The 57671-nt window shown below is 60.9% G+C and carries 51 protein-coding genes (2 of these 51 only partly in view); 28 read left to right on the plus strand and 23 right to left on the minus strand.

All coding sequences use genetic code 11. The annotated features are described in order from the left end of the window. Window positions 1–140: the 3' portion of a DKNYY domain-containing protein gene (locus MA04_RS04830; protein ID WP_262459630.1), read on the plus strand. It extends 1183 nt beyond the left edge of the window; the window shows 140 of its 1323 coding nt (coding positions 1184–1323); the start codon falls outside the window, past its left edge; the stop codon is at window positions 138–140. 68 nt (window positions 141–208) lie between these two features. On the opposite strand, the gene MA04_RS04835 is transcribed toward MA04_RS04830, so the two are convergent. Next, a complete protein-coding gene (locus MA04_RS04835; RefSeq protein WP_262459631.1) occupies window positions 209–2734 on the minus strand; it encodes a penicillin-binding protein 1A in 2526 nt (841 codons plus the stop codon). Between the two features lie 334 nt (window positions 2735–3068). On the opposite strand from MA04_RS04835, the gene MA04_RS04840 reads away from it, so the two are divergent. From MA04_RS04840 to MA04_RS04895, 12 genes are all read left to right on the plus strand, one after another. After that, complete coding sequence (locus MA04_RS04840; protein ID WP_262459632.1) at window positions 3069–4136, plus strand: pilus assembly protein PilM; 1068 nt, start codon at window positions 3069–3071, stop codon at window positions 4134–4136. Next, window positions 4133–4717, plus strand: a complete 585-nt coding sequence (locus tag MA04_RS04845) for a PilN domain-containing protein (protein ID WP_163121857.1) — start codon at window positions 4133–4135, stop codon at window positions 4715–4717. Before MA04_RS04840 ends, MA04_RS04845 begins: the two co-directional genes overlap by 4 nt. Then, a complete protein-coding gene (pilO, locus tag MA04_RS04850; RefSeq protein WP_262459634.1) occupies window positions 4704–5390 on the plus strand; it encodes a type IV pilus inner membrane component PilO in 687 nt (228 codons plus the stop codon). The genes MA04_RS04845 and pilO overlap by 14 nt, the downstream gene beginning before the upstream one ends. 18 nt (window positions 5391–5408) lie before the next feature. After that, window positions 5409–5942, plus strand: a complete 534-nt coding sequence (locus tag MA04_RS04855) for a pilus assembly protein PilP (protein WP_014996283.1) — start codon at window positions 5409–5411, stop codon at window positions 5940–5942. Window positions 5943–5962: 20 nt separating this feature from the next. Beyond that, entirely contained in the window at window positions 5963–8113 is a 2151-nt protein-coding gene (pilQ, locus tag MA04_RS04860; RefSeq protein ID WP_262459636.1) for a type IV pilus secretin PilQ, read from the plus strand. Then, window positions 8110–8646 carry a shikimate kinase AroK gene (gene aroK, locus MA04_RS04865; RefSeq protein WP_316252578.1) on the plus strand — a complete coding sequence of 179 codons (537 nt, stop codon included), beginning with the start codon at window positions 8110–8112 and terminating at the stop codon, window positions 8644–8646. The genes pilQ and aroK overlap by 4 nt, the downstream gene beginning before the upstream one ends. A gap of 50 nt (window positions 8647–8696) precedes the next feature. Then, on the plus strand, window positions 8697–9779 hold the full coding sequence (gene aroB / locus MA04_RS04870; RefSeq protein ID WP_026948239.1) for a 3-dehydroquinate synthase: 1083 nt from the start codon (window positions 8697–8699) through the stop codon (window positions 9777–9779). After that, window positions 9766–11118, plus strand: a complete 1353-nt coding sequence (locus MA04_RS04875) for an SPOR domain-containing protein (RefSeq protein ID WP_262459639.1) — start codon at window positions 9766–9768, stop codon at window positions 11116–11118. The genes aroB and MA04_RS04875 overlap by 14 nt, the downstream gene beginning before the upstream one ends. Window positions 11119–11298: 180 nt before the next feature. Next, a complete protein-coding gene (gene gltB, locus MA04_RS04880; RefSeq protein ID WP_262459641.1) occupies window positions 11299–15762 on the plus strand; it encodes a glutamate synthase large subunit in 4464 nt (1487 codons plus the stop codon). Between the two features lie 12 nt (window positions 15763–15774). After that, window positions 15775–17196: an FAD-dependent oxidoreductase gene (locus tag MA04_RS04885; protein ID WP_163121845.1), complete on the plus strand. Its 1422-nt coding sequence runs from the start codon at window positions 15775–15777 to the stop codon at window positions 17194–17196. A gap of 147 nt (window positions 17197–17343) precedes the next feature. Continuing rightward, window positions 17344–18417 (plus strand): uroporphyrinogen decarboxylase, encoded by a 1074-nt coding sequence (hemE, locus tag MA04_RS04890; RefSeq protein ID WP_163121843.1) that lies wholly within the window; start codon window positions 17344–17346, stop codon window positions 18415–18417. Window positions 18418–18576: 159 nt separating this feature from the next. After that, complete coding sequence (locus MA04_RS04895) at window positions 18577–19338, plus strand: hypothetical protein (protein ID WP_262459642.1); 762 nt, start codon at window positions 18577–18579, stop codon at window positions 19336–19338. Between the two features lie 130 nt (window positions 19339–19468). Here MA04_RS04895 and MA04_RS04900 read toward each other — a convergent pair whose 3' ends face one another. The 5 genes from MA04_RS04900 to MA04_RS04920 form a co-directional block, all read right to left on the minus strand. Further along, window positions 19469–19927 carry a YiiD C-terminal domain-containing protein gene (locus MA04_RS04900; protein ID WP_055099539.1) on the minus strand — a complete coding sequence of 153 codons (459 nt, stop codon included), beginning with the start codon at window positions 19925–19927 and terminating at the stop codon, window positions 19469–19471. Next, complete coding sequence (locus MA04_RS04905; protein WP_022995181.1) at window positions 19927–20271, minus strand: 4a-hydroxytetrahydrobiopterin dehydratase; 345 nt, start codon at window positions 20269–20271, stop codon at window positions 19927–19929. Before MA04_RS04905 ends, MA04_RS04900 begins: the two co-directional genes overlap by 1 nt. 85 nt (window positions 20272–20356) lie before the next feature. Continuing rightward, window positions 20357–21589: an acyl-CoA dehydrogenase family protein gene (locus MA04_RS04910; RefSeq protein ID WP_262459643.1), complete on the minus strand. Its 1233-nt coding sequence runs from the start codon at window positions 21587–21589 to the stop codon at window positions 20357–20359. 136 nt (window positions 21590–21725) lie between these two features. After that, window positions 21726–22400, minus strand: a complete 675-nt coding sequence (locus tag MA04_RS04915; protein ID WP_163121836.1) for a 2-phosphosulfolactate phosphatase — start codon at window positions 22398–22400, stop codon at window positions 21726–21728. A 105-nt stretch (window positions 22401–22505) separates the two neighbouring features. After that, the gene (locus tag MA04_RS04920) at window positions 22506–23204 is read right to left on the minus strand and encodes a ComF family protein (RefSeq protein WP_262459644.1); all 699 of its coding nucleotides are present in this window, start codon (window positions 23202–23204) and stop codon (window positions 22506–22508) included. 57 nt (window positions 23205–23261) lie between these two features. Between MA04_RS04920 and bioB the strand changes: the two genes are divergently transcribed. The 5 genes from bioB to bioD are packed head-to-tail and all read left to right on the plus strand — an operon-like array spanning window position 23262 to window position 27932. Then, a complete protein-coding gene (gene bioB, locus MA04_RS04925; protein ID WP_262459645.1) occupies window positions 23262–24431 on the plus strand; it encodes a biotin synthase BioB in 1170 nt (389 codons plus the stop codon). A gap of 4 nt (window positions 24432–24435) precedes the next feature. Next, window positions 24436–25590, plus strand: coding sequence for an 8-amino-7-oxononanoate synthase (gene bioF, locus MA04_RS04930; protein WP_262459738.1), 1155 nt, complete (start codon window positions 24436–24438; stop codon window positions 25588–25590). A 34-nt stretch (window positions 25591–25624) separates the two neighbouring features. Then, window positions 25625–26455, plus strand: a complete 831-nt coding sequence (gene bioH, locus MA04_RS04935; RefSeq protein ID WP_262459646.1) for a pimeloyl-ACP methyl ester esterase BioH — start codon at window positions 25625–25627, stop codon at window positions 26453–26455. Window positions 26456–26463: 8 nt separating this feature from the next. Then, window positions 26464–27300, plus strand: a complete 837-nt coding sequence (locus tag MA04_RS04940; RefSeq protein WP_163121828.1) for a methyltransferase domain-containing protein — start codon at window positions 26464–26466, stop codon at window positions 27298–27300. Further along, window positions 27300–27932: a dethiobiotin synthase gene (gene bioD, locus MA04_RS04945; protein ID WP_022995189.1), complete on the plus strand. Its 633-nt coding sequence runs from the start codon at window positions 27300–27302 to the stop codon at window positions 27930–27932. Before MA04_RS04940 ends, bioD begins: the two co-directional genes overlap by 1 nt. A gap of 242 nt (window positions 27933–28174) precedes the next feature. Here the strand turns inward: bioD and MA04_RS04950 are convergent, their stop codons facing one another. The 3 genes from MA04_RS04950 to MA04_RS04960 form a co-directional block, all read right to left on the minus strand. Then, window positions 28175–29419 (minus strand): hypothetical protein, encoded by a 1245-nt coding sequence (locus MA04_RS04950; protein ID WP_262459647.1) that lies wholly within the window; start codon window positions 29417–29419, stop codon window positions 28175–28177. Between the two features lie 164 nt (window positions 29420–29583). Continuing rightward, window positions 29584–30735 carry an alpha/beta fold hydrolase gene (locus MA04_RS04955; protein ID WP_262459648.1) on the minus strand — a complete coding sequence of 384 codons (1152 nt, stop codon included), beginning with the start codon at window positions 30733–30735 and terminating at the stop codon, window positions 29584–29586. A gap of 116 nt (window positions 30736–30851) precedes the next feature. Next, on the minus strand, window positions 30852–31766 hold the full coding sequence (locus MA04_RS04960) for a LysR family transcriptional regulator (RefSeq protein WP_262459649.1): 915 nt from the start codon (window positions 31764–31766) through the stop codon (window positions 30852–30854). 484 nt (window positions 31767–32250) lie between these two features. Between MA04_RS04960 and MA04_RS04965 the strand changes: the two genes are divergently transcribed. From MA04_RS04965 to MA04_RS04990, 6 genes are read left to right on the plus strand one after another with little or no spacing between them, the layout of a single operon-like run. After that, window positions 32251–33423 carry an iron-containing alcohol dehydrogenase gene (locus MA04_RS04965; RefSeq protein ID WP_163121818.1) on the plus strand — a complete coding sequence of 391 codons (1173 nt, stop codon included), beginning with the start codon at window positions 32251–32253 and terminating at the stop codon, window positions 33421–33423. Window positions 33424–33473: 50 nt separating this feature from the next. Further along, window positions 33474–34706: an ABC transporter substrate-binding protein gene (locus MA04_RS04970; RefSeq protein ID WP_163121816.1), complete on the plus strand. Its 1233-nt coding sequence runs from the start codon at window positions 33474–33476 to the stop codon at window positions 34704–34706. Window positions 34707–34753: 47 nt separating this feature from the next. After that, window positions 34754–35623 (plus strand): branched-chain amino acid ABC transporter permease, encoded by an 870-nt coding sequence (locus MA04_RS04975; RefSeq protein WP_163121813.1) that lies wholly within the window; start codon window positions 34754–34756, stop codon window positions 35621–35623. Beyond that, window positions 35620–36624, plus strand: a complete 1005-nt coding sequence (locus tag MA04_RS04980; protein WP_205475334.1) for a branched-chain amino acid ABC transporter permease — start codon at window positions 35620–35622, stop codon at window positions 36622–36624. The genes MA04_RS04975 and MA04_RS04980 overlap by 4 nt, the downstream gene beginning before the upstream one ends. Further along, window positions 36617–37387 (plus strand): ABC transporter ATP-binding protein, encoded by a 771-nt coding sequence (locus tag MA04_RS04985; RefSeq protein WP_262459650.1) that lies wholly within the window; start codon window positions 36617–36619, stop codon window positions 37385–37387. The genes MA04_RS04980 and MA04_RS04985 overlap by 8 nt, the downstream gene beginning before the upstream one ends. Next, window positions 37374–38078: an ABC transporter ATP-binding protein gene (locus MA04_RS04990; RefSeq protein WP_163121809.1), complete on the plus strand. Its 705-nt coding sequence runs from the start codon at window positions 37374–37376 to the stop codon at window positions 38076–38078. Before MA04_RS04985 ends, MA04_RS04990 begins: the two co-directional genes overlap by 14 nt. Window positions 38079–38124: 46 nt before the next feature. On the opposite strand, the gene MA04_RS04995 is transcribed toward MA04_RS04990, so the two are convergent. From MA04_RS04995 to putA, 7 genes are all read right to left on the minus strand, one after another. Then, on the minus strand, window positions 38125–39726 hold the full coding sequence (locus tag MA04_RS04995; protein ID WP_262459651.1) for an acyl-CoA synthetase: 1602 nt from the start codon (window positions 39724–39726) through the stop codon (window positions 38125–38127). A gap of 18 nt (window positions 39727–39744) precedes the next feature. Next, entirely contained in the window at window positions 39745–40839 is a 1095-nt protein-coding gene (locus MA04_RS05000) for a phosphotransferase family protein (protein ID WP_262459652.1), read from the minus strand. Between the two features lie 13 nt (window positions 40840–40852). After that, window positions 40853–41629, minus strand: coding sequence for an SDR family NAD(P)-dependent oxidoreductase (locus tag MA04_RS05005; protein ID WP_163121805.1), 777 nt, complete (start codon window positions 41627–41629; stop codon window positions 40853–40855). Beyond that, window positions 41626–42864, minus strand: a complete 1239-nt coding sequence (locus MA04_RS05010) for an acyl-CoA dehydrogenase family protein (protein WP_262459653.1) — start codon at window positions 42862–42864, stop codon at window positions 41626–41628. The genes MA04_RS05005 and MA04_RS05010 overlap by 4 nt, the downstream gene beginning before the upstream one ends. 98 nt (window positions 42865–42962) lie before the next feature. Beyond that, on the minus strand, window positions 42963–43649 hold the full coding sequence (locus MA04_RS05015; RefSeq protein ID WP_262459654.1) for a nitroreductase: 687 nt from the start codon (window positions 43647–43649) through the stop codon (window positions 42963–42965). Between the two features lie 264 nt (window positions 43650–43913). Continuing rightward, window positions 43914–44384, minus strand: a complete 471-nt coding sequence (locus MA04_RS05020; RefSeq protein WP_163121799.1) for a flavodoxin family protein — start codon at window positions 44382–44384, stop codon at window positions 43914–43916. Between the two features lie 10 nt (window positions 44385–44394). Next, on the minus strand, window positions 44395–47490 hold the full coding sequence (gene putA / locus MA04_RS05025; protein ID WP_262459655.1) for a bifunctional proline dehydrogenase/L-glutamate gamma-semialdehyde dehydrogenase PutA: 3096 nt from the start codon (window positions 47488–47490) through the stop codon (window positions 44395–44397). 124 nt (window positions 47491–47614) lie between these two features. Here putA and MA04_RS05030 point away from each other — a divergent pair, with 124 nt between their 5' ends. Next, window positions 47615–48511 (plus strand): arginase family protein, encoded by an 897-nt coding sequence (locus tag MA04_RS05030; protein ID WP_262459656.1) that lies wholly within the window; start codon window positions 47615–47617, stop codon window positions 48509–48511. 7 nt (window positions 48512–48518) lie between these two features. Here the strand turns inward: MA04_RS05030 and MA04_RS05035 are convergent, their stop codons facing one another. From MA04_RS05035 to MA04_RS05060, 6 genes are all read right to left on the minus strand, one after another. Further along, the gene (locus tag MA04_RS05035) at window positions 48519–49529 is read right to left on the minus strand and encodes an ornithine cyclodeaminase (RefSeq protein WP_262459657.1); all 1011 of its coding nucleotides are present in this window, start codon (window positions 49527–49529) and stop codon (window positions 48519–48521) included. Window positions 49530–49612: 83 nt separating this feature from the next. Then, a complete protein-coding gene (locus MA04_RS05040) occupies window positions 49613–50389 on the minus strand; it encodes an enoyl-CoA hydratase-related protein (RefSeq protein ID WP_262459658.1) in 777 nt (258 codons plus the stop codon). A gap of 38 nt (window positions 50390–50427) precedes the next feature. Next, window positions 50428–51291: an SDR family NAD(P)-dependent oxidoreductase gene (locus MA04_RS05045; RefSeq protein ID WP_262459659.1), complete on the minus strand. Its 864-nt coding sequence runs from the start codon at window positions 51289–51291 to the stop codon at window positions 50428–50430. Further along, window positions 51288–51731: a MaoC/PaaZ C-terminal domain-containing protein gene (locus tag MA04_RS05050; protein ID WP_262459660.1), complete on the minus strand. Its 444-nt coding sequence runs from the start codon at window positions 51729–51731 to the stop codon at window positions 51288–51290. Before MA04_RS05050 ends, MA04_RS05045 begins: the two co-directional genes overlap by 4 nt. Then, window positions 51728–52219 (minus strand): MaoC family dehydratase N-terminal domain-containing protein, encoded by a 492-nt coding sequence (locus MA04_RS05055; RefSeq protein WP_262459661.1) that lies wholly within the window; start codon window positions 52217–52219, stop codon window positions 51728–51730. The genes MA04_RS05050 and MA04_RS05055 overlap by 4 nt, the downstream gene beginning before the upstream one ends. A gap of 2 nt (window positions 52220–52221) precedes the next feature. Beyond that, on the minus strand, window positions 52222–53403 hold the full coding sequence (locus MA04_RS05060; protein ID WP_262459662.1) for a lipid-transfer protein: 1182 nt from the start codon (window positions 53401–53403) through the stop codon (window positions 52222–52224). Between the two features lie 207 nt (window positions 53404–53610). Here MA04_RS05060 and MA04_RS05065 point away from each other — a divergent pair, with 207 nt between their 5' ends. Next, window positions 53611–54273 (plus strand): TetR/AcrR family transcriptional regulator, encoded by a 663-nt coding sequence (locus tag MA04_RS05065; protein ID WP_262459663.1) that lies wholly within the window; start codon window positions 53611–53613, stop codon window positions 54271–54273. A gap of 92 nt (window positions 54274–54365) precedes the next feature. Then, window positions 54366–55922, plus strand: a complete 1557-nt coding sequence (locus tag MA04_RS05070; protein ID WP_262459664.1) for a long-chain-fatty-acid--CoA ligase — start codon at window positions 54366–54368, stop codon at window positions 55920–55922. A 61-nt stretch (window positions 55923–55983) separates the two neighbouring features. On the opposite strand, the gene MA04_RS05075 is transcribed toward MA04_RS05070, so the two are convergent. After that, window positions 55984–56466 carry an Lrp/AsnC family transcriptional regulator gene (locus MA04_RS05075; RefSeq protein WP_022993629.1) on the minus strand — a complete coding sequence of 161 codons (483 nt, stop codon included), beginning with the start codon at window positions 56464–56466 and terminating at the stop codon, window positions 55984–55986. A 294-nt stretch (window positions 56467–56760) separates the two neighbouring features. On the opposite strand from MA04_RS05075, the gene MA04_RS05080 reads away from it, so the two are divergent. Then, on the plus strand, window positions 56761–57671 hold the 5' portion of the coding sequence (locus tag MA04_RS05080; protein ID WP_163121779.1) for a 2-isopropylmalate synthase. 763 nt of this gene lie beyond the right edge of the window; 911 of the gene's 1674 nt are visible here — the first part of the coding sequence; the start codon lies at window positions 56761–56763; its stop codon lies off the right edge, out of view.

Here is a 57671-nt window from a genome sequence, read left to right on the forward strand (position 1 = left end):
GCCACTTACGACATGACAGCCGCTGTGGGGCCTATACGGAGTCCTCGAACCGCCCCGGTTTTTTTCGGGATATGAAGGACGCCGTTAAATGGATCGGCAACGGTTTCCGCCATGAAAGGCAGGAAGACGGAGCGGATTAGGGCGGTCTGACAGCGGAATCGCGGCTTGTGAGCCGCGTTTCCGCTGTGACCTGAGCAACCGGAAAGGATCAGAAAATCTGTTCCGGACTGCCGCCACTGCCGTCGTTATAGGGGCTTTCCTGTTCCGGTACGTCATCCTCGCGGAAATACTCGAAGATGGCATTGCTGTTGCCGGACCGCGCGACCAGGCCGCTCTTCGGATCAATACGGACCGAGACAATACCCGGCGGCTGGCGCAGGGAGGTTTCCGGGACGCCATCCAGAGCCTTGCCCATGTAGCTGGTCCAGATCGGCGGGGCGGCACGGCCGCCGTATTCGCCCCAGCCAAGGGATGTCGGCGTGTCCAGTCCCACCCACACGGTGGTCACCAGGCTCGGTGCATAGCCGGAGAACCAGGCGTCCACATGGTTGTTGGTGGTGCCGGTCTTGCCGGCCAGATCCTTGCGGCCAAGGGAGCTTGCCTGGCGGCCGGTACCGCGCTTGATCACGTCCTGCAGCATGGAGTTCATTAACCAGGCGACCTCCGGATCCAGGGTGCGGGGCGCCAGCACCGGCGGCGGTTGCAATGTTTCCGGGGGCTGATCATCGCGGTTGTTGTTGCCGAGACTGACTTCCTCGCGCTCCAGCAGCGTGGGCAGTTGTTCGCGTTGTTCCCAGGCCGCTTCCTCGGTGGCGATTCGGGCCCGCTCATCGGCGCAGGGCAGATCACACCGCAGCACTTCCGGTGCTCGCCACAGCACATGGCCGTCGCGGTCTTCGATGCGATCTATATACCAGGGGGCCACCCGGTAGCCGCCGTTGGCGAACATGGCGTAGGCGGTGGCCAGTTCCAGTGGTGTCAGCGACCCGCTGCCCAGGGCCAGGGACAGATCTCTCTGGAAGCGATCATAGGGCAGGCCAAACTCTTTCAGAGTCTCCATGGTCTGTTCGATGCCCACCTGGCGGAGAATGCGGATCGACACCAGGTTGAGGGAGCGGTACAGCGCTTCACGCATGCGGGTGGGGCCATAGAAGCGGCCGCTGGAGCCTTTCGGCCGCCAGGCCTTGCCCAGCTCGGCACTGTCATAGACCACGGGGGCGTCATTGATGATGGTGGCTGGGGTGAAGCCGTTTTCCAGTGCCGCGGTGTAGACGAATGGCTTGAACACCGAGCCGGCCTGCCGCTGGCCCTGCATCGCCCGGTTGAAATTGGAGGCGGAGAAGCTGTAGCCCCCCTGCAGTGCCTGCAGAGCGCCGGTTTCCGGATCCAGTGACACCAGCGCCGATTGCGCCTGGGGCAGTTGCGCCAGCCGCCAGTGGGCGCCGTTTTTGTCATCCACCGGGCGCAGGTAGACGACATTGCCGACTTTGAGGACATCGGCGACCTGCTTCGGTTTTTCTCCGACATAGCCCTTGCGCAATGCCGGGCGGGCCCAACTGATATCCTTCCAGGCCACCACGGCCTGTTTGCCGTCGCCCAACAGTACCGCGGCGGCGTCTTCCCGTATCTCGGTGACGATGGCCGTGCGCAGCGGACCATACGCGGGCTGATCCTTGAAGGTGTCGAGCCAGGCGACCACATCGTTGCTCAGGCTTTCCTGATCTTGCTCCTCCGCGCGGGCCAGCTCCGGCTGCGGCGCCTCATCCTCGGGGGCGGCTTCCGCGTCGTCGCCCTGGGGCCAGGCCAACTCCGGCAGGGAGCCGGCATCCACCTCGGCCAGCGGCCCACGATAGCCGTGGCGTTCATCGTATTCGTGCAGGCCTTCACGCAGGGCGCGTACCGCCGCTTCCTGACGTTTGCTGTCGACCGTGGTGATCACCCGCAAACCCTGGGTGTAGAGGTCGCCGGGGATGATATCGGCCACCGCCAGGCGCGCCATCTCCGCCACATAGGCGCCTTCCACTTCCGGTCGTGAGGTGTGATAGCGAGCGGTCACCGGCGCCTGCCGGGCTTGTTCCATTTGCTCTTCGGTAATGGCGCCGGTTTCGTGCATGCGGCCAAGAATCCAATTGCGGCGCTGTACCGCCCGCTCGGGGTTGGTGATCGGGTTGTAGGCGGAAGGCGCCTTCGGCAGGCCGGCGATCATCGCCAGCTGTGGCAGGGTCAGTTCGCCGATGTCCTTGCCGTAATAAACCTTGGCCGCGGCCTGGGCGCCGTAGGAGCGGTGGCCCAGATAGATCTTGTTGAGGTACAGCTCGAGGATCTGTTCCTTGGTCAGGATGTGCTCGATCTGCATGGCCAGCACAATCTCGTTGAACTTGCGCAGGAAGCGCTGTTCCCGGTCGAGAAAGAAATTGCGCGCCACCTGCATGGTGATGGTGGAACCGCCGGAGCGGATCTCGCGATAGCGGATCAACTCCACTGCGGCCCGGGCCAGCCCTTTCACGTCCACTCCGGCGTGGCGAAAGAAGCGCTCGTCTTCCGCCGCCAGTACCGCCTGGACGAACAGTGGCGGCAGATGGTCGAAGGTGACCGGCTCGCGGCGCTTCTCGCCGTACTCGGCCATGAGTTTCTCGTCGCTGCTGTAGATACGCAGCGGCGTCTGGTATTCGACCTCGCGAATGCCAATGGCATCAGGCAGTTGCGGCGCCAGGTACAGATAGGAGCCGGCCATGACCAGGACGGCGCCACAGACGGCGGCAAAGGCGAGGAGGAGGAGAGGGCGGATCCAACGGACGGCAGATTGCATATAGTGGCAATTGATGTGGATTCAGAATAAAGGCTTAGAGTATGTTCTCGGCGGTCCGGGCCAAGTCACCTGGGACGGTTTATGCACGGGAACAGCATCCAGCCGTGAAGCACGTCATTATACGGCGTAAAGGTTGTTGTGATCTAATAACCTTTCTGCTACTACTAATTTCTCATGTTGTACAGCATAAGAACTACGTAAGTATATCTTTTTCTGGGTAAAAAAGTACTTCCAATCTACTCTCTTGGGGCGAAAGACTGTGCTGCCTTTTCTAAGAAAAAAGGCCCAATCCATGCTGGGGGTCGATATCAGTTCCACCGCCGTGAAGCTGCTGGAGCTATCCAGGTCCGGGGGGCGCTTCAAGGTCGAGAGCTACGCCGTCGAGCCGCTCACGGCCAATACCGTGGTGGAGAAAAACATCACCGATGTGGAAGGGGTGGGGGACGTGATCGCCCGGGTGGTCGCCCGGGCTCGCCCCGGGGTCAAGGCCGCCGCCGTGGCGGTGCCGGGCTCCGCTACCATCACCAAAGTGATCGAAATGGACGCCTCGCTCAGCGAGGACGATATGGAAACGCAATTGCGGGTGGAGGCGGATCAGTACATTCCGTTCCCACTGGACGAAGTGCGCATGGATTTTCAGGTACTCGGAGCCACCGAGGATACGCCCGACCGGGTGGAGGTTCTGGTGGTGGCATCGCGCACGGAAAATGTGGAGATGCGCGCCGATGCTCTGGAAATCGGTAACCTTCAGGCCAAGGTGGTGGATGTGGAGGCCTACGCCATGGAGCGGGCCTTTCAACTGGTGTCGCCCTCCTTGCCCAACGCCGATGAACTGGAAACGGTGGCAGTGTTCGATATCGGCGCCACCATGACCACCCTGAATGTGTTTCATCAGGGCCGCAATGTCTATACCCGCGAGCAACTGTTCGGCGGCAAGCAGCTCACCGAGGAAATTCAGCGCCGTTACGGCATCTCCATGGAGGAGGCCGGGCTGGCGAAGAAAACCGGTGAATTGCCGGAGGACTATGAGAGCGAGGTGTTGCAGCCGTTCAAGGACGCCATCGTCCAGCAGATCAACCGGTCGCTGCAGTTCTTCTATGGATCCACCCAGTTCAATCAGGTGGATTACATCCTGCTGGCCGGTGGTTCGGCTTCCATCGCCGGATTGCCGGCGCTGATCCAGGACAAGGTGGGTGCCGGGTGTTCCCTGGCCGATCCTTTCGCCGGCATGAGCAAGGCCGGCAAGGTCAACGTCCGGGCCCTGGCCAACGACGCCCCGGCGATGATGATTGCCTGCGGCCTGGCGCTGAGGAGCTTTGAACTATGAGCACCAGCATTAACCTGCTTCCCTGGCGGGAGGCGCGCCGCAAACAGCGCCAGCAGGAATTCGTCGCCTTGCTGATTTTCGCCGCGTTGCTGGCCGGCCTGCTGTTCTGGATGTGGAAAGGGATGATGGAGGATCGCATTGCCGATCAGCAGACCCGCAACAGCCATATCCAGACCGAGATCGCCAAGCTCGATGAGCAGATCAAGGAAATCAAGGAACTGGAAACACGTCGCGCGGAACTGGTGGCGCGGATGAAGGTGATCCAGGAGTTGCAGGGCAACCGGCCCACCATCGTCTACGTTTTCGATCAACTGGTCCGCACCTTGCCGGACGGCGTCTACTACAGCTCGGTGGAGCGCACCGGCAACGTTTTCACCATCAAAGGCGTGGCCGAATCCAACAACCGGGTATCGCGGCTGATGCGGAATCTGGACGGCTCCGACTGGTTCGTCGAGCCCAACCTGATCAACGTCACCGCCCTGGAAGGCAGCCAGCAGGCCAACCAGTTCACCCTGACCGTGAAGCAAGGGCGCCCGGACCGTGAAGGGGATGAGGGGGAGAGTAACGATGAAAGCCTCTAACCTGAAGAATCTCGACGTTCGTGAGCTGATCGACGAGATCAACAGTCTGGATTTCGAGAACATCGGGGGCTGGCCGCTGCCGATCAAGATCGGCGCCGCCGTGCTGGTGTTCGCCGCCGTGCTGCTGTTGGGGTATCTGCTGTCGATAAAGGATCTGAAAGCCCAGCACGAGCGCCTGGAGCGGGAGGAGCAGAGTCTGCTCACCAGCTTCGAGAAGAAGGCGTTCAGCGCCCACAACCTGGAGCAGTACCGGCAGCAGCTGGTGGAGCTGGAAGAGAACTTCGATACCTTGAAAAACCAGCTGCCGCGTGACACCGAGGTGCCCGGTTTGCTGGAGGACATCACCCACACCGGCTTGAGCAGCGGTCTCGAGTTCGAGGTGATCGAGCTCAAGGATGAAGTGCAGAAGGAGTTCTACGCGGAATTGCCCATCGATATCCGGGTGACCGGGGATTACCACGGATTCGGGGCGTTCGTCTCCGGCGTGTCGGCGCTGCCGCGGATCGTCACCTTGCACGACTTCAAGGTGGAGCCGGGCAGCAAGGAGGAGAGCGGCGGCTTGCTGAATCTGGCGATCACCGCCAAGACCTATCGCTACGCCGCGAGCGACGGCGACGATGACGGGGGCAAGAAGGTGGCCGGTAAAAAGACAAGCAGGAACGGCCGTTCCTAACGCGTAAGGGGGGGAATCATGAAAGCGCGTAATTTAGCCGCCGCACCGTGTCTGCTGGCGGCGCTATTGTCTCTCGGGGGCTGTACCGCCGGCGCCGATCTCGGCCAGTTGGATGCCCGTCTCGAGGAAATCAAAGCCCGGCCACGCGGACGCATCGAGCCGCCGCCGGAGTTCAAACCCATCGCCACCTTTACCTACGGCGCCCACAAGCTGCGGCCGCCCTTTTCGCCACCGGTGGAGCAGGAACTGGTGAAGGTGCCGGAAGGCCGCAAGGTTGAGCCGGATATGAGCCGGCCACGGGAATACCTGGAGCGTTTCAGTCTGGACGCGCTGCGCATGGTCGGCACCATCACCAAACCCGGGAAGGCACTGGAGGCATTGATGGAGGATCCCGCCGGGGCCGTGACCCGGATCCGGGTCGGCAGTTACTTGGGGAAAAATTTCGGCCGGGTGGTGGCCGTTCGCGATAACGAAGTGTCGTTGGTGGAAATCGTGCCTGACGGCCACGACGGCTGGGTGGAGCGGTCCCGCGCCGTTTCCATCGCCGAATAATGTTGCTGGGGAAGCCTGTTATGAAGATCTGCAATGCAATAAAAAACCGATTCGCTCCCCGGCGCTGGGGAATCCGGGTGCTGGCGGTGCTGGCTTGCTGCACCGCCTCACTGGCGTCGGCGGCCACCATTACCGCCCTTGACGCCAACATGCTGCCGGGGGATGGCATGGAAGTGAGAGTACGCTTTGATGGCGCCGCGCCGGAGGTGAAGGGCTACAGTATCGAACGTCCGGCCCGCATCGCTCTCGACCTGGTGGGCGCGGACAGTGCGCTGAAAACCCGTCAGCACAATCTCGGCACCGGCAATGCCCGCAGTGTCACCGTGGTGGAGGCCAAAAACCGCACCCGGCTGATCTTCAATCTGGATCAGCTGACCGGCTACAGCACCGAAGTGGATGGACAGGAACTGGTGGTGGTGCTCGGCCGCGACCGCGCGCCGGCCAGTGATCCGGCCAGGGCGGATCAGGAAGCCGCCGCCGCGCCGCTGCAGGGCGCGCAGGAGAGCATTCGCAACATCGATTTCCGCCGCGGCAGTGACGGCGAAGGGCGGGTTGTGGTGACGCTGTCCAAACCGTCCATTCCGGTGGATGTGAAGGAAGAAGGCGGCCGTATCCAGGCGCGTTTCGTCGGCGCCGGGGTTGGCAATGAGCTGGTGCGTCGTCTCGACGTCACCGATTTCGCCACGCCGGTACAGTTTGTGGAAACCCGCACCGATGACGGCAGCACGGTGATCACCATCGAGCCCACCGGCACCTGGGAATATCTGGCCTATCAGGCGGACAACGAGTTCAGCATCAATATCAAGCCGCTCACCCGCGGCGAAGCGGAACGCAAGAAGCGTGAGTCCTTCAAGTACACCGGGGAGAAGCTGTCACTGAACTTCCAGGACATCGAGGTGCGTTCGGTGCTGCAGCTGATCGCTGATTTCACCGAATTGAACCTGGTGGCGTCCGACACGGTGGCCGGCAAGATCACCCTGCGGCTGCAGAGCGTACCCTGGGATCAGGCTCTGGATCTGATTCTCAAGACCAAGGGTCTGGATAAGCGCAAGGTGGGCAATGTGCTGCTGGTGGCGCCAGCGGACGAGATCGCCGCGCGCGAACAGTTGGAACTGGAAAGCCAGAAGAAGATCGCCTCACTGGCGCCGCTGCGCACGGAATTCATCAGCATCAACTACGCCCGCGCGGAGGAACTGAAGACACTGATTACCGGCGAAAGCGGCGCCACCGCGCTGATCAGCGAGCGCGGTTCGGTGTCCGTGGACCAGCGCACCAATACCCTGATCATCCAGGACACCGTGGCCAAGCTGCAGGAGATCCGTGATCTGATCCAGCAACTGGACATTCCGGTCCAGCAGGTGCTGATCGAGGCCCGGGTGGTGGTGGCCACCACCGATCTGTCCGATGAGTTCGGGGTGCGTTGGGGCGGTCTGGGTTACGACGGTAATTCTCTCGCCAATGATGGCCGCTCCATGGCGATTTCCGGCCGGCTCACCTCCTTGCGGGAGCTGCATTACGCCAACGTCGACCGTGATGACGACGGCTCCCTGGGGGAAATGGAGGAGTTCGACGAGGACACCAACAACGACATGATCGTCGACATGGGGGTGGATTCCTCCGATGCCACCCGCTTCGCCATCGGCTTCACCTCGCTGAGCTCCGGCCTGATCGAGCTGGAACTGTCGGCGCTGGAATCCGAGGGCCGGGGAGAACTGGTGGCCACGCCCAAGGTGCTCACCGCCGATCAGCAACCGGCGGTGATCGCCTCCGGTCAGCAGATTCCGTTCAACGTGGCCACCTCCTCCGGCGCCACCGCGGTGGAGTTCATCGAAGCGGAGCTGCGCCTGGAAGTGACGCCGCAGGTGACCCCGGAAGGAGACGTGATCATGCAGCTCAAGGTCAACAACGATGCCCTGGGCTCGGATCTGGACAACCCCACCATCAGTACCAACCGGGTTGAGACCACGGTGTTGGTGAATGACGGCGAAACCGTGGTTTTGGGCGGCATTTTCCAGCAGGAACAGATAAACTCCCTGATCAAAACCCCCTTCCTGGGTGATATTCCCTGGCTGGGAGCCCTGTTCCGCAAGAAAGTGAAGCGTGACAGCAAGCAGGAATTGCTGATATTCATTACGCCACGCTTGGTGAAAGAGACAATGGCCCGTCGGTGAACGATAGAGAAAATACTCCCTCTCTTTTTTTGGTGGGCCCCATGGGGGCAGGTAAAAGCACCCTGGGGCGCCACCTCGCACAGTTATTGGATCGCCCTTTCTATGACTCGGACCGCGTCATCGAGGAGAAGACCGGTGCCGATATTCCGTGGATCTTCGATGTGGAAGGCGAGGACGGTTTTCGCCGCCGCGAAAGCGAGGTCATCGACGAGCTGAGCGCGCTGCCCGGCATCGTGCTGGCCACCGGAGGCGGTGCGGTGATGGCTGAAGAGAACCGTCGCCACCTGCATGACCGCGGCTGCGTGGTCTATCTATGGACGCCGGTGGAAGTGCAACTGGCCCGTACCCGTAACGACCGCAACCGTCCGCTGTTGCAGACCGGCAATCCCAAGGCCCGTCTCGCCAGGCTGTTCGAGCAGCGCGACCCGCTCTACCGGGAAGTGGCGCACCACGTGGTTTCCACCGCTTCCAGCAACCTGAAAAAGGTGTCCGATCAGATCCTCGGTTGTCTGGCCGATTTCCCCGTCCGATAATGCTTGAACGCCGGACGGCTCCGGCGCTCCCTTCCCTGTCCGGAGACACTATGCAGACGCTTGACGTGGCACTGGCCGAACGCAGTTACCCGATCCACATCGGCCCCGATCTGTTGTCCACTTCGTTGATCCGCGAGCGCATCCGTGGCAATCAGGTCATGGTGGTGACCAACGAAACCATCGCGCCCCGGTATCTTGAGCGGGTCACCGCGTCTCTCGGCGATCTGCAATGCGACACCGTGATCCTGCCGGATGGTGAGCAGTACAAGACCCTGGCGACCCTGGAGCGTATCTTTGACGCGCTGATGGAGAAGCGGCACTCGCGCACCACCACCCTGGTTGCCCTGGGCGGTGGCGTGGTCGGGGACATGGTGGGCTTCGCCGCCGCCTGTTTCCAGCGCGGCGTGGATTTCATTCAGGTGCCGACCACACTGCTGGCTCAGGTGGATTCCTCGGTGGGCGGAAAGACCGCGGTGAATCACCCCCGTGGCAAGAACATGATCGGCGCCTTTCATCAGCCCCGTTCGGTGATTATCGATATTCGTGTGCTGGATACCTTGCCGGAGCGGGAATTCGCCGCCGGCATGGCGGAAGTGATCAAGTACGGTCTGATTCGGGATCCGCGATTCTTCGACTGGCTGGAACAGCACCGTTCCGATCTGCAGCGGCGTGATGATGCCGCCCTTACCGAGGCGATCCTGCGCAGTTGCCGCAACAAGGCGGAGGTGGTGGCCGCCGATGAAACCGAACAGGGCAACCGCGCCCTGCTCAATCTGGGGCATACTTTCGGCCATGCCATGGAAACCTTTACCGGTTATCGCCAGTGGCTGCACGGTGAGGCGGTGGCCGCGGGCATGGTGATGGCGGCCCGCATGTCCCGGGAGCTGGGCTGGCTCAGCAATGACGATGTGGCCCGGGTGGCCGACAGTCTGTCGCCCTGGGGGCTGCCGGTAACGGCCCCCGAGGGGATGACGACGGCGGATTTCTCCGATTTGATGGCCCTGGACAAGAAAGTCCGTAATGGACGCCTGCGCCTGGTATTGCTGAAACGAATCGGCGAGGCTCTGGTCACAGGGGAATACGACCCCAATGCACTGACGCGAACGCTTGAGGCCTTTTGTGATAAGGGATGACGAGTACTTTTACGAAGGCGCGGAACGGGGCGATCTGCTCGACGCGCTGAACGGCTACGCTCACGAAGGCAGCACCGTGGTGCTGGAAGGCGAGCATGGCAGTGGGGTATCCACCCTGTTGGGCATGGTGTGCATGGCCCTGGTGGATGATTTCGAGGTGATCCGCCTGGACGGCGACGATGAGCTGGACGCCAACGCGCCGGTGGAGGCCATGCTGACCCACTTCGGAGTGGATCGCGAAGGACTGGCGGACGCTCTCAAGCAAGCGTTGGCGGACACCCGGCTGGTGATCGTGGTGGACAACGCCGACCGCGCCGATGAGGCGGCCCTGGCGACCATGGCCGCGTTGAAGGAAAAGCTCGGTGGTCGTCTGGCCTATTTGTTCGGCGGCTACCCCGGTGCCGCGGAGCGGGTCGCCAATGCGGGCCTGGCGGTGGCGGACACTCTTGGCCTGCCGCCGCTGGATGAAGCCGAGGTAGTGGCGTTCGCCGATGAAGTCTATGGCGTTACCCTGAGTGATGACGAGGCGGAAAGCCTGCTGGCGGAAAGCGAAGGGCAGCCCGGCCCCCTGTTGGCGTTGCTGGATGAGCGCGGCGACGCGGCTCCGGCGCCGCTCGCCGACGGCACTAATACTGCTCGGCGGCCATTGCCCTGGCGTCACGTGCTGGCGGTCGGTGCGCTGGTGCTGGTGGTCCTGGTGCTGTGGCTGGCCAGCGGCGGTGATGAAGAACCGCAGCCATCGCAATCCGTGGCCCTGGACCTGCCCAAGCCGCCGGCCACGCCGGAGGAGCCGGCCGGGGAGACGGCGCCGGCGTCCAGTGAGTCGCCGTCGTTGCCGGCGATTCGTGATCCCGAGCGTACCCGGGAAGCTCTGGCGTCCTATGCGGATAACGCCCGAACATTCAAAAGCAAGGAAGAACCACCGAGCGAGCCGCGCCAGAACCAGGCGATGCCGCGGACCGCGGATCCAGTCAGCGAACCGGACGCCGGCGCCGCGCCAGCCACTGCTTCCAAGCCCGATCCCAAGCCGCGCCCGGCGGCCAGCAATGACGGCTATCACCATGATGGCTGGCTGGCGTCCCGTCCGGACAGCGAGTGGTTCCTGCAAGTGACCGCCACCGGTCGCGAAGACGGAGCCCACAGTGTACTTGACGTGTTGGACCGCAAGGGCGCCTACTACCCTGCCCGCAGGGGTGAGGAGACGGTATATGTGGTGTTGGCCGGCCCTTACGCCAGCCGCGACGCGGCGGTGCAGGCCCGTGACGGCCTGCCCGAGCAACTGCGTAAAGCGGGACCTTTCCCGCGCAGCATGGCATCGATACGAAAAGAACTGCAATGACATAATCCGCCGGAGCCCGTGGGCTCCGGCGCCTTCGGGGTCGGGATCGGCTCTGTGCGGTGGTGTTTGTCGGCTACCCCCTCAATGTGTAGAATGTTCATCCCTTTTTTGTCGTCGTCGTTTTTCCGGCGCCAGTTCCGCCTTCTGTAAGTCTCTGAATTTCAAGAGGAATAGGTTTTGATGCAGCAGAACTCAACGCTGGTGCAGGGGCTCTATGAGCCCGGAGAATTCCGGGACAACTGTGGCTTTGGCCTGATCGCCCAAATGGAGGGGCAGGCCAGTCATGAGCTTCTGCAAACCGCTATTGAAGCACTCACCTGCATGACTCACCGGGGCGGGATCAACGCCGATGGAAAAACCGGTGACGGATGCGGGCTGTTGCTGAAAAAACCCGATTCCTTCTTCCGGGCGCAGGCCGGGAAACAGGGCATCGAACTGCCGGACATCTACGGCGTCGGGATGGTGTTCACCCATCCGGAAGCCGATCAGGCGGCCGCCCAGAAAGCGGTGATTGACGCCGAACTGGAGGCTCAGGGCCTGAAGGTGCTGGGCTGGCGTGAGGTGCCCACCGACGCGTCCTGCCTCGGTGAGCTGGCGCTGAGCTCGCTGCCGGGCTTCCACCAGGTGCTGGTGGCCGGTGACGAGGCGTCCGAGGTGGCGCTCAACCGCCGTCTGTTCTTCGCCCGCCGTCTCGCCGAGAAGCGCATCGCGAAGGACGGTTACTTCTACGTCTGCTCGCTGTCGGCCACCACGGTGTCCTACAAGGGCCTGATGATGCCGGTGGATCTGCCGGCGTTCTTCCCGGATCTCGGTGACGAGTCCATGGAAACCGCCATCGTGGTGTTCCACCAGCGGTTCTCCACCAACACCTCACCGCAGTGGCCGCTGGCTCAGCCGTTCCGTTATCTGGCTCACAACGGCGAGATCAATACCATTCAGGGTAACCGCAACTGGGCGCTGGCCCGCGAGAACAAGTTCGAGAACGAACTGCTGCCTGATCTGGCCGAACTCAGCCCGCTGGTTAACCGTGAAGGCTCCGACTCCTCCAGCATGGACAACATGCTGGAAGTGCTGCTCTCCGGTGGCATGGACCTGTTCCGCGCCGCGCGCATGATGGTGCCACCGGCCTGGCAGAACGTGGAAACCATGGACGCGGATCTGCGCGCCTTCTACGAATACAACTCCATGCACATGGAACCCTGGGACGGCCCCGCCGGGCTGGTCATGACCGATGGCCGCTACGCCGTCTGCATGCTGGACCGCAACGGCCTGCGTCCGGCCCGCTGGGTGATCACCAAGAACGGTTTCATCACGTTGTCCTCCGAGATCGGCGTGTACAGCTATCAGCCCGAGGACGTAGTGGCCAAAGGCCGCGTCGGACCCGGCCGGATCCTGGCCGTGGATATCGAGAAAGGCGAGCTGCTGCAAACCGAGGACATCGACAACCGTCTCAAGGTGCGTCATCCCTATCGTCAGTGGCTCAAGGATCACGCGCTGCGTATTGAAGCCAGCTACGACCACGAAGTGGAGCGTACCGACGACATCGATCCGCAGGATCTGCTCAGCTACCAGAAATTCTTCCAGATCAGCTTTGAAGAGCGTGATCAGGTGATCCGTCCGCTGGCGGAAGCCGGCCAGGAAGCCACCGGCTCCATGGGCGACGACACTCCGATGGCGGTGCTGAGTCAGCGTCAGCGTCCGCTGTATGACTACTTCCGGCAACAGTTCGCCCAGGTCACCAACCCACCCATCGATCCGCTGCGCGAAGCGATCGTGATGAGCCTGGAGACCTGCGTCGGCGCCGAGCGCAATGTGTTCGAGGAAAGCTCCGACCACGCCGACCGGGCGATCCTGTCCACGCCGGTGCTGTCACACTCCAAGTTCACCAATCTGCTGAAAATCGACCGTCCCGGCTATCAGCACGAGCGTCTGAGCCTGCACTATGATCCGCAACAGGGTCTGGAGCAGGCGGTGCGCGCGCTGTGCGAGAGCGCCGAGAAAGCGGTTCGCGACGGCAAGGTGATTCTGGTGCTGAGCGACCACGGTATCGAATCGGGCAAACTGACCATCCATGCCCTGATGGCCACCGGCGCCGTGCATCACCACCTGACCAGCCGTGGTCTGCGCAGTGACGCCAACATCATCGTGGAAACCGCCACCACCCGCGATGCGCACCATTTCGCGGTGTTGTTCGGTTTCGGCGCCACCGCCGTGTACCCGTACCTGGCCTACGACGTGATCGCTGACATGGTGAGAAGCGGCGAGCTGCTTGGCGACGCGGTGGAACTGCAGAAAAACTTCCGCAAAGGCATCAACAAAGGGTTGATGAAGATCCTCTCCAAAATGGGGATCTCCACCATCACCTCCTATCGTGGCGCCCAGCTGTTCGAAGCCGTGGGTATCGCCAGCAATGTGGTGGAACTGTGCTTCCGTGGCGTGCAGAGCCGCATCGAAGGGGCCACCTTCGAGGATATCGAGAACGATCAGAAGATCGTTGCCGCCGATGCCTGGAAACAGCGTAAGCCGATTGATGCCGGCGGTGTGCTCAAGTATATCCACGGCAAGGAATACCACGCCTACAATCCGGATGTGGTGTACGCCATTCACCGTGCCGTGCAGAACAGCGATTATGAGGCGTACAAGGAGTTCGCCGAGCTGGTCAATGACCGCCCGGTGGCGACTCTGCGTGACCTGTTGAAAGTGCGTACCGACGTGACGCCGGTGGCTCTGGAAGAAGTGGAGCCGATCGAAACCATTTTGCCGCGTTTCGACTCCGCCGGTATGTCCCTGGGCGCGCTCAGCCCGGAAGCCCACGAAGCCATCGCCACCGCCATGAACCGCCTGGGCGGGCGTTCCAACTCCGGCGAGGGTGGTGAGGATCCGGCCCGTTACGGCACCGAGCGGGTGTCCAAGATCAAGCAGATCGCCTCCGGGCGGTTCGGTGTGACCCCGCATTACCTGGTCAATGCCGAAGTGCTGCAGATCAAGGTGGCCCAGGGCGCCAAGCCCGGCGAGGGCGGCCAGTTGCCCGGGGGCAAGGTCAACGCCCTGATCGCGCGGCTGCGTCACTCGGTGCCCGGCGTGACCCTGATTTCGCCGCCGCCGCACCACGATATCTACTCCATTGAGGATCTGGCCCAGCTGATCTTCGACCTCAAGCAGGTCAACCCGCAGGCTCAGGTGTCGGTGAAACTGGTCTCCGAGCCCGGCGTCGGCACGGTGGCCTCCGGCGTGGCCAAGGCCTATGCCGATCTGATCACCATCTCCGGATACGATGGCGGTACCGCGGCCAGCCCGCTGACCTCCATCCGTTACGCCGGTTCGCCCTGGGAGCTGGGGCTGGCGGAAGCGCACCAGGCACTGCGTGCCAATGACCTGCGGCAGAAGATCCGTCTGCAAACCGACGGTGGTCTGAAGACCGGCCTGGACGTGATCAAGGCGGCCATTCTCGGCGCCGAGTCGTTCGGCTTCGGCACCATGCCGATGGTGGTGCTCGGCTGTAAGTACCTGCGCATTTGTCACCTGAACAACTGCGCTACCGGCGTGGCCACCCAGCGGGACGATCTGCGCAAGGAGCATTTCATCGGTGCACCGGAAATGCTCATGAACTACTTCACCTTCGTCGCCCGCGAAGTACGTGAACTGCTGGCGGCGCTCGGCATCAAGAGCTTGCCGGAGCTGATCGGCCGCACCGATCTGCTGGAGCGCATTGAAGGCCTGACCGAGAAGCAGAAACGCCTGGACCTGATGCCGATCCTGCGCAACGACCATGTGTCGGCGGACAAGCCGACCCATTGTCAGGTGCAGCGCAACGAGCCGTTCGACAAGGGCGTACTCAATGCCAGGATGATGGAGGAAATGCGTACCGCCGTGGAAAGCAAAAGCGGTGGCTCCTTCCACTACACCATCACCAACTGTGACCGCTCCGTGGGCGCCACCGTGTCCGGTGAAATCGCCAGACACCATGGTAACCTGGGCATGGAAAGCGCGCCGATCCGGGTGCGCTTCACCGGCACCGCCGGTCAGAGCTTCGGTGTGTTTAACGCCGGCGGCCTGCACATGTACCTGGAAGGCGACGCTAACGACTACGTCGGTAAAGGCATGGCCGGTGGCAAACTGGTGATCCGCCCGCCCAAGGGCAGCCCGTTCAAGACCCAGGACACCGCCATCATCGGTAACACCTGTCTGTATGGCGCCACCGGCGGCAAGCTGTTCGCCGCCGGCACCGCCGGCGAGCGTTTCGGGGTGCGTAACTCCGGTTCCCACGCCGTGGTGGAAGGCGCCGGTGATCACTGCTGCGAGTACATGACCGGCGGTTGTGTCACCGTACTGGGCCACACCGGCCATAACTTCGGTGCCGGCATGACCGGCGGCTTCGCCTACGTGCTGGACGAAGACAATGACTTCTTCGACCGCATCAACCCGGAACTGATTGAACTGCATCGCATCAGTTCCGAGTCCACCGAATCCCATCGCGCTCATCTGCGCCATGTGATTCAGGAGTACGTGGACGAAACCGGTAGCGAGTGGGGCCGGGAGATCCTGGACAATTTCGATGCCATGAGCCGCAAGTTCTGGCTGGTGAAACCCAAGGCGGCAAGCCTGGAAGACCTGCTCAAGAGCACGCGTGCGAACCCGGCATAACGAGAGAGCGACATGGCTGAACGTTTAAGCAATAACTTCCAGTTTCTCGATGTTCCGCGGCACGATCCGAAGAAAAAAGACATCGAACTGCGCAAGCACAAGTACGAGGAAATCTACTACCCGTTCGAAACCCGGGAAGTGGAGCACCAGGCCCATCGTTGTCTGCACTGCGGTAACCCGTACTGCGAATGGAAATGCCCGGTACACAACTACATTCCCAACTGGCTGAAGCTGATCAGCGAAGGGAATCTGATGGAAGCGGTGGAGCTGTGTCACCAGACCAACTCCCTGCCGGAAGTTTGTGGCCGCGTGTGCCCGCAGGACCGTCTCTGTGAAGGCGCCTGTACTCTGAACGATGGCTTCGGCGCGGTCACCATCGGCGCCACCGAGAAGTACATCACCGATACCGCTCTGGCCATGGGCTGGCGCCCGGACATGTCCAGGGTGGTGTGGACCGACAAGAAAGTCGCCGTGATCGGCGCCGGCCCGGCGGGTATCGGCTGCGCCGACGTGCTGGTACGCAATGGCGTCAAAGCGGTAGTGTTCGACCGTTACCCGGAGATTGGCGGCCTGCTGACCTTCGGCATTCCCGAGTTCAAACTCGAGAAGCCGGTGATGGCCAAGCGCCGTGAAGTGTTCGAAGGCATGGGCATTGAGTTTCGTCTCAACACCGAAATCGGCACCGATGTCACCATCGATGAACTGCTGGAAGAGTTCGACGCCGTGTTCATGGGCATGGGCACCTACACCTACATGAAGGGTGGTTTCCCCGGTGAGGACCTGGACGGCGTGCACGAGGCACTGCCGTTCCTGATCGCCAACGCCAACCGTAACCTCGGGTTTGAGAAAGATTCCGCGGACTTCATCGATGTCAGCGGCAAGCGAGTGGTGGTGCTCGGTGGTGGTGATACCGCCATGGACTGTAACCGTACCTCGATCCGTCAAAAGGCCGACAGCGTGGTCTGCGCCTATCGCCGTGACGAAGAGAACATGCCCGGCTCCCGCCGTGAGGTGTCCAACGCCAAGGAAGAGGGCGTGCAGTTCCTGTTCAACCGCCAGCCCATCGAAGTGGTTGGCGAGAACGGAAAGGTGGTTGGCGTGAAAGTGGTGGAGACCAAGCTGGGCGAGCCGGACAACAACGGCCGCCGCCGCCCCGAGCCGATCCCGGGCAGTGAGGAAGTGCTGCCGGCCGACGCGGTCATCATCGCTTTCGGTTTCCGCCCCAGCCCGGCGGACTGGTTCGAGCCCCAGCGTATCGACCTGGATGACTCCGGCCGTGTGCTGGCGGCGGAACAGCAAGCTTTCCCGTTCCAGACCAGCAACGAGAAGATCTTTGCCGGCGGCGACATGGTGCGCGGCTCCGACCTGGTGGTGACCGCCATCTGGGAAGGCCGGGAAGCGGCCAAGGGCATCCTTGATTATTTGGATGTTTAAAGGCGCTTTCACGCAACACGCCTGCACGCACTACGCTAAGGGGCCTGCTTTCGCAGGCCTTTTTTCTATATGATGCGGTAGTCTTTTTTATCTTTTGCGTGTTCGCGTGCCAGCGTGTTGCGTGAAAGCGCTCTTCAAGGAACCCCCATGACCCACGCCCCGCTCCAAAACGATCGCTTCCTCCGCGCGCTGGCCCGTGAACCGGTGGACCGCACCCCGATCTGGATGATGCGCCAGGCCGGGCGCTATCTGCCGGAATACCGCGCCAGCCGGGAGACCGCCGGGTCGTTCATGGATCTGTGCCGCAACGCCGAGCTGGCCTGCGAAGTGACGTTGCAACCGCTGGAGCGCTATCCGCTGGATGCGGCGATTCTGTTCTCCGACATCCTCACGGTGCCGGATGCCATGGGGCTGGGCCTCTACTTCGAAACTGGTGAAGGCCCGAAATTCCACAAGACCGTGCGCACCGAGCAGGATGTGGCGGCGCTGCCGGTGCCAAACGCGGAGGCCGACCTGGATTACGTCATGCGTGCCGTGTCCACCATTCGTGGCGCGCTTAACGGCCGGGTGCCGTTGATCGGCTTCTCCGGCAGTCCCTGGACGCTCGCTACCTATATGGTGGAAGGCGGTTCCAGCAAGGACTTCCGCCACCTCAAGGCGATGATCTACAGCCAGCCGGAGGTGGCCCACGCCCTGCTGGAAAAACTGGCCCTGGCGGTGACCGATTACCTCAATGCCCAGATTCGTCACGGCGCCCAGGCGGTGCAGATCTTCGATACCTGGGGCGGCACCCTGTCCGCCGAGGCCTATCGGGAGTTTTCCCTGGCCTACATGCAGCGCATCGTCGACGGCCTGATCCGCGACCACGAAGGCCGCAAGGTACCGGTAATCTTGTTTACCAAGAACGGCGGCTTGTGGCTGGAAGCCATGGCGGACACCGGCTGCGACGCCCTGGGGCTGGACTGGACCGTGAACATCGGCGACGCCCGCCGCCGGGTCGGCGAGCGGGTGGCGCTGCAAGGCAACATGGATCCGGCGGTGCTGTACGCCGAGCCGGCGGCCATCCGTGCCGAAGTGAAGCGTATCCTGGACGATTTCGGCGATCATCCGGGGCACATCTTCAACCTGGGCCACGGCATCACTCCCCACGTGGACCCGGAACACGCCCGGGTCTTCATTGAAGCGGTGGTGGAGCTGGGGGCCAAGAAAAACGGCCCATAAAGGGCCGTTAAAACTGGAAAAAACAGCAAAAACAAGGAACACATGTCGACCGTTTGGATGCGGTAACGGCGCCATGCAATTGTTACCTTACTCCTGTTTGTGCATAAGAAAAACCCCTCAGGGAAATCCATCCCAAACGAAATCCCAAGGTCCATACGAATGAGCAGCGATGCATTGGAAGACTGGCCAAGGCCGTATTATCAAACGACGGGCGGCCAGCCTTTCCTGTTTTACGTGGTCTTCGGAGCCACGGTTGATGGTTTGACACTTTCTCGTAGCCAATATCGCTGCGATGGGATCCCTGCCGGACTCGAACTGCTGTCGTACGGTCCAGACTCGCACCCCGAGGTACTGGACTCGTTCCGCAGCGGATATCTTTGGGACGACATTCAACGGGGCGACCCCGAGCTTGCCAAAGCTATAGGCGCTCAACAACATTGCATCGTTGTTCGTGGAGAATTGGCTGACGCTGAAAATCTGAACTATTTCCGCAACACTATCGGGCTGGTGACGTGCTTGCTGGATAATGGCGGCGTCGGCGTTCTAGACCCGCAGAGCCTGGCATGGTGGTCTGCCCAGGCGTGGCGGGACAGAGTTTTCGGCCCCGGGAAGGCACTACCTCGTGAGCATGTAGTAATACTCGTCTCCGAGGAGCGGGATGGGACCCGTTGGTTTCATACTCGTGGCATGAGAAAGTTCGGCAGGCCCGACTTAAGTCTGCACCATGTCCCGCCCCAATATCATGATGCGGTCACCGACCTCTTTAACCGGCTTATTGAGCTCCATGCGTTCGGGGGGGTTATTGCCGAAGGCCAGGAGGTGCGGATGCGGGACCTTCCTTCCGGAATGTACTGCCGTCACGGGGGGAGTGAAGATGACCCGGATTTCAACAACGTCCATGTGGAGGTGCACTGGCCGTGATATGTCGCTGTGGGAAGCTTGCTTGCAAGCGAATGGCAATGGCCCGGGAGTATTCGCGGCCAAGCGGAGCGCCGCCCGGGCCTCTTCCCACAGCGGCTTCGTAGCGACCTGACTCCGGCTTCCCTTCCTCTTACTGACCAATCCGCCGCAGCTGGTAAAGATTCCGGGTGGTGGCCACCACCTCGCCGTGGCTGTCCTTGAGTTCGGTGTCCCAGGCGAAATCGCATTTGCCGTTGGCCTCGGCTTCGGCCTGAACTCGCTGGACTTCTTCCTCGCTGATGCGGACTTCCACTTCAATATCGGTGGTGGCCGGGCGCCGGAAGCGGATCTGCATGTCCTTGACGATGGGATAGAAGCGGGAGGTATCGAAACTGGTCATGTAGATCACGCCGCCGGGCAGTTCCGCCAGGGTGTAGAGCGCTCCGGCGTACATGGTGCCCACATGGTTGTGGTTCGGGGCCAGCGGCATTCTCATCCGGCAATAGCCCCGGTCCACTTCCAGAGTTTCCACTCCGCACCTTTCCACGAACGGAAAGGCGCGGCCGGCATGGGTCTTGATCCGTTCTTGTTGTTCTTCGCTCAGGCTCATTAACCGGCTCTCAGATAAAGTTGGTCGGTCTTCGCCGCGCAGATGAAGTCATTGCGATGCAAACCGCGGATCTTGTGGGTCCACCAGGTCACCGTCACCTTGCCATACTCGGTGAGCAGAGCAGGGTGGTGACCCTCTTCCTCGGCCATGGCCCCCACCTGGTTGGTGAACGCCAGGGCGTCATTGAAGTCGTGGAAGGAATATTGGCGTTGCAAGCGTTCCTCGCCGTCTTCCTCGATGCGCTTCCAGTCCGGAATTTCCTCGGCCAGGGTATCGGCCTCCTGGTCGCTGATCAGGGGTGCATCGGCACGGCAGGCCTCGCAACGCTGTTGATGCAGAGACATGATGAGGCTCCTTGTAGGGTTTGCGGATCATTTCCAGATTAGTGCATTGGCGCTGCGCTCGCATCCGCCTTTCCAGATATGGCGGTCAGCCGCGGCCCAGCAGGTCCCGGGCGATGGCGATCACCTGCATCTCGTCGGTGCCGGCATAGATCTGCAGGATCTTGGCGTCGCGCATCAACTGCTCCACCCGGGACTCGCGCATGTAGCCGTAGCCGCCGTGAATCTGCACCGCCTCGGTGGCCACTTCCATGGCGGCCTGGGCGGCGTAGAGTTTCATCGCCGAGGCTTCGGCCAGGGTCATCTGCTTGCCGGCGGCGGTCAGATCAATATAGCGGAACACCATGTTCTGCAGATTGCTGCGGGCCACTTCCATTTTCGCCAGCTTCAACTGGATCAACTGGTTTTCACCGATGGCACGGCCGAACTGCACCCGTTCACGCGCGTAAGTCACCGACAATTCCAGCGCCCGCTCGACCATGCCCAGCGCCATGGCGGCGACACCGGCCCGTTCCTGCATGAAGGTGGATTTGGCGCCGGAGCGGCCGTAACCGGTTTCGCTGCCGCCGAGCAGCCGGTCCGCGCCGGCCTTGACGTCGTCGAAGAACAATTCTCCAGTGGGAGAGGAACCGATGCCCATCTTCTTGAACGGTTTGGACTGGGTCAGCCCTTCCATGCCGCTGTCGAGAATGAAGGAGACGATCTTGCGGTCACGGGGTTCCACACCCTCTTCATCCAGCTTGCAGATCAGGATGATGGTGTCGGCGTAAGGGCCGTTGGTGATCCAGGTCTTGGAGCCATTAATAATGTAGCCGCCATTGCCATCACGGCGGGCCACGGTCTTCATCTGGCCGAAGGCGTCGGAGCCAGAGTTGGGTTCGGATATCGCCCAGGCGCCGATTTTCTCCATGGTCAGCAGGGTCAAGGCCCAACGTTCTTTTTGTTCCAGGGTGCCTTTGCTCATGATGGCGCCGCCGGCCAGGCCCATGGACACGCCCATGGCGGTGACCAGCCCCTGGGCGTGGCGGCATAGCTCAATGGTGGGAATCAGACGTAGCGCCGCCTGTTCGGCCGCGGCGGCGGTGGAGCCTTCCTTATCTTTCTCCTGCTTCGGCGTGCCGGCTTTTTCCCTGGCGATCTGGCGCTCGAAGCTCTGCCGCGCCATTTCGTCCATGCCGAAGGTTTTGATCATCTTGCGCAGGATGTCGTAAGGCGGGACGCCGTTGTATTCGATGTCGTCCAGATTGGGCACCACTTCCTTGGCGATGAAGTCGCGCACCATTTTCTGGATCATTTGTTGTTGTTCGTTCCACTCGATCATGACACTGGGGATCCTGAGGCTCTTAGGTCCCACTGACATTAGCAGTGTCCCGAGGACGGGTCATTGATCTGGAGTGGCGAAGGAATTGGCGGAAATGGTCAGGGAAGAGCGCCGGACGTGAGTCGCCGGCGTCCGATCAGGTCAGCTTGTCGATCCGAGGCAGCGGCTCGAAGCTGACCTTCATCACCAGCCCGTCGTCCCCGGCGCTGCTGCTGGCCATGTGAATGTCCTCGGGGCGCAGGCGCGGGTGGCTGCCGTCGAAAAACTTCCGTGCCGCGAAGGCGTTACGGGTGCGCTCCTGGGCTTGTTCCAGAGTGATGCCGTCGCCGCCCAGCAAGGCCCGAATGTACTCGGCGCAGGCCACGTCTTCGTCACCGGTGGGGTGGGAGGCCACCAGCACCACCGACGGCGGCGCTTGTTCCTGAATATAACGGGCGGTGGCCTCGGCATTGATCAGCGCCGCCACCAGCACTTCGCGGCTGTCCCGTGCCCGCAGGGTGGCGGTGACGCCGTTGGTGGTGCGCAGGATCATGGTGCGGTCCGTCACGTCGCTGTTGGCGATTTCCCAGGGGGAGTTGCCGTAGTCAAAACCCTTGATCGGCAACGCCTGTACCTCGCCGGCCAGCAGCGCTTGAGGATGGTGCTCGCGCAGAGCGAAGGCTTCCTCCGCCGTGGCCACCGGCAAAATATGATCGAGACCGCCGACGAACGCCTGATGACTGGTGGTAAAGGCACGGATCACGTCGATGATCACGGTGATGCCGTTGATGTTGTGCGGCGGATTGTGGCCTTGAGCGATGCTGATCTTCATGGCGCGGGCGGGTCCCTGGAATTGAGCAAGCGCGTATTGTAGAGCCTGGCGCTGCCGGCGGCACCCTCAATCAAAATCCTATCCAGCCATTGCCGACGCAAAGCGCTAGCAGGTCCGCGACAGCACCCAGACCCGCACCTCGGCGGCGCCGGCGGCCAGCAGCGTGGCGGCGGCTTCGCGGGCGCGGCCGCCGCTGGTCATGACGTCATCCACCAATAACAGCCGGAGCCCCCGGACTGGCGCCTGTATGGTGAAAGCGCCGTGCAGATTGCGCAGCCGCCGGCGCCGGTTGCTGCCCTGCTGGTGAGCGGTGGCTCGTTGCCGGCGCAGGGCGGGGAGAACCGGCCTGCGCCAGAGCGGGGCCAGCAGGTGGGCCAGACGCTCAGCCTGATCAAAGCCGCGCCATAGCCGCCGGCGCCAATGCGCGCTGATTGGGCACAGGACATCGGCTTGCGCCCAGGGCAACGGCCGCTGCGCCAGTAACTGCACGAAGGCTCGCTCCTGGTACAACTGACCATGGTGCTTATAGGCCGTAATCAGCCGATCCAGCGGGAAGTCATAGCGCCAGTCGCAATGGGTGGTGGTGAACGGAGGCGGTTGTTTCAGGCAACGCCCGCACAGGGCAGCGCAGCCACCGGCGGGATCGGGCAAGCCGCAGCGGCACAGGGTGGCGGGCAGGCGGCAGCGCTGTTCGAGGAAGTCCTGGCAGGGCGGGCACAGGGGTGCCCGGGCGCGGCGGCCACACAGCAGGCAAATCGAGAAAGTATGTTTTTTGATCAGATGTAAACTTTGGAAATGTTTCATGGTTGACAGGGTGTCCGGGGCTGCCTAGCCTTTGGGATCTCAAGAAGGAGAACCAGCATGACCGTAGCCGCCGCCAACGCCCAGACGACTTCTTCCCGAACCGCTGTACGCCATGACTGGCATCGGGGTGAGATCGAAGCCCTGTTTGCCCTGCCATTCAATGATCTGATGTTTCGTGCCGCCACCGTGCACCGTCAGTTCTTCGACCCCAACGCGGTGCAGGTGAGCACGCTGCTGTCGATCAAAACCGGCGCTTGCCCGGAAGACTGCAAATACTGCTCCCAGTCCGGTCACTACAACACCGAGCTGGAAAAGGAAAAACTGCTGGAAGTGGCGCGGGTGGTGGAAGAGGCCAAAGCGGCGCGGGACAAAGGCGCTTCCCGGTTCTGCATGGGCGCCGCCTGGCGCAGCCCGCGGGAAAAGGACATGCCCTATGTGCTGGACATGGTGCGCCAGGTGAAGGCCCTGGGCATGGAAACCTGTATGACTCTCGGCATGCTGGATGAAAATCAGGCCCGCAATCTGGCCGAGGCCGGCCTCGACTACTACAACCACAACCTGGATACCTCGCCGGAGTATTACGGTCAGGTGATCACCACCCGTACCTACAATGACCGTCTGAACACCCTGGCGAATGTGCGGGACGCCGGCATGAAAGTCTGTTGCGGTGGCATCATCGGCATGGGCGAGAACCGCGATGACCGGGTCGGTCTGCTGCAACAACTGGCCAATCTGCCCCACCATCCGGAATCCGTGCCGATCAACATGCTGGTGAAAATCGAGGGCACGCCGCTGGCGAACGTGGATGACCTGGATCCGCTCGAGTTCGTGCGGACCGTGGCGGTGGCCCGTATTCTGATGCCGGAATCCTATGTGCGGCTGTCCGCCGGGCGTCAGGAGATGCATGACGAGGCCCAGGCGCTCTGCTTCCTGGCCGGCGCCAATTCCATCTTCTACGGTGAGCGACTACTCACTACCGATAACCCGGAAGCGACCCACGATCGGCAGTTGTTCCAACGTCTCGGCATCCATCCGCTGGATCCGCGCCACGAAGCCTCCGACGAAGCCCACGAAGAGGCGCTGCGCGCCCAGGTGGCGGAGCAGCAAGCAGAGGAACAAGGAGAGGAACAGGGGTTGTTTTACGACGCGATGAGCAAACGCCCCGCCAAGCACGTACTGGACCGCGACACCGGCCGGCCCACCGCCGGCGCCACGCTTGACTCCTGACCCCATGGGGTTCGATCTGCGGGCGCGGCTGGCGGAACGCCGCGCCCAACACCGCTATCGCACGCCACCGCTGATGCATTCCTCCTGCGGACGTACCGCCGTGGCGGACGGCCGTGAATTCCTCAACTTCTGTTCCAACGACTATCTCGGCCTGGCCGGTGATCCGCGTATCGTCGCCGCGTTCCGCGATGCCGCCGATCAGTGGGGCGTGGGCAGTGGCGCCTCCCATCTGGTGTGCGGCCATCAGAGCCCGCATCAGGCTCTGGAAGAAGCGCTGGCGGAGCATTGTGGGCGGAAGCGGGCGCTGTTGTTCTCCAATGGCTACATGGCCAATCTGGGGGCCGTGACCGCTCTGGTCAGCCGCGGTGACGCGGTATTTCAGGACCGCCTGAACCACGCTTCGCTGCTGGATGCCGGCCAGCTCAGCGGCGCCCGCTCCCGCCGTTTCGCCCATAATCAGGCGGATGCTCTGGCCAGCCTGCTGGCGCGCAGCGATGCGGCCCGCAAGCTGGTGATCACCGACGGCGTCTTCAGCATGGACGGTGACGAGGCGCCCCTGGCCGCCTATCTGGCCGCCTGTGAGGCCCATGATGCCTGGTTGATGGTGGACGATGCCCATGGCTTCGGCGTGCTCGACGGCGCCGGGCGCGGCTCGCTCTGGCATCAGGGCGTGCAGGACCGGGTGCCGGTCTATATGGGCACGCTGGGCAAGGCTCTCGGCACCGCCGGCGCCTTCGTGGCCGGCTCCGACGAACTGATCGAAACCCTGATACAATTCGCCCGCACTTACGTCTACACCACCGCCATGCCGGCGGCGGTGGCCGCCGCCACCCTGGTCAGCCTGGACATCGTGCGCCGGGAAGCCTGGCGCAGGGAAAAACTGACGGCGCTGGTTCAGCGTTTCCGGCGCGGCGCGGCCGAATTGGGTTATGCCCTGATGGACTCGAAAACGCCGATTCAGCCTCTGCTGGTGGGTGGAGACGCCGATGCTCTGGCCCTGAGCCGGCGCCTGCGCGACGACGGTCTGCTGATCAGCGCGATCCGGCCGCCGACCGTGCCCGAGGGGCAGGCGCGCCTGCGTATCACCTTCTCCGCTGCCCATGAGGAGGCGGATGTGGACCGGTTGCTGGCGGCGCTGCAGCAGGCGTCCGACGGCTGAAGCGGTGCGCACCGTATCACTCAAAGGTGGTTCCATGCCGAAACTGATTCCGTTTCACAACACCTACTGCTGTACCGGCAAGGCCGGTGAACAGGCCGGGGACCTGGTGCTGGTCCACGGCTGGGGGCTGCACGCCATTGTCTTCGATGACATCGTGCCGGCTCTGCTTGAGCACTTCCGGGTGACCGTGGTGGACCTGCCGGGCATGGGCCAGAGTCCGTTGCCCAACGACGAGTACACGCTGGATTTTCTGGCTGATCAGATCGCCTCGGTAATGCCGGAGCGGGCCCATGTGCTGGGTTGGTCCCTGGGCGGGCTGGTGGCGCTGAATCTGGCGCAACGTCATGCCCAGAGGGTCGCCTCGGTAGTGACGGTGGCGACCACGCCGCGTTTCACCCGTGCCGACGACTGGCCGCGGGCCATGCGGCCGGAGATTCTGCGCACCTTCGCCGAGGTCTGCGAAGAGGATTTCGAGGGCACTCTGGTGCGCTTTCTGGCGCTCAACTGCAAAGACAGCGAGAACATGCGCGAGGACGTTGCCCGGCTCAAGGAGATCCTCTATTTTTGCGGCCTGCCGGCTCGCCGGGCGCTGATCGAAGGGCTGGTGATTCTGGCGGACACCGATCTGCGCACGGCTCTTTCGGCGCTGAGCCAGCCCCTGCTGATGGTGTTCGGTGAACGTGACAATATCGTGCCGGTGACGCTGGTGGATGACATCCGCCCGCTGCTGAATGAGCACGGGGAAACCGCGGTGATCGAGCGGGTGTCCCATGTACCGTTTCTATCCGCGCCGGAGCGCTTCTCCGCCGTGGTTCTCGATTTTTATCGGCGTCACGGCATCGTCGCCGACGCCGCCGACGGGTAATGACCGTAATGTCTTCTGCTTTTAATTCATCCGTTGGGCATGAGCCCGCCGTCACCTCGTCCACGGCCACCAAACGGGCGGTAGGGCGCCAGTTCGGCCGAGCCGCGGCCAGTTATGACGCTCACGCGGTGCTGCAACTGTCCTGTGCCCGCAGTCTTCTGGCCATGGCGCCTGAGTCTCTGCCGATACTCCGGGCGGCGGATCTGGGTTGCGCCACGGCACCGTTGAGCCGGCAGCAACAGGAGCGCTGGCATGAAGTGCGCTGGCTGGCCCTGGATCTGGCGCCGGCCATGCTTCAGGAGGCGTCCCAGCGCGGTCGCACCGGGCGGCTGTTTTCACCGGTGTGCGCCGATGCCGAAGCCCTGCCGCTGCCGGACCGGTCCCTGGGACTGGTGTTTTCCAGCTTTGCCCTGCAATGGTGTGATCCGGCGGTGGTGATCGCCGAGGCCGGGCGGGTACTCGCTCCCGGTGGTCATTTGTTGCTGGCTGTGCCATTGCGGGACTCCCTGCGGGAGCTGTCCGAGAGCTGGAAAGCCGCGGACCGTCGTCCCCACGTCAATGATCTGCCGACCATGGTGCAATGGCATGATGCTCTGGCCACGGAAGGATTATCCACGGTAACCCAGCAAACCCTGACGGTGACTCAGCACTACCCCGACGTGCGTGCCATAGCCCGCACCCTCAAGGCCACCGGGGCCGATCATGTGCAAGGTGGAGGCGGCGGTCTCACCGGCAAGCGCGCTTTTCGAACCATGCTCGATGCCTACGAAACCCTGCGCACCCGGGATGGTCTGCCGCTGACCTGGCGGGTGCTGTTTTTGCATGCCAGCAAAGAGGTGCTCTGATGCCCGCGTTACCGGCCCTGAAAGGGGTGTTCTTCATCACCGGCACCGATACCGAAGTGGGCAAGACCTGGGTCAGTTGCCGGCTGCTGGAACGGGCCCGGGAGGCCGGCTTGAGCTGCTACGGGCTGAAACCGGTGGCGGCGGGCTGCGAGGACACAGAGGAAGGGTTGCGCAACGAAGACGCCGTCAACCTGATGGCGGCCTCATCGGTGCAACTGCCCTATGACGTGGTCAATCCGGTGGCACTGAAAGCCGCCATCGCACCCCACATCGCCGCGCAACAGGAAGGGCGCCGGATCACCCTGGCCCAACTGGCCGGCTATGTGCGTGGCGCGATCAGCAGCCATCCGGCGGATCTGATTCTGGTGGAAGGCGCCGGCGGCTGGCGTGTGCCTTTGAACGACCGCGAAATGCTCGCTGGTCTGGCGGTGGAACTGTCCCTGCCGGTGATCCAGGTGGTGGGGATGAAACTCGGCTGCATCAATCACGCCATCCTCACCGCCGAGGCGATTCAGGCGGACGGCTTGCGCTATACCGGCACCGTCGCCAACTGCTTCGGCGACATGCATGTGCGCGAGGAAAACCTGCTCACCCTGCGCCAGCATCTGCCCGGAGCTTTTACCGTTATCTGAGAGACAGATTGTTTGCTGCCCTTTTCTCTCAGTCATCTACAAAGCCGCTGTAGGAGCTAGCCCTGCTGGCGAATCTTTTTGGCTTGGTGCCCTATTCGCCAGCAGGCGGAGGGCTGCCCCGACTGGCTCCTATAACGATTTCGCAGTCCGCTCTGTGGGAAGCAGCTTTACAGCCAATGGGCGCGTGAGCATGTCAGTGTCACGCACCGGCAGGCTGGCCTGCAACCCCGCACCCGTTGTCATCATTCAGTTCTCAACTGCAAGATCAGAACCCGATTATTACCGGTGTCGCTGATCAGCAGTTTGTCATCGTGGAAACGGACTCCGGTGGGGTCATTCAGGGTGCGCGCCGAGGCGCTGGCATCCGCGGAGCTGTCCTGATCATCGTCGTTGTGCCTGGTGTGCCGGAAGTCACTCTGCCCCAGCACCACGTCGGCGAGTTGGCCGTTCTCGGTGGGGAAGGTGTTCCAGACCAGGACCCGGTTGTTGTCCCCGTCGGCGAGGGCCAATTGGGTGCCGTTCGAATCCAACCCATAGGGCCAGAACGCCCCGGCCGGTGGCACGGGGTGGTCGTCGGTGTCGAAACCAGGCTGGCCGAGAACCAGATCGGCGGGTTGGCCGTTCTCCGTGGGGAAGGTATTCCAGATCAACACCCGGTAGTTATGCCGATCCGCCACCGCCAGACGTTTGCCGTCGGTCCACACGCCGACGGGATAATTCAGGGTGCTTGCCGAGGGCGTGGCGTCCGCTTCGCCGTTCTGATCGGCATCGTTCTCGGTGCAGTGGCTGAAGTCGTTTTGGCCCAGAACCAAATCGGGGGCTTGGTTGTCGCTGGTTGGCACGCTATGCCAGATCAGCACCCGGTGATCCCCGGCGTCGGCCACCGCCAGTTTGCCGTCCTCGCTAAGCGCTACCGAGGTGACGAAGGAGAACTCGTTGGCATTGCACGAGGAAAACAAGCCGCCCAGGGTGAGCAGCGGCTCGGCGGTGCCGTCGGCCGGCACGGGGTCATAGAGATATACCTTGGAGCCAGTGTAATTGGCCACCGCCATCTTGCCGCCGGCGATAGAGATGTCTCTTGGACGCACGAACAGACCCGATTTGGAGCTTTCGAAATCGGGTTGTCCGAGGACGAAGTCCGCTGGCAGGCCATTCATGTTGGGGAGCGCCTCGTAGCCGAGCACACGATGGTTCTGGTCATCGCTGATAAAAAGCCTGCCGTTGGCGCTGATCGCCGGATTGCCGCGCAAGCCGTCGAAGCCACTGGCGCCGACGGCGCCGTTCTGATTCGGTTCCGTGCCAATGAAATCGGGCTGGCCGATGACGACGTCCGCTTTCTGAAACGTCTCCAGCGCCGTCGGTGGTGGCGTGTCGCCACCACCCCCATTGCCGCCACCGCCACCACCGCAAGCGGTCAATGTGAGGGCTGTGCCCAGGGTCAGTGCGGCAAGCCGCCAGGAGGTCTGGTGTCTCAAATGGTCCATCATGTCGCGCTCCGTCCGGTTTTTCCTTCCTTGCCGGGGCTTCCCAGCCTTCACGCCATGGAAGCCGCCTGTTTCAACGCCTCTCAATGCCGACATGTTAGCGCCCAAGTGCGCATACTCCGTTTCTTTTTCTAATAATTTGGGGATTTTGTGAATAGGTTGCGCTTTTACCCATCCCGCTGGATCAACCACTGCGCCACTCGCGGCCAGCTTTCCTGCTGCGCCTTGCCACCGCCGAGAATGGCCATGTGGCCGCCACTCACCGACAGGCACTCGACATCGGTGCTGCTCACCAATGGCAGCATTGCCCGTGAGCATTCGGGGGTAACGATCATGTCGGCGGGGCTGGTGATGTTCAGCATGGGCACTGTCACCCGACCCAGGTTGCCCTCATTGCCTGCCATGGGCAGCCGGCCTTCGGCCATGACATTGTCCACCCACAAATAGTGGATAATGTCCTGCATAACCGCGCCGGGGTAAGCCACCATGTCATCGAGGAAGGCACCGTTGGTGGCGTGATTGCTCACATAGTCGTGATCATGCAAATGGCGCAACAGGTCCAGGTAGCCCTTGAGGCTGGCCACCGGACTGGTCAGTTTGAACGCCAGGCTGTTGAGCCAGCCCGGTGAGCGGAACCAGTCCGGCGAAAGCTCATGGGCACGCCAGCCGGTACGTTGCCGCAGCCAGCCCAAGGTATGACTGATGCGTTGATACTGGCGGCCGAGTACCCCGTTGCGATGATAGTCGGTGGGCGCGCCGACCAGGACGAGATTGGCGATGTCCGGATCACGCCCCAGCGCGCAATAGCACAGACTGAACAGCCCGCCGAAACTCCAGCCGTGCAGATTCAAGCGACGTTTGCCGCTGTGTTTGCGAACCCGTTCCAGCATGCCGGGAAGACGCTCCGAAAAATAATGAGCCAGCCCCTGGTGGTTGTGCTCCCGGCCGGGTCGTCCCCAATCGATCAGGTACAGCTCGAAACCCCGGGCGCGTAAATAACGCACCAGACTGCGTTGCGGGAACAGATCGTAGATCAGCATGTTCACCGCCAGTGGCGGCACCAACACCAGAGGAGTGCGCTGAGGATCCCGGCTGACCGCCAAGGTGCCGCCGTCATCCAGAGGAATGGAGGTCTCCGCTAGTGGTGGGTAGTACCGCAGTCGCGCCAGACCGTCGTCATGGACCACCTGAAACGGTGTGGTTTGCGCCTGAATCAAGGGGCGTGGACGGGTGATCCACTGACGGGCGTTGTCCAAAGTGGTGCGAACGAAGGCAGTACGGGTAGAGGTGGAACTCAGTGCGGGAGCGGACTGCGGCATGGAGCGGGCGTGTCTCTGCGAATAGGAGGGCGCAGTGTACGGTCTGTGTGTGACGCCGGCACTTGCCGTACCGACAGTGCCAGCCGGCGTCTCCGTCAAGCGTTTCAGGATGATGATCAGGTCGGCAACAATCTGGAGCAGCTTTCCGCAAACTGGCCCATTATCAACTGCCGCATCCACTGGCTTGCCGGGTCCATAGTGACACTCCTGAGCCAATATAGATTCCAGAACAGCGGCGGCACGGTGATAGGAACTTCGGTGATGTGCAAATTGGTGGTCTCCGCCAGCATCCTCGGTACGGTCCACAAAAGATCGCTTTCCGTGGTGATGTTCGCTGCCACAAGATAATTTTGTACTCGCATGGAAATGCGGCGTTGCTCTCCAAGCGCATGCAAGGCCACGTCCACTTGCCCTCGCCCACGCTTGCGGCTGGATACATGGATATGATCAGCACTCAGATAATCTTGCAGAGACAGCGGGCGATTGCTGAGCGGATGACCTTGACGCATGGTGACGATATAAGGCAGTTCGGCCAGAAACGCCTGATCGAGCTCGCGGGCGTTGATATCCGGGGCGTCGATCAATAGATCCAGCCCACCGGATTTCAGTTCTTCTTCCCCGATACGACGATCCACGTAGTAGGTACTGATCGCCACCTTTGGTGCCTGTTCGCGCAGTTTTTCGCGCAGCCCGGGAAGTATCAATGCCTGGGCCAGATCGTTCATGCCAAGGCGAAACTCCCTTTCTGAAAACTCTGGCTCGAAACGCAGGTTCTCTCCGACACTACGGCTCAGAAGATCAAGAGCCTGGCGTACATCGACTATCATGTTTTCCGCCACTGGCGTTGGCACCATTCCTTCAGGGCCGCGTACGAAAAGCGGGTCGTCGAAGGTTTCGCGTAGCCGCCGCAGGGCGTTGCTCACACCTGACTGGGTAATATTCAGAAGGCGTGCAACCTTGGTCACCCGGCCCTCGCGATACAGCGCCTCGAATACGATGAATAAATTCAGGTCTATGCGATCCAGTCTCATGGCTCTATCTGTTTTTACTGTATTTGTGATGAAAATGATGAGGCATTTCAAAAAGTGATTTGAGCCTGCCTGCCGTGGTTACTAACCTTTCAGAAAGCACAAAAAACAAATCGATGAAAAGCTGGGTGCCGCGATGAATAGTAGCAGTTATTCCAATGTCTTTATAACGGCCAGGCCAGGTGCCGTAGCGGGTATTGCCGCCCCTCTGAAAAGTGATATGAGGTCAGTGGCGGCTCGCACATGTCTGGATGGCCGGTAACGCATGGTCAACCTGGCTTCTGCCTTGTAGACACGGCGGATAGACCAAGCCGGAATCCCAGGCGTGGCCGCTGAGGCGGCGACTGAAGGATGGCCGCATTTCAACCCAATCTAACTCTATTCTTTCCATAAACAAAGCAGACCATCTGTCCCGTCTCGGGATTTTGGGTGCTCCCGCTATCTGAGAAAGAGCTTACGAGGTGGTCGCTTGCGGAGTGAAACAGACGTGGATATAGGTTCGCATCAGTATATTGCCCAGGATCGTATTGTTTGGGGCGTGTCCGCCGGAAAAGCGATACGAGATGAGGCGGAACGGCGTGGTGCCAAGCGATTGTTCATCATCACGGGCAAGACTCTGAACCGGAAGACATCCGTGATTGCCGATATTGGCAATGCCCTGGGCGACAAACTGGTAGGTATATTCGATGAGTGTCTTGAGCACACTCCGCGCGAGACAGTGGTGGACGCGGCGTGCGCCGCGCGGCGCGTCAAGCCGGATCTGATTGTGTCGGTGGGCGGAGGTACGGTCATCGATACCGCCAAGGTTGTGCTTGTGGCTCTGGCGGAGAATATCTCCGATGTGGCTGCTCTGGACCGCTGCCATATAGCCGTTGATGCCACCGGTGAGAGAACGTCACCAGATTTGCGTGCCCCGCCGGTTCGTCAGATCGCCGTATCCACCACACTGTCCGGCGCCGAATTTTCCTGCCTGGGTGGTGCGGTGGATCAACAACGGCATATCAAGGACGGGTACTACGGAGCTTATTTATGTCCGGCCGCGGTCATTCTGGACCCGGCCATTACGCTGCCCACTCCGGAGTGGCTGTGGTTATCCACCGGTATCCGGGCGCTGGATCATGCGGTGGAATCCATCTGCAGCCGGGCGCCGAACCCTTTGGTGGATGCCTGTGCCTTACGTGCGTTGTCGCTGTTGAGCGAAGCCTTGCCGCGTAACCGGTGCGTGCCGGATGACCTGGAGGCACGCCTGCAGGCGCAGCAGGGCGCCTGGCTGGCCTCTCAGGGGATTCTCCGGGTTGATTACGGTGCCAGTCACGGTATTGGACATAGCCTTGGTGCGATCACCGGGCTCAGCCACGGCTATACCTCTTGCGTACTGCTGCCGGCGGTTCTGCGCTGGAATCGGGAACAGCCGGAAAATCGAGAGCGGCAGAAGTGGGTCGCGGAGCAACTGGGTGATTCCGGAGATGATGCGGCGGCGTCCGTCGAAACCTTGATTGAGCGATTGGGCTTGCCTGGGCGCTTACGTGATCTGGGTATTGACCGAAGTTGCTTTGATTCGGTGGCGCAAGGCGCCATGGGCAATCTCTGGGTCAATACCAATCCACGGGCGATACGATCCCGGGAGGACATCCTTTCCATTCTGGAAGCAGCCTATTGAAAGGCGTTTTTCGTGTAATGACATTATTAGTACAACAAAGGTAATAAATCATGTTCCTGATAAAAAAGAGCTGGAAGAGATGGGCGGTCTTGAGTTCGCTCGCGGTCTTATTTTCGACATCGCCGGTATGGGGCGACGATGGCGGCGCTCCCCAAGGGGTGACGGAAGCAGAAATCCGCATCGGTCACCTCGGCCCACAGACCGGGCCGGTGGCCGCCTACGATAAAATCAGAATGGGTATTCAAGCCTATTTCAATTACGTCAACGAACGTGGAGGCGTAAAGGGTCGAAAACTGCGTTTGATCGCCTATGACGATCAGTATCAGCCCGGCAGGACGGTGCAACTGACCAAGCGGCTGGTGGATGAGGACAAGGTGTATGCCATGCTCGGTAATGTATGCACTCCCTGCAATGTGGCGACCCGGCCTTTCAATGAGCGCAGTGGCATCCCCATGCTGATGACCAGTTCCGGGTCCAAACAGTTTGTCGAGCCGCCTATCGCCAACTACATGGGGTCCAGCCTGGCCAACTACGAATTCGAGGCCCGGGTTCTGACCGATTACATTGCCACCAAGCTGAAGGCAAAACGGGTGGTGGTTGCCTATCAGAATGACGACTACGGAAGCCCATTGGCGGAAGCAGCTAAAGATGCTCTGAAAGGGTACGCGGAAGTGGAGCTGGTGGGCGAAGTCAATTTTCAGGCGGCCGACTCTGATCTCAGCACTCAGGCACAGCGCATCCGTCAGGCCAATCCGGACGCGATTTTGGCTTTCTCGACGCCAGCTCCGGCGGCGCAGTTGAAAAAGGCACTCTATAACATCGGGCTATCCGAGCCTGCCTTCCTGGTGTCTTCGGTGGGGGGGGATTCCGAAACCATGTTCGATTTGGCTGGAAAGGAGGTATGGAACGGCACCATCTCCAGCGCTGTTTTACCCAAACCAGATCAAAGTGAAGATGAAAGCATCAAGCAGTACATAGAGCAGTTCGCAAAGGACTACCCGAAGGTGGCGCTTGCCGACTGGGGGCAAACCGGTTGGGCTGCTGCGGAGGTGTTGGTCGAGGCGCTGAAACGTAGCAAGACGCTCAGCTGGGATGATTTCCTGAGTGTCTTTGATTCCTTCGATAACTGGACCGGATCGATGTACGCCGGGGTCAGCTTTTCCGAGGAGAACCATTATGGGCTGACCTCGATGTTCATCACTGAAGCCAAGGATGGGCATATCGTTCCGATCTCCCAGCCCATCACTTTTGATCCGGTGACGGGCAAGATCAGCGGCGGCTGACCGATGATGAAACAACATAAAGAAAACACCTCGGGAGGTATGCTGGCATGGGGCAGATCGTAGTAAGTGGCCTGATCTTCGGCTGTGTCTATGGGCTCGCGGCTCTTGGTCTGGTACTGATTTTCAGAACCACTGGTCTGGTCAACTTCGCTCATGGCGAGATGGCCATGGTGAGCTCATTCGTGGCGTTCACACTGTTATCGAGCTCTGAATTTTCCTACTACGGGGCGTTTCTCGCTGCTATCGCTTTTTCGGCATTGTTCGGCGTCGTTGTATTCTGGGTTCTGATACGGCATGTCAGTCAGGCATCCCATCTTAATCAGCTGGTGATGACGCTGGGTGTATTCCTGGCCGTGCACGGTGCCGCGGGCCTTATATGGGGCCACACGCCCACCAGCTTTCCCAGGGCGGTGGAGGGAAAACCCTTCTCGATCGCCGGCGTGTTCATCACTCCCAATGAAATCTTCGTTTTAGTGACGACATTTATTCTATCCATGATCCTCTTTGTTCTGTTTCGTTACACCCGCGTGGGGCTGGCGATGCGAGCGTCCTCCCAGGATCTGATAGCGGCCCGCCTGATGGGAATAAACGTCAACGCGGTGTTCCTGGTCACTTGGGCGGCTGGCTCCGTGCTTGGTGGTATCGCCGGTTTGTTGACCGCGCCATTCACTTTCCTCGGTGTATCGATGATGTTCAATGTACTGATCATGGCGTTCGCCGCGGCGGTGTTGGCGGGGTTCGTGAGCCTGCCCGGCGCGGTGATCGGTGGCTTGATGATCGGCATATTCGGCAACCTGGTCAGTTACTACTGGGCGCCTGAGATGGCGTTGGTCTGCACCTTTGCGTTGATCGTCATCGTTCTTTATATCCGTCCGCAGGGCATCTTTGGCGAAGCCCAGACCATGAAGAAGGTATGACAATGAAGAGGATATTCTTTGATCGGCGACTGTATGTGTCCTTACTTGTGGTCTTATTACTCACCTTTCCGTTTCTGATGGGCCAGTCCTCATATTTTATGGGGTTGGTGGTCACCATGGCGATCTATGCCATTGCTGCCATGTCCTTGAACCTGCTGACCGGCTATGGTGGCCAGGTGTCCATCGGACAAGGCGGCTTTTTGATGATGGGGACCTATTCAACCGGGATTATCTCAAGCACGCTTGGTTTTCCGATCTGGGTAGCATTGCCCGCGGCGGGAGTCATTGCCGCGTTGGTGAGTCTGGTGATCGGGTTGCCGGCGGTGCGTCTGAAAGGCCACTTTCTGGCGGTGGCGACGCTCGGGTTTGGATTATGTATCCCGGAAATCGCGCTGAACTGGAAGTCGGTGACCGGGGGGTATTCAGGGTTGCCGCTGATGCGCCCGGAATGGGCATCCAGTGATTTGGCGTTCTTCTACGTGATTCTGGTGCTGACGTTCCTGGTGACCTGGATGTTGATGAATATCGCTAACAGCCGACTCGGGCGGGCATTCCTGGCGATCCGGGACAGCGAAATAGCCGCGGCTGCCACCGGCATCAATGTCGCCGGGTACAAGACGATCATGTTCATGATCAGTGCTTTCTTCACTGGCCTGGCCGGTGGCTTGTACGCGTATTGGGTTCAGTACATAAGCCCGAATGACTTTACCATCATGGCGTCTTTCTTCCTGCTGGCGATGATCGTGGTAGGTGGATTGGCCTCAATATGGGGCGCCATTCTGGGCGCCGTGTTGTTTACTGGTATTCCTCATTTCTCCGACGCCTACGTCGGTGTTACCAACCTGGTCATCGGGGTGGCGGTGGTGTTGGTGATTCTGTTCCGTCCGGCGGGGCTCGTCTCCCTGGTCGGACTGATCAAGCCGGGAGAGAAACAGAGAAGCAGGAAGAAGCCCACAGAGGAACTGCCTGTGCGGAGCCTCGAGGAGGCCGACAATGCTTAGTTTCGACCGTTTAACTGTCCGCTTCTCCGGCCTTACCGCCGTGTCCGACTTATCCTTACAGGTGAAGAAGGGAACCATCCATTCCATCATTGGCCCCAACGGGGCCGGAAAAACCACTGTGTTTAACTGTATCAGCCGTTTTTATACGCCGGCGTCCGGCTCGATCCAATTCGAAGGCACTGATCTGACGCGGCTGAATCCGCATCAGATCATTGGCTTGGGTATCGCCCGAAGCTTTCAGAACGTGGAGTTGTTTTCGAAGATGACGGTCATGGACAATTTACTTACCGGGTTGCATTCCTTGTTGAGTCACAATCTTCTGGGTATTTGTCTGAACTTGCCGTCGATCCGGCGCACGGAAGCGGAGGCCCGCCGCAAGGCGAAAACTGTTTTGGAGATGTTTGGATTATCTCACTGTGCGAATGAGTACGTTGAAAATCTGCCCTACGGGTACCAGAAGATGGTGGATATTGGTCGTGCGGTCATGGTTGACCCCAAGCTGATTCTGCTGGACGAACCGGTGGCGGGTATGAACGCTGCCGAAACCAGTGGCCTTTCCCGGCTGATCAGAAAGCTACGTGATGATATCGGTATCTCGGTACTGCTGATTGAACATGACATGTCATTGGTAATGGAGATATCCGACCGTATTACGGTGATGAACTTCGGTGAGAAGATTGCCGAAGGAGTGCCGTCGGTTATTCAAAACGACCCCGCTGTAATCGAAGCCTATCTGGGGGAGGTGGACGATGTTGAAGCTTGATGACGTCAGCCTGTATTACGGCAGGGTACATGCGTTGAGGGGCATCTCCCTGGAGGTTCCGGAAGGGCGGATCGTATCGTTGCTGGGTGCCAATGGCGCCGGCAAGTCGAGTACCCTGAAAGTGATCTCCGGCTTGTGTGTACCGAAAAGCGGTGATGTGCGCTTGAAAGGGGAGTCGGTGGCGGGGCGCTCCTGTGGCACTCTGGTGAAACGTGGAGTGATCCATTGTCCTGAAGGGCGGCGTGTTTTTCCGCAGTTTACCGTGGAAGAGAACCTGCGTGTCGGTGCCTACCGACGTATTGGTGACAAGAACGTCGGAGCGGATATGGATCGGGTATTCGCCTATTTCCCGCGTCTCAAGGAACGTCAGCAGCAAAAGGCGGCGACGCTGAGTGGCGGCGAACAGCAGATGCTCGCTATTGGCCGGTCTCTCATGGGCAGGCCTCGCCTATTGTTGCTGGACGAGCCATCCCTGGGCATTGCGCCGAAACTGGTGATGGAAATCTTCGAAATTCTTCAGCGGATCAATGAGGCCGGTACCGCCATTTTGCTGGTGGAGCAGAACGCGCATATGGCGATCAAGATATCCGACTACTCCTATGTCTTGGAGAACGGTCGTGTCGGACTGGAAGGCCCGTCTTCGGCGATCCGTCAGCGGCCGGAACTCAAGGAGTTGTATCTAGGAGGATGAGGCGAGGGGCTCCCAGGCCCGGCATGGCCGGACCTGGGGTGGCGGGTCAGCGGGCAAACTCGGCCTGCTTCAGCAGGCGACGCTGTATTTTGCCGGTGGTGGTTTTGGGTAGATCATCCACGAAGGCGATTTTTCGGGGGTATTTGTACGGCGCAGTGAGTTCCTTGGCAAAGGTTTGAATATCCCGAGCCAACTCATCACTGGCATGATAGCCCGCTGAAAGAATGATAAAGGCTTTCACCACTTCGCCACGGTCCGGGTCGGGGCTGGCCGCGACGGCGCATTCATGGATGGCCGGATGTTCCAGAAGCACATTTTCCACCTCTACAGGACCAATGCGATAGCCCGCGGAGTTGATGATGTCGTCACCACGCCCCTCGTAGTAGATGTAGCCATCCTCATCCATGTGCGCGTTGTCGCCGGTGATGAACCAACGTTCTCCGTTGGCTTCGACATAACTCTTGGCGCTTCTTTTCTCATCTCTATAGTAGCCGAGCATGATTTGCGGGTTCGGCGCTTTGATGGCCAAACGGCCGGTTTCACCAGCCGAAAGCAGTTGATCCCCATCACCGATAATGGCCGCTTCTACGCCGGGCAAGGGCCTCCCCATGGAACCTGGTTTGACCGGCATCGGCGGGTAGTTCAATACCGTCATCAGCGTCTCGGTCTGACCATAACCATCCAGTAATTGAGCGCCAGTGAGATCACGCCAGGCGCGCACGATGTCCGGGTTCACTGTTTCTCCGGCGGAAACCGTCAAGCGTAGCCGATTCAGGTTCCGGCTTTTCATGTTCTCCAGCATCAGACGGCGCAATTCGGTCGCCGAAGCACAGAATACGCTGACCTGGTACCGTTCGAGCAGCGCCAGCCGTGATTCCGGGTCAAAAGGGCCATCATGAAACAGGACCGCGCTGCCGCAACTCCAGGGACCATAAAGAATGCTGGTGCCGGCTTTGCTCCAGCCGGTGTCGGCGGTACACCACATCAAGTCATCTTCGTTGAGCGACAGCCAGTACCAGGCGGATCCCCGCCAACTGAACAAGGCCGCACTGGAGTGCAATACACCTTTGGGCATACCGGTGGAACCTGAGGTGTAGAACAGAATGGCCGGGTCCGTCATGCGTAGCGGGACAGGGGTGAAATGCTCATCGGCCTCGGCCACGGCGCGGTCGAAATCGAGCCAGCCTGGCGCATCGCCGACGCTGAGACGGACCTTGAAGTGGTCGCCGAATTTGGTGGTATGTTCCGCGGTGGTGACTGCAGCGATGGCGCCGGAATGCTCGGAGCGGTAACGGATATCCTTCTCGGTGAGCATGGTGACACACGGGATTGGTATGGCGCCCAGTTTGTTGCAGCCGACCATGGCAATCTGCCAATGGGGTAGCCGGGGCAATACGATCAGTACGCGATCGCCTCGTTTGACACCATGGGCGGCGAGTACATTGGCGAATTGGTTGGTGAGGCGTTTGATGTCCGCGAAGCTGAATATTTTTTCCCGGCCCTCCTGATTGGTCCAGATCAATGCTGTTTTGTCCGGCGTTTTCGCCCAGTAGTCGACCACATCGCTGCCGAAGTTGAAGTGGTCGGGAAGCTTCCATTCGAATTGAGCATGGGTTTTTTCGTAGTTATCCATTGGCATGCGCTGCATTGGCCTGCTCCTTCTTACTTAATAATATCGACCCCGGGTAACCTCCAGGGTGAATGAACTCAGTTCTCGGGCGAGCTGCTCGAAATCAGGGATGGTCCCGCTTTCTTTTTCGTCCCGACTCCTACGTCGGTGTATCTGCTGGAACACCACGGCACTGCGCAGCAGCGCCAGGACCCGAAAAAAATGTAGAGACGTCAGCGATACACCGGTCAGACTCTGATAGTGGGCGGCGGCTTGTTCACGACTGGGGAAGCCGTTGCCGGCGGTAGGCATTTGACCCAGCGCGTGCATGCAGGGTGGATCGCCGCGTTCGGTCCAGTAGCTGAGGAGCACTGCCAGATCATAGAGCGGAGCACCTCGAGTCCCCATGTCCCAATCGATTACCGCCACCGGCGATAAATCGGTTTCCCGAAGCAGTACATTGTCCAGTTTGAAATCGTTATGAATAAAACAATGGCGTTGATCCGCCGGTATGCGTTGCTCCAACCATTCGATAACCTGCACCAGCTCCATAGGCAGATCGTTTTCCCAGGCCAGCCGGGCGCGCTGGGTCCAGCCGTCGAGTGTGCGCCGGATAAAACCATCCGGCTTGCCCAGGCTGTCCAGGCCCACTTGTTCGGGAGGAATGGCATGCAGATCCGCCAGCAGGCGAATCAGCAGTGTGCCCAGATACTCTCCTACCGGTGCTTCTCCATGCCAGCTTTGCTGGACGGCTTCCGGAAGCTGTCCGCCGATGCTGAGACCGGCCCGGTATTCCATGATGAAGAATCGGGCTCCCAGCACGTGACTGTCCTCGCAGTAATGCAAAGTGCGCGGCGCAAGTGGATAAGCCTTGGGAAGCCGAGACAGGATCAGACTTTCGCGAGCCATATCGTTTGCACCGGGCGGTATCGGTCCCGGGGGCGGGCGGCGCAGCACCGCCCATTGGCCGTCGACTCGAATCAGATAATTGAAGTTGCCGAAGCCGGCGGCGAACTGGCGGGGTGGGGTATCGCTATCGAAGCTCAGCCCCTGCCCCCGGAGGTAGCTCGCCAATCGCTGCCAATCCTGAGGGTGTTGGTGGCGATCATCGTGAAAGTGTGCCGTTGGGACGGCGTGAGTCACATTGGACATGCAACCTCCCGGGTCACAACGATTTAACCAGATGGCCGCCGTCTACTGGCAATGCCACACCGTTCACGAAGCTGCCGGCGTCGCTGCAGAGTAACAGCAATGGCGCGTCCAACTCCGGTACCTGGCCGGCGCGGCCGGCGGGAGTGCTCTCGATGTACTGCCGTCCCTGATCGGTGGCGAAATAGTCCCGGTTCATCTCGGTTTCGAAGTAGCCGGGGCAGAGGGCGTTGACGCGAATGCCCTGCGCCGCAAGCTCCAGCGCCATGGCTTTGGTGAGCTGGATCACCGCGGCTTTGGAGGCGCTGTAGCTGCTTTGCCCCAGCCCCACGCGCACCCCGAGAATAGACGCCACATTGACGATGGCGCCGGGCAACGATCGGGCCACCAGGCGTTGGGTTATTTCATGGGCGACACGCCAGACGCCATTCAGATTGGTTTCGATGACGAAGTCCCAGCGTTGCTGGTCGATTTTCAGGAAGCGCCCCGGATCGGCCACGCCAGCGTTGTTGATCAGGATATCGGCTGGCCCCCAATGCGCTTCGATGCGATCAATGGCGGCGGTGACACTGACCGGGTCAGTGACATCCATGGCGACGGCATAGGCCTCGCCGTTGTCGTTGCGGATCTCCTCGACCAGCCGTTCCAGGGCGGCGGTGCGTCGGGCAGCCACCGCCACACGGGCGCCGGCGCCGGCCAGAACGCGGGCAAAGTGCGCGCCGAGACCGCTGGACGCACCGGTGATCAACGCCGTTTTTCCCTTCAGCGACAACAGAGTGGCAGTAGTACTCATGCAGCCTCTCCATTCTGATCGGCGTAGCGATGGATGATGGTTTTGCCCAAGGTCATTTCGTGAACCTGATCGGGACCATCGGCGAGGCGGCACCAGCGTGCGTAGTTGAAGCCTTCCGCCATGCAGTAGTCGGCGGTAAGTCCACCGGCGCCGTGGATTTGCATACAGCGGTCGATGATGTTCTGCACCAGCCGGGGCACGGTGGTCTTGCTGGCGGCGATCAGATCCAGCGCTCCCTGGGTACCATGCTTGTCCATCTGCCGACATGTTTTAAGGAGTAACAAACGCGCCATCTCGATTTCCGAAAAGCAACGGGCTATATCCTCGCGCACGGACTGATGTTGGCTCAGCGGACGACCGAATGTGGCACGGGATTCCGCGCGCTGACAGGCCAGTTCCAAAGAACGCTGAGCGATACCAATCAGGCGCATGCAGTGGTGGATGCGCCCAGGGCCCAGGCGCCCCTGGGCGATCTCGAAACCGCGTCCTTCACCAAGCAGTATGTTGCCCAGCGGTACGCGAACATTATTGAAATGGACTTCGGCGTGGCCAAGAGGCGCATCGTCATAGCCCAGGGTGCTGAGCGGACGAACCAGTTCAACGCCGGGAGTCTGTTTAGGGACCAGAACCTGGCTTTGCTGTTGGTGCCGGTTCGGGTTGTCGGGATCGGATTTTCCCATGACGATAAGAATCTTGCTGCGCTCATGGAAGGCGTTGGTGATGAACCATTTACGGCCATTCAGAACCCACTCGTCGCCTTCACGCTGGATTTGCAGCTGCACGTTGGTGGCATCCGAGCATGCCGTGTCGGGTTCCGTCATGCAGTAGCAAGAGCGGATATCTCCGTTCAGCAGTGGAGTCAGCCAGGTTGCTTGTTGATCGGAGTTTCCGTACTTCATCAGTACTTCCATGTTCCCTGTGTCCGGCGCATTGCAATTAAAAATCTCCGGTGACCACAGCACACGCCCCATGATCTCCGCCAAAGGGGCGTAATCAAAATGGGTCAGGCCAGGGTGATCGGCGAAGTGGCTCAACTCCGGGGTAACGAACAGATTCCATAATCCGGCCTGCTTGGCCTTGTCCTTCAAATCATCAATCAGGGGCAGGGACGCAAAACGGCTTTCGGCGCGATCCAGTTGTTCGGCGTGGGCCCGCTCGTTGGGATAGATATAGTCGTCCATGAAGCGAGTGAGTTGATCCTGGAGCTGCAGGGAGGTATCGCTGAATGAATACATTCGGTGTCCTTATGGTCGCCGTATCAGTTTGTTTTATGAGTGATTCAGCCGGTTCCAGGTCAGGCCCGGGCCATGGGCCGCCCGCCATGCCGAGATATTCAAAGGCCGTGGAACTCCGCGATTTCATCCAAAGGCGCCCGCCGCGCGCGAAGCTGGTTTACGCTGGCATTTTCGTCCCGGTAGCCAATGGCCATGCCGGTGAACAGCATCCGATCGTTCGGGGCCTGTAAAAACTCTCCCAGCGTTTGCGGGTACCGTGACCAGCATTCCTGAGGGCAGCTGTCCAGACCTGCTTCGCGCAGCAACAACATCACCGACTGCAGATACATCCCCAGATCCGACCATTGCGGCGGGCCCATGGTGCGGTGTACATAGCAGAACAGCGCTACCGGCGCGCCGAAGAACTGAAAGTTGTTGGCAAACCAGCGTAGACGGGCGGCCTTGTCTTCACGAGGAATACCGAGCAGGCCGTACATGTCCTCTCCAACCTGGAAGCGTCGGTCCCGATAGGGGGCGATCAGGTCGGGAGGGTAGACGTCATATTCGCGGTCCTCTCCGCCGGGGGCTTGTTTCAGGCGTTCACGCATTACCGCCTTGAGCTCCTCCATGCGCCCGCCCCCGATCACATAAAGATGCCAGGGCTGGAGATTGCCGCCGGATGGTGACCGGCTGGCTGTCTCAAGAATGGTGCGTAACAGGGCGCCGTCCACAGGACGATCCTGGAAGGCACGGATCGAGCGCCGTGAACTCACGGCCTCACAGACCGTTTTGGCGGCAGGGGTCATTGGCGATTACTCCTTAAACGGTGGTTCGCTCTGACGTTTGGAACAGTCAGGTATGCGGCCAGTAATGACCAGCGAAGGTGGCGCTGGAATACGGTGTTCAAAGTTTGAAAAGGGGTGTTGAAACGGTAAATTTGAGCTGGTTATTTCTCAAATCAATTTTCGGAATGGCAGGCTATTTCTCACAGAAATATGGGGGTTTCTCAGGCATGGATATCGGGCAGGAAATGTCTGGCCACAGTTTCGACGCGATGGGAGGAAGTAGAGCTAAAAAATACTGTTGTCCAGACCGGCGGCAAGATACAGCCCCAGTTCCTCCACCTGGTCCACAAAAACATCCTGCCAATCGCCGCGACAGACCAGTGGCGGCTGCACCCAGTTCCAGCGCAGGCCGGTGACGATGGATTCGATGGCGCGTCGGGTGCCGGTGCCGTCGTGGCCGGCGCGGATATAAAGCGCGCAGGGCAGTCCCTGTTTGTGTTCCAGTACGGCGTAGTAGGTACGGTCGAAGAAGTCTTTCAGCGCGCCGCTCATGTAGCCCAGATTCTCGGTGGTGCCGAGCAGAATGGCATCGCAGGCCATCACGTCATCGGGGCCGGCTTCCAGCGGTGGTTTCCAGATCGCGCGGACATTCTCGATGTCGTCATGGCCGGCGCCGTGCAGGGCGGCGTCCACCAGTTTGCGAGTGTTGGGCGAGGGCGCATGGGCCACGATCAGCAGGGTTTTGGTATCGCTCATGAGAACCAGTCTAGGGGCCGTCTCCCAGATTCACCAGTTCCGGATCGATGCCAAGGGCCGAGCGGTTGTCGGTAATCACCCGTTCGGTGCAAAAGCGCATCAGGTAGTGCGGGCCGCCAGCCTTGAAGCCGGTGCCGGAGAGGCGTTCGCCACCGAACGGTTGGCAGCCGGGTACGGCGCCGATCTGGTTACGGTTGATGTACAGGTTGCCGACGCGGACTCGCTCCACCCAGTCATCGATGTGCGCCTGGATACGGCTGTGAATGCCCAGGGTGAGGCCGTAGCCGGTGCGCTCGATGTAGTCGATCACTTTGTCCCGCTCATCGTGACGCCAAGCGGCGATGTACAGCAGCGGCCCGAAAATTTCTTCTTCAGGCAGGTGTTCCCACTCCACCAGCGCCGCTTCCGGCGCCACGTAGAATCCCTGTTCGCCAAGAGCCGGGTCAACTTCCGGCGTGACCGTGCTCCAGCGAGCGTGGCGGCGCAACTCAGCGCGGGCCTGTTCCAGTTGATCGCGGGCGCCGGCATTGATGACCGGCCCGACGTCGCTGGCCAGCAAGGCGGGATGGCCTATTTTCAGGGATGCCATGGCGCCCTCGAGTTTGGGCAACAGGCGGTCAAGCAAGGTGTCCTCCACCAGCAGCACCCGCAGGGCGGAGCAGCGCTGCCCGGCGCTGGTACAGGCGCTGGTCAGTACATCCCGAACCAGTTGCTCAGGTAGCGCGGAGCTGTCGGCGATCAGGACATTGAGCCCGCCGGTTTCGGCGATCAGCGGCAGCAGGGGACCGTCACGGGCGGCCAGGGTGCGTTCGATATGTTTCGCGGTGGCGGTGCTTCCGGTCACCGCTACTCCGGCGAGGGCAGAATCGTTAAGCAGCGCGTCGCTGATTTGGCTGGCCTCGCCACCGATGAAATGCAGCGCCGCCTCTGGCACGCCCGCCTCGTGCAGCAGTTGCACCGCCCGCCAGGCGATGAAGGGTGTGTCGGAAGCGGGCTTGGCCAGTACCGTGTTGCCACTGACCAGTGCCGCGAGAACCTGCCCGCAAAAAATCGCCAGCGGAAAATTCCAGGGGCTAATGCAAAGGAAGACGCCACGGGCATGCCAGGTCAGTTGGTTGGCCTCACCGCTGACATGCTCCAGGACCAGCGGTGTCCCCTGCAGTGTCTCCGCCTGTTGCGCGTAGTAGCCACAGAAGTCATGGGCTTCGCGCCAGTCGGCGAAGGCGTCGGCGAAGGTCTTGCCCCCTTCCAGCATGAGCAAATAAAGCAGTTCCGACTGATGCTGTTCCAGCAAACCGGCGAAACGTCGCACGATGTCCGCTCGTTCCGGCACTGGCTGATGGCTCCAATCCACGAAGGCCTCCCGCGCCTGGGCATAGGCCTGATGGACCGTGTCAGCGTCGGCAAGGAAAACTTCTCCGAGTTCGCGGCCGTCGGCGGGGCTGTGGCGAGGCCGGGGCTGATCGTTCGACGCTCCGGCGCGCCAGCGGTGATCGTGCCATTGATGCAGGGATTGCCGTAATGAATGCAGAACGTCAGGGTCGGTCAGTGAAGGTAGTGTCGGTACCTGGCGGGGCGTGAACCGTTCTGGTGGTGGTAGCAGTTCCTGTGGTTGTTCCCGGGCAGGGCGCCAGTTCAGGGTAGGGTCCACCGCCAACTGTTCCGCCGCGATGTGTTCATCCAACAGCAAATTGACGAAGGACTGGCTGCTGCCGTTTTCCATCAGACGCCGGACCAGATAGGGCAGCAGCGTATTAAACGGGCCCACGGGGGCGTACAGGCGCAGTGGATAGCCGTGCCGTTCAACGAAGACCCGGTGCTGGGCTTCGCCCATGCCGGCCAGCCGCTGGAATTCGGCGTCGCCGGTGAAACCGTCCAGATGATGATGCAGCCAGGCCAGGGTGTGGCAATTGTGCGTGGCGAATTGCGGATAAAAACACTTTGGTTCGGACAGCAGTCGTTTGGCGCAGGCCAGGTAACTGATGTCGGTATGCACTTTACGGGTATGGACCGGGTAATCACACAGGCTCTGCTGTTGAGCCAGCTTGATCTCGGTGTCCCAGTACGCCCCTTTCACCAGTCGCACCGGCAATTTCAGATTATGTTCGCGCGCCTGATCGGCCAGCCAGTCGATCACTACCGGGGCCCTTTTCTGGTAGGCCTGCACCGCCACGCCCAGTCCTTGCCAATCAGCCACTTCCGGCAGGGAGAGAGCTTGCCCGAACAGACGCAGACCGATCTCCAGGCGGTCCGCCTCCTCCGCGTCCAGGGTTACCGGAATGCCGATGGCGGCGGCGCGGGACACCAGATCCTGCAAGCGTGGCCACAATTGCTCCTGCACGGTCGCCCACTGGGCAAATTCGAAACGGGGATGGAGCGCGGACAGCTTGATGGAGATGCCGTCCCGGGCCAGCACCGGCAGGCCCGGGTCCTGACCGGCGAGCACCTCGATGGCCTGGCGATACTGGTGATGGTAGTGCTTGGCTTCGGCATCGCTCTGCGCTGCTTCACCGAGCATATCGAAGGAATAACGCAGCGATGGATCGCGGCGCCGCAGAGCTTGTGGCAGGGTTTCGCCGAGCACGAACTGACGGGCAATCAGTTGCACACCCTGCACCAGGGCGCGGCGGAACAGTGGGTCTCCGAGACGCCGGCGCAGCCCATGCCAGGCATCTGGAAGACTTTCATCCTGTTCCAGCCAGCGAGCTGACAGGGACAGGCCGCGGGCGGCGATCTGTATCAATGTCGGAGCGTCGTCGTCCGGCAGGTTCCAGTCGCCGCGGGTCAGCAAGTCATGGATCAGATCGTTGGCGTTATCGGCGTCGGGAATGCGCAGCAGAGCCTCCGCCATCGTCAGCAGCAGACGGCCCTCGCGGGAATTCAGGCGCCAGCTGTGCAGGAACTGCTCGAACAGGGCCGGGCGGGCGGCGCGGGCCGCCTCCACCAGAGACTGGCATTCGGCGGCGATGGCCTGCCGGTCCGCTTCGGCGAGCTGCAGAGCGGGCAACAGGTCGGCGATCAGGGTGTTCTGATCCGCCAGATGAAGCGCCCGCAACGGGGCCAGGTCGGGGCCGGGGTCGGGCAGGTCGGCAAGCGGTGGGATCATGGTGTCGATCTCCAGGCTCTCCATGGTGCCAGCAACAGGGTATGCTGATGGCAACGGGGCGTGCGAAAAGAGTCACGTCTGTTTTGAGGATAACCGCGACGGGCGGTTTCGGCGAGGATTGGCCATGTTGTCGTTACCCGCGCTGGCGGCGCCGTCCTATCTGGGTGGGCGGCGACCGGAAAGGCCCTGGCGGCCCGGAGATATCCGCTTGACGCCGTTGTGGCGAAGACTGCGGCAGCGCCATGGTCTGACGTTGGACTGGCGCGGCTGTTTAACGCCACCGGACAACGCGTCCGGCCCGCCCGCTCTGGCCGATTACCTGAGCAGACTTCGGGACGGCGTGTACAACGAACTGAGCAGCGGCCGGCCATTGTTCGTGCTCGGCGGCGATCACGCCAACGCCATAGCGGTGTGGGACGCCGCCATGGCGGCGGTCGGTGAGCGCCGCTTCGGACTGCTGTGGATCGATGCCCATCTGGATTGCCATACCTTCATGACCACCCCTTCGGGCAATGTGCATGGCATGCCGCTGGCGGCGTTGCTGGGGCTGGCGGATCCGTCACTGGCGTCGCTGATGCCCGGCCGTTGCCGGTTGCGGCCGGAAGCACTGTGTCTGTTCGGGGTGCGCAGTTATGAGCGTGCCGAACAGGAAGCCATGGAGCGCCTGAATGTCCGAGTGATTCAGGCGGCCCGGGTGCGCCGTGACGGCATCGACGGGGCTTTGGACGGAGCGCTGGCTTACCTGGACCGGCACTGCGAGCACTATGGAATCAGCATCGATCTGGACGCCATCCATCCGCGTCAGGCGCCAGCGGTGGCCACGCCTGTGGTCGGTGGCCTCAATGGTTCGGCCTTGTGCCAGGCGTTGTGTCGGAGGGTGGATCCGGACCGCTGCCGGATCCTGGAAATCGCCGAGTTCTACCCGTCCCTGGACCGCGCTGGCCGCACCCAGCGGCTATTGGCGGATCTGGTGGGTGCCTGGTGGTGGTCCCGCGGCAGCCGACGCCGTGGGTGGGCCTGAGGCATCGTCAATCACCCGTCACCAATGAAAACAAATCCTTCGGATCGGCCAGATCCGGTACCAGGGTCACCTCGCTACCGATGTCGTATCGCTCCGCCAACCGCGCCACCAGATCCAGCACCGCCAGATCCTCCACGGCGATACCCACGGCATCGAACAGGGTGATTTCATCATCGTCGTCACGCCCGGGGCGCTGATCGGTGAGCACTTCCCATAATTCAGCATGGACGCTGGCGGCCCCGGTTTGCTGGACCTCGCCTTCCAGTTCGCTTTGCGGCCGATACTCCACCACGGTTTTGCAACGGTGTATCACTTCCGGCGACAGTTCCGTTTTACCCGGGCAATCACCCCCCATGGCATTGATGTGCACGCCGGGGCGCAGCAGCGCTTCATCGATCAGGGACTGGTGTTGCTTGGCGGCGGTGAGCGTGATCCAGACATCGGCGTCACGGAGGGTATCGGCAATGTCCTGTCCCCGCCGCAAATGGAAACGGTGACCGAGATGGCCGGCGAATTTGTCCATGGCGGCGCCGTCGATGTCGAAGTAGCTCACCTCCGTCACCGGCAGGCGGCTGGCCAGGGCCAGCACCTGGAATTCGGCCTGGGCGCCACATCCGATCAGCGCCACCCGCTGGCTTTCCAGCCGCGCCAACAGGCCGGCGGCCAGGGCCGCCACGGCGGCGGTCCGCACCGCGGTCAGCAAGGTCATCTCACTGATCATCAGCGGATAGCCGCTGGGCACGTCGGCCAGCAGGCCGATGGCGGTGACACTGAGTTTGCCGCGCGCCGGGTTGCCCGGGTGGCCGTTCACATATTTGACGCCATAGAGCCGGTCATCGGCGCAGGGCATCAGTTCGGTAACGCCGAAAGGGTAATGGAAGGCGTGGCGGGGAGAGAGTTGTAACTCCGGCCAGCGGCGCAGATAATCCTCGATGGCATCCACGGCCAGCGCCAGGAAAGGTTCCAGGCCGACGCGCCGGATCAAGGTCTGCATATCGGTCACGGTGATCAGCTTCATACGCCCTCCCGTGCGAGTATGAATTCAATGGTACTCCTTGGGGGGAGGGCGAGCACGACTTATGAATAATCCGTAACCCATCTTCAACGACCTCGAAACACCGGCGGCCGCTTTTCAAGGAAGGCACGGTATCCTTCCTTCAGATCCCCGGTGATGAACGCCAGCGACTGCGTATCGGCTTCATGATCCAGTGTCTCGGTAAATGAAGTGGCCCAGGCGTTGTTGAGCTGGGTTTTAATCATGCCCAAGCCCAGAGCGGGCCCGCCGGCCAGTTGACGGGCCACGTGCAGGGCCTCGGCGCCAAGCTGGTCGTCGTCGACACAGCGCCAGATCAGCCCCCAGTCCGCGGCCTGCTGCGCGTCGAGAGGTTCGGCCAGCAACGCCAGCGCCCGGGCACGGGGCACGCCGATGGCGCGTTGCACCAACAACGAGGTTCCCGCGTCCAGCGCCGCGCCGAGGCGGGCGAAGCTGAGAATAAAGCGAGCGGAGCGCGCGGCCAGTACGATATCGCCGGCCAGTGCAAGGCCAACACCAGCGCCCGCAGCCGCGCCATTGACTGCCGTTACCACAGGAATGCGGCCAGCGCGCAGCCTTTCCAGAGTAGGGTGCAGATGCTGGCGCATACGGGCACCGATATCGGCGCCTGATTCGAACAGGTCTCCCCCCAACTGCGCGCCGGAGCAGAAACCTTTGCCCGCTCCGGTTATCAGGATGGCGCGGATGTCCGCGTCCGCGCTCACCGCGGCGGTAACGGTGTCCAGCTCCCGCATCAGCGTGTCGTCAAGTGCATTGTATTCGGCGGGCCGATTCAGTGTGATGATGGCGACGCCATCGTGGTCTTCACGCAGCACCGTTGGCATGGTTTTCTCTCCGGTGTCGAAGGAATGGTAGTGTTCCCTCACATGAGCAGACCGCCACCGCATACCAGCATCTGACCGCTGATGTAATTGGACTCCGGTGCGCAGAACAGATAGACGGCATCGGCGGCTTCCTGCGGGTGGCCAGCTCGTCCGAGAGGAATGGTCCTGGCCATGGTGTCCAGTAACGATGGCTGAACGCCCACTTTGATGGCTCTGCCTTCCACTTCGATGGTTTTTTGCTCTTCCTCGATAGCCTGGGTGAGACGTGTTTCAATCAACCCGAAGGCGACCGCGTTGACGTTGACCTTATAACGGCCCCATTCCTTGCACAGGGTACGAGTCAGACCCAATAAAGAGGCTTTGCCCGAGGAGTAACTGGCTTGGCCGGCGTTGCCGTATAGCCCGGCAATGGATGAGATGTTGACGACCTTGCGAAAGACCTCGTGACCTTCCGAGGCTTCCTTTTTCGCCATGATTCGGATCGGTTCCGAAGCGGCGCGCAGGATGCGAAAGGGGGCAACCAAGTGCACATCCAGCATCGCCTGGAACATGTCGTCGGTCATCTTGCCGATGGTGGCGTCCCAGGTATAACCGGCGTTGTTGACGATAATATCGATGCCGCCGAACGCCTCCAGGGCACCTTGTACGAACCGCTCCGGGAACGTTTCCTCGGTCACACTGCCATTGATGGCAATGGCGTCACCGCCGGCTTCGGCAATCTCCGCGGCGACCGCGTCTCCGGTGTCGGGATCAAGATCATTGACCACCACCCGGGCCCCTTCGGAAGCCAGTTTGAGGGCGATGGCACGGCCAATGCCGCGTCCGGAACCGGTAATCAAGGCGACCTTTTTTTTCAGTTTGCCGTGGGGGTGGATCACCAGCGTTTCGTTATTGTCCGTCATTCTTGTTCTCCTTGCGGGTCGAATGCGACGACCGCTTCGCCCTTGAGTTTTATGTCGCCATCCTGGTCGCGGGCGGTCATTTCCAGGCGGGCGCGCTGCTCACCGTCTATGATTTCTATAGCCGTGACACGGCCCTGGCAGGTGATCCCGGCTCCGACCTGTGTGATGGCGGTAAAGCGTACGCCGAACTCCCGCACCGATGAGGGCGGAAACACCTCGTTCAGCGCCACGCCCAAACGCGCCATGATGAACATGCCGTGAGCGAAAACATCGGGAAAGCCGGAAGATCGGGCGAAATCGATATCGACATGGATCGGGTTGTGATCGCCGGAAGCACCACAATAAAGCGCCAGCTCATGACGCGTGATGGGATCGAAATGGCGGTTTACCGGAATCTCTCCGACCGTCAAGGACGTCGGACCGGCGGGACAGTGACTCATTGCGTTGCTCCGGCGGTATGGGGCGGGTTTCGAACCACGATAATGCTGACGACATCCGCAACGTGTTGGTCATGGCCGTTATCGACGCGAATGTCCTGGGTGATCATGGTGAGCGTCCCGCCCTTTTTATTGGTGATGTCTCTGATGCGGGTGGTGAAAACAAGCTCGTCGCCAACGCAGGCGGGGTGATGGAAGGCAAACTTCTGTTCGCCGTGAAGAATACGGCCGATATCCACTCCCAGCAGTTCCAGCACCGCTGGCGGGCCCGGGTTGTCGAGGGATTGCAGGCAGAACAGATAGGTCGGCGGAATCGGAATATCGCGATAGCCTGCTTCGCGAGCCGCCCGGGTATCGTGATACACCGGATTCGTTTCGCCGATGGTCTCGAGAAAGAATTTAAGGCGCCGTGGCTCGACGAAGGCGCGTTGAGAAGCGAAGACATGGCCGACAGCGGATTGCGGATCGATCGAGAATGCCTTTGATGTCATGATCAGATCCTCTGGTAAAGTGTCACCACGCAAGCACCACCAAGACCCAGGTTGTGCTGCAATCCGATGCGGGCGCCATCCACCTGGCGCGGGCCGCATTGGCCCCTGAGCTGCCAGACGATTTCGGCGCACTGTGCGAGTCCGGTGGCACCAAGGGGGTGGCCCTTGGAGAGCAGCCCGCCGGAGGGGTTGGTGACGACTTTGCCGCCGTAGGTGTTATCGCCATCCATGATGAAACGTTCGGCGGTACCCTCCGGGGTCAACCCGAGCCCTTCATAGGTGATGATTTCGTTGGCGGTGAAGCAATCGTGGAGTTCCACCACGTCCACCGCCTCGGGGCCGAGCCCCGCTTCTTCGTAGACGCTTTGCGCGGCGGCCGCGGTAAGGTCGGCGCCAACCACTTTCATGAGGTTTTGTTCCGAAAAGGTGGATGGGAAGTCCGTCGTCATCGCCTGGGCGCGGATAGCAACGTCGGCCTGAATCCCCAAGCGCCGGGCGAAACCTTCCGAAACCAGGATCGCGGCGGCGGCACCGCAGGTGGGCGGGCAACATTGCAGGCGTGTGAGAGGCCCGTACATTGGGGCGGACGCCAGTACTTCCTCGGTGGTGATCGGTTTGCGGAAAATGGCTTTGTCGTTATGTTCCGCGTGGCGCCGCGCTTTAACCGAGATCAAGGCAAAAGCTTCATCGCTGGCGCCGTAGCGTTGCTGGTATTCACGTCCGGCACCGCCGAACAGCTTGATGGCCATGGGAATGCCGGATGTGTCTCCGTTTTCATCGGCGGCCTCGACGAAACGGCTGAGTGGGCTTGGGCGGTCGGACCATACATCCCCCAAAGCACCGGGCTCCATCTGTTCGAAGCCCAGCGCAATCGAACAGTCGACCATGCCGGAAGCCACTGCCTGACGGGCCAGAAACAGCGCGCTGGATCCCGTTGAGCAGTTGTTGTTGACGTTAAGCACCGGAATGCCGGTCATGCCGGCTCGATAAAGCGCGGCCTGTCCGCTGGTGGAATCCCCGTACACATAGCCGGCGTAGGCCTGTTGGATGTCCCGGTACTCGAGGCCGGCATCAGCGAGTGCGAGGCGAATCGCCGTTTCGCCCATCTTGTCGTAGCTATCGCTGGTGCCGGGTTTGACGAAGGGGATCATGCCGACCCCCGCCACTCTGACTGATTCGCCCATGGCCTTCTCCCGTGAAAATAGGCTTTACAATGCTTTTCTGATTAGTCAGTCTTTGTATTACCGGTCGGTAACTTATCGAAGAATGGCGCAGCGCAAAACCGGCGTCAAGAGAGTTCGGAGACCGATGAGCCGGTGTGAGGGCCTGTCAGGTGTGAGCAATCGAACCGGGAGCGACTATGTCCAGAAGAACTATGTCCAGGAGCAACTATGTCAGGTGACGCGGATAAGCGGGCCGCCGCGGCGGAAATGAAACTGGCCGCTTCCCCTTGGAAGCCTTTCGAGGCTCGGCGCCGTGAGAGAGACGTCAAGCGTGGAGCGGTATTGCGAGTGGCGGTGAGTTTGTTTTTGGAGCAGGGCTACGATCGTACGTCGCTTAATGAAGTGGCGGAACGTCTCAATATTACCAAGCCGGCTCTTTATAACTATTTCCGCAGCAAGGAAGAGATTCTAGTTGAGTGTTATCGGCTGGGGCAGGAAAAGGCGATGGCCGGTATCGAACGTATCCTGGCGAAGCCGGATACCGGTCTGGTCCGCTTGCGTGCCTTGATCCGTCACTATTGCGAAGTGATGACACTCGATTTTGGTCAATGCCTGGTAAGGGTCGACGACCACGTACTTTCCGCTCCGGCTCGCGATCAGGTACGTGAAGGCAAACGTCTGATTGACCGTTATTTCCGTGATTTTCTCACCAGCGGGATGGAAGACGGCTCGATCAAACCTTGTGATGTGCGCTTGACGGTATTCGCCATTACCGGGGCGATTAACTGGGTCGGGCATTGGTATCGGGCGGATGGTGAAATGACCGCCCGGGAGATCGGTGATACCTACGCCATGCAGTTGACCGGGAGTCTGGCCGTGGAGGAAACCTGATTCCAGGGCATTGGTGGGACAGGGCCGTTCACGAGAGCAGTTCACCGAGAATAACAAAGGTAACCGCAGGCGGTTCAACAGGAGTGAAAGCAATGAACATAACTCAGGGCCTGCGCCGCGCGCAGCAGATTAACCGAAACGGAATCGCCATCATTGAAGGTGACCTCACACGCACCTGGGCAGAGGTGGGCGACCGCGTTGCCCGGTTGGCAGGAGCTTTTGGCGAATATGGCGTGAAGCCGGGAGACCGGGTTGCGGTGTTGATGCTCAATAGCGCCCGCTATCTTGAATTGTATCTGGCTTGCGCCTGGTCCGGTGCGGTCATCGTGCCACTGAACATTCGCTGGAGCACAAGGGAGAACGCGCTGGCTTTGGAAGACTGTGGTGCCCGCCTGTTGTTTGTCGATGCGGCTTTCGAGCCCTCGGCACGGGAACTGGCCGACGACGGTATGGCAACCACCGTGGTGTGGGCTGATGATGGCGCGTCGCCAACGGGTTTGCTTGATTACGAGACACTGCTGAATGAGGCCGCCCCGGTGGCGGACGTGATGTGCGATCAGAATGATCTCGCCGGTATCTTTTATACCGGTGGCACCACGGGCCGCTCGAAAGGAGTGATGCTCAGTCACGGCAATCTGGTCGCCAATGCCTTCAACGCGCTGGCGGAAGGCCTGTTTCCCAGAGGCAGTGTGTACCTTCACGCGGCGCCGATGTTCCATCTCGCCAACGGCGCGGCGATGTATTCGCAGCTGTTGTGTGGCGGTACCAACGTCATTATCCAGGCGTTCAGCCCGGAAGCCTTGACCGCGGCGGTGGAACGTCACGGTGTCACGGATATGTTGCTGGTGCCCACCATGATCCAGATGCTGGTCGACAGCGAGGCCGTGGTGTCCGCGGATTTGTCGTCGGTTCGCCGTGTTCTGTATGGCGCCTCACCGATCAGCGAGGCGGTGCTTGACCGGGCTTTGGCACGGCTCCCGGATGCCGGTTTCGTGCAACTTTACGGTATGACGGAGCTGTCGCCGATCGCCACCCTCAACCCGCCTGAGAACCATCTGGGAGAGGCGCGTGAGCGAGGACTTCACAAATCCGCCGGACGAGCCACGCTGGGGGTCGAGGTGCGTATTGTTGGTGACGACAATAACCAGCTGCCGCCCGGTCAGGTCGGGGAGATCGTGGCGCGTGGTGATAATCTGATGCAGGGGTATTGGAACCGTCCCGAGGAAACCGGCAAAGCGATCGTCGACGGTTGGATGCATACCGGTGATGGCGGTTACCTGGACGCCGACGGCTATCTGTTCGTGGTTGACCGCGTCAAAGACATGATTATCTCCGGTGGGGAGAACGTCTATTCCGTCGAGGTGGAAAATACCATCGCCGAGCATCCGGCGGTGGCGCAATGCGCGGTCATCGGTATTCCGGACGATCATTGGGGGGAGGCGGTTCACGCGGTGGTTCTGCCAAAGCCTGGAGAAGCCATTGACGGTGACGAACTCATCGCTTTTTGCAAGGCCCGTATCGCTGGCTACAAATGTCCCCGCAGCGTGGAAGTGCGCGACCAGCCGCTGCCGATGTCCGGCGCCGGCAAGATTCTGAAGACCGAATTGCGCCGGCCCTGGTGGGAGACCCGCGAACACGGTATCTCCTGAACGGCTGTCGCCGGGCCGTGTGAGGACGCGCGGTGGTCCGCGCGTCCGGGTTCCCTTCTCACTACAGATAATCCAGAGGTAAAGCACTGGTGTCGATCACCCGCCGCATTACAAAGCTGGAGTGCACGCCGCTGACACCCTCGATGCGGGTCACCTTGTTGAGCAGAAAGTTCTGATAGTGGTCGATGTCCGGCACCACCACCTTGAGCAGGTAGTCTGCTTCCTGGCCGGTGACCAGATAGCATTGCTGCACTTCCGGGTACCGCGACACGGTGGCCTCGAAATTGGCGAAGCGCTCCGGAATGTGGCGATCCATGCTGACCTGAATCATGACGGTGAGATCCAGACCCAGCTTCCGGGGATCCAGCACCGTTTCCCGCCGCAGGATGATCCCCGCCGCTTCCAGCTTTTGTACCCGGCGCGAGCAGGGTGAGGGGGACAGGCCGACCCGCTCAGCCAGTTGTTGGTTGGTGAGACCTCCGTCTTCCTGGAGAGCTCGCAGTATGCGGACGTCGGTACGGTCCAGATTTGCCGGTTTTTCCATTGGTGTGACGATTCCTGTCTGTGTTTGCCTGATTTTCGAGATAATATTGCTCAATATTCGAAAATTGAGAGAAAAAAGCAAGCACATTGCCCTGTTGTCTACGTAAACTGTCTCTTGTCGTCACGGGTCACAAGTCCGGGCGACACCGGAAGCGGCCCCGCCCTACCCGGCGGTGGTCGTACCCGGATCCGCGTTGGCCGGTGATCCCGGAGAACGACAGAGGGCCTGCCTGGCGGGCCCCCAGAACCCAAAAAAACGGGCTTCCCTTACCAGGGTTTCAATTGGAGTCACCTCATGAGTTTCGATCATCGCAAATACAGTCCTTTCGTTACTGTCGACAAGCCGGATCGCAAGTGGCCGGGCCGCCGCATCGAGCAGGCGCCGCTATGGGCCGCGGTGGATCTGCGTGATGGTAACCAGGCGCTGATCAAACCCATGTCGGTGGCGCAGAAAAAACGTTTCTTCAAGCTGTTGGTGGAAGTGGGCTTCAAGGAAATCGAGGTGGGCTTCCCGTCCGGCAGCCAGATCGATTTTGATTTCTGCCGGGCCCTGATCGAGGAAGACCTGGTGCCGGACGATGTCCATATCCAGGTGCTTACCCAGTCACGACACGAACTGATCGAGCGCACCTTCGAAGCGGTACGTGGCGCCAGGAACGCCATCGTTCATATTTACAACGCCACCTCACCGACCTTTCGCGATCAGGTGTTCAATGTGGACAAGGAAGGCTGCAAGGCCATAGCGGTGCAGGCCGCCACCTGGGTGCGTGACATGGCGGCGCGGCAGCCGGAGACCCATTGGAGTTTTGAGTACTCGCCGGAGACCTTCAGTGCCACGGAGACCGATTTCGCCGTTGAGGTGATCGATGCCGTGAATGAGGTATGGCGCCCGGATCAGGGCCAGCGGGTGATCATCAACCTGCCGGCCACGGTGGAGGTGAGCACGCCGAACGTGTTCGCCGATCAGGTGGAGATCGTGCATGAAAACATCCGCTATCGGGAGCATGTGCTGATCAGTGTCCATACCCATAACGACCGTGGCTGTGGCGTTGCCGCCGCGGAACTGTCGATGATGGCCGGCGCCGACCGGGTGGAAGGCACCTTGCTGGGTAATGGCGAGCGCACCGGGAACATGGATTTGGTCACCTGCGGCATGAACCTCTATACCCATGGGGTCGATCCCGGAATTGATTTCTCGCGGATGAA

It is taken from the genome of Alloalcanivorax balearicus MACL04 (genome assembly GCF_025532145.1).
In the GTDB taxonomy this organism is placed as follows: domain Bacteria; phylum Pseudomonadota; class Gammaproteobacteria; order Pseudomonadales; family Alcanivoracaceae; genus Alloalcanivorax; species Alloalcanivorax balearicus.

Excerpts from the sequence above, each read along its gene's own strand:
- MA04_RS04835 (WP_262459631.1), bottom strand. The coding sequence starts at position 2,734 with ATGGCCGGCTCCTATCTGTACCTGGCGCCGCAACTGCCTGATGCCATT.
- MA04_RS04845 (WP_163121857.1), top strand. The coding sequence starts at position 4,133 with ATGAGCACCAGCATTAACCTGCTTCCCTGGCGGGAGGCGCGCCGCAAA.
- pilO (WP_262459634.1), top strand. The coding sequence starts at position 4,704 with ATGAAAGCCTCTAACCTGAAGAATCTCGACGTTCGTGAGCTGATCGAC.
- MA04_RS04855 (WP_014996283.1), top strand. The coding sequence starts at position 5,409 with ATGAAAGCGCGTAATTTAGCCGCCGCACCGTGTCTGCTGGCGGCGCTA.
- pilQ (WP_262459636.1), top strand. The coding sequence starts at position 5,963 with ATGAAGATCTGCAATGCAATAAAAAACCGATTCGCTCCCCGGCGCTGG.
- aroB (WP_026948239.1), top strand. The coding sequence starts at position 8,697 with ATGCAGACGCTTGACGTGGCACTGGCCGAACGCAGTTACCCGATCCAC.
- gltB (WP_262459641.1), top strand. The coding sequence starts at position 11,299 with ATGCAGCAGAACTCAACGCTGGTGCAGGGGCTCTATGAGCCCGGAGAA.
- MA04_RS04885 (WP_163121845.1), top strand. The coding sequence starts at position 15,775 with ATGGCTGAACGTTTAAGCAATAACTTCCAGTTTCTCGATGTTCCGCGG.
- hemE (WP_163121843.1), top strand. The coding sequence starts at position 17,344 with ATGACCCACGCCCCGCTCCAAAACGATCGCTTCCTCCGCGCGCTGGCC.
- MA04_RS04895 (WP_262459642.1), top strand. The coding sequence starts at position 18,577 with ATGAGCAGCGATGCATTGGAAGACTGGCCAAGGCCGTATTATCAAACG.
- MA04_RS04900 (WP_055099539.1), bottom strand. The coding sequence starts at position 19,927 with ATGAGCCTGAGCGAAGAACAACAAGAACGGATCAAGACCCATGCCGGC.
- MA04_RS04905 (WP_022995181.1), bottom strand. The coding sequence starts at position 20,271 with ATGTCTCTGCATCAACAGCGTTGCGAGGCCTGCCGTGCCGATGCACCC.
- MA04_RS04910 (WP_262459643.1), bottom strand. The coding sequence starts at position 21,589 with ATGATCGAGTGGAACGAACAACAACAAATGATCCAGAAAATGGTGCGC.
- MA04_RS04915 (WP_163121836.1), bottom strand. The coding sequence starts at position 22,400 with ATGAAGATCAGCATCGCTCAAGGCCACAATCCGCCGCACAACATCAAC.
- MA04_RS04920 (WP_262459644.1), bottom strand. The coding sequence starts at position 23,204 with ATGAAACATTTCCAAAGTTTACATCTGATCAAAAAACATACTTTCTCG.
- bioB (WP_262459645.1), top strand. The coding sequence starts at position 23,262 with ATGACCGTAGCCGCCGCCAACGCCCAGACGACTTCTTCCCGAACCGCT.
- bioF (WP_262459738.1), top strand. The coding sequence starts at position 24,436 with ATGGGGTTCGATCTGCGGGCGCGGCTGGCGGAACGCCGCGCCCAACAC.
- bioH (WP_262459646.1), top strand. The coding sequence starts at position 25,625 with ATGCCGAAACTGATTCCGTTTCACAACACCTACTGCTGTACCGGCAAG.
- MA04_RS04940 (WP_163121828.1), top strand. The coding sequence starts at position 26,464 with ATGTCTTCTGCTTTTAATTCATCCGTTGGGCATGAGCCCGCCGTCACC.
- bioD (WP_022995189.1), top strand. The coding sequence starts at position 27,300 with ATGCCCGCGTTACCGGCCCTGAAAGGGGTGTTCTTCATCACCGGCACC.
- MA04_RS04950 (WP_262459647.1), bottom strand. The coding sequence starts at position 29,419 with ATGATGGACCATTTGAGACACCAGACCTCCTGGCGGCTTGCCGCACTG.
- MA04_RS04955 (WP_262459648.1), bottom strand. The coding sequence starts at position 30,735 with ATGCCGCAGTCCGCTCCCGCACTGAGTTCCACCTCTACCCGTACTGCC.
- MA04_RS04960 (WP_262459649.1), bottom strand. The coding sequence starts at position 31,766 with ATGAGACTGGATCGCATAGACCTGAATTTATTCATCGTATTCGAGGCG.
- MA04_RS04970 (WP_163121816.1), top strand. The coding sequence starts at position 33,474 with ATGTTCCTGATAAAAAAGAGCTGGAAGAGATGGGCGGTCTTGAGTTCG.
- MA04_RS04975 (WP_163121813.1), top strand. The coding sequence starts at position 34,754 with ATGGGGCAGATCGTAGTAAGTGGCCTGATCTTCGGCTGTGTCTATGGG.
- MA04_RS04980 (WP_205475334.1), top strand. The coding sequence starts at position 35,620 with ATGACAATGAAGAGGATATTCTTTGATCGGCGACTGTATGTGTCCTTA.
- MA04_RS04985 (WP_262459650.1), top strand. The coding sequence starts at position 36,617 with ATGCTTAGTTTCGACCGTTTAACTGTCCGCTTCTCCGGCCTTACCGCC.
- MA04_RS04990 (WP_163121809.1), top strand. The coding sequence starts at position 37,374 with ATGTTGAAGCTTGATGACGTCAGCCTGTATTACGGCAGGGTACATGCG.
- MA04_RS04995 (WP_262459651.1), bottom strand. The coding sequence starts at position 39,726 with ATGCAGCGCATGCCAATGGATAACTACGAAAAAACCCATGCTCAATTC.
- MA04_RS05000 (WP_262459652.1), bottom strand. The coding sequence starts at position 40,839 with ATGTCCAATGTGACTCACGCCGTCCCAACGGCACACTTTCACGATGAT.
- MA04_RS05005 (WP_163121805.1), bottom strand. The coding sequence starts at position 41,629 with ATGAGTACTACTGCCACTCTGTTGTCGCTGAAGGGAAAAACGGCGTTG.
- MA04_RS05010 (WP_262459653.1), bottom strand. The coding sequence starts at position 42,864 with ATGTATTCATTCAGCGATACCTCCCTGCAGCTCCAGGATCAACTCACT.
- MA04_RS05015 (WP_262459654.1), bottom strand. The coding sequence starts at position 43,649 with ATGACCCCTGCCGCCAAAACGGTCTGTGAGGCCGTGAGTTCACGGCGC.
- MA04_RS05020 (WP_163121799.1), bottom strand. The coding sequence starts at position 44,384 with ATGAGCGATACCAAAACCCTGCTGATCGTGGCCCATGCGCCCTCGCCC.
- putA (WP_262459655.1), bottom strand. The coding sequence starts at position 47,490 with ATGATCCCACCGCTTGCCGACCTGCCCGACCCCGGCCCCGACCTGGCC.
- MA04_RS05030 (WP_262459656.1), top strand. The coding sequence starts at position 47,615 with ATGTTGTCGTTACCCGCGCTGGCGGCGCCGTCCTATCTGGGTGGGCGG.
- MA04_RS05035 (WP_262459657.1), bottom strand. The coding sequence starts at position 49,529 with ATGAAGCTGATCACCGTGACCGATATGCAGACCTTGATCCGGCGCGTC.
- MA04_RS05040 (WP_262459658.1), bottom strand. The coding sequence starts at position 50,389 with ATGCCAACGGTGCTGCGTGAAGACCACGATGGCGTCGCCATCATCACA.
- MA04_RS05045 (WP_262459659.1), bottom strand. The coding sequence starts at position 51,291 with ATGACGGACAATAACGAAACGCTGGTGATCCACCCCCACGGCAAACTG.
- MA04_RS05050 (WP_262459660.1), bottom strand. The coding sequence starts at position 51,731 with ATGAGTCACTGTCCCGCCGGTCCGACGTCCTTGACGGTCGGAGAGATT.
- MA04_RS05055 (WP_262459661.1), bottom strand. The coding sequence starts at position 52,219 with ATGACATCAAAGGCATTCTCGATCGATCCGCAATCCGCTGTCGGCCAT.
- MA04_RS05060 (WP_262459662.1), bottom strand. The coding sequence starts at position 53,403 with ATGGGCGAATCAGTCAGAGTGGCGGGGGTCGGCATGATCCCCTTCGTC.
- MA04_RS05065 (WP_262459663.1), top strand. The coding sequence starts at position 53,611 with ATGTCAGGTGACGCGGATAAGCGGGCCGCCGCGGCGGAAATGAAACTG.
- MA04_RS05070 (WP_262459664.1), top strand. The coding sequence starts at position 54,366 with ATGAACATAACTCAGGGCCTGCGCCGCGCGCAGCAGATTAACCGAAAC.
- MA04_RS05075 (WP_022993629.1), bottom strand. The coding sequence starts at position 56,466 with ATGGAAAAACCGGCAAATCTGGACCGTACCGACGTCCGCATACTGCGA.